Annotated in this window: 54 protein-coding genes, 1 tRNA gene and 1 pseudogene (1 of these 56 only partly in view); 29 read left to right on the top strand and 27 right to left on the bottom strand. The window is 63.9% G+C overall.

The genetic code is table 11. The features are described from left to right. Window positions 1-97: 97 nt before the first annotated feature. The 4 genes from DEM25_RS10555 to DEM25_RS10540 all read left to right on the top strand — a co-directional run bounded on the left by DEM25_RS10555 (window position 98) and on the right by DEM25_RS10540 (window position 4,081). Complete coding sequence (locus DEM25_RS10555; protein WP_109767304.1) at window positions 98-523, top strand: DUF983 domain-containing protein; 426 nt, start codon at window positions 98-100, stop codon at window positions 521-523. A 142-nt stretch (window positions 524-665) separates the two neighbouring features. Further along, window positions 666-2,828, top strand: a complete 2,163-nt coding sequence (locus tag DEM25_RS10550) for a transglycosylase domain-containing protein (RefSeq protein WP_109767382.1) — start codon at window positions 666-668, stop codon at window positions 2,826-2,828. A 114-nt stretch (window positions 2,829-2,942) separates the two neighbouring features. After that, window positions 2,943-3,527 carry a DUF1214 domain-containing protein gene (locus DEM25_RS10545; RefSeq protein WP_109767305.1) on the top strand — a complete coding sequence of 195 codons (585 nt, stop codon included), beginning with the start codon at window positions 2,943-2,945 and terminating at the stop codon, window positions 3,525-3,527. Continuing rightward, entirely contained in the window at window positions 3,524-4,081 is a 558-nt protein-coding gene (locus DEM25_RS10540) for a DUF1254 domain-containing protein (RefSeq protein WP_109767306.1), read from the top strand. Before DEM25_RS10545 ends, DEM25_RS10540 begins: the two co-directional genes overlap by 4 nt. Window positions 4,082-4,100: 19 nt before the next feature. On the opposite strand, the gene DEM25_RS10535 is transcribed toward DEM25_RS10540, so the two are convergent. Beyond that, window positions 4,101-4,316, bottom strand: coding sequence for a hypothetical protein (locus DEM25_RS10535; RefSeq protein WP_109767307.1), 216 nt, complete (start codon window positions 4,314-4,316; stop codon window positions 4,101-4,103). A gap of 116 nt (window positions 4,317-4,432) precedes the next feature. Here DEM25_RS10535 and DEM25_RS10530 point away from each other — a divergent pair, with 116 nt between their 5' ends. Then, window positions 4,433-5,278: a hypothetical protein gene (locus DEM25_RS10530; RefSeq protein ID WP_109767308.1), complete on the top strand. Its 846-nt coding sequence runs from the start codon at window positions 4,433-4,435 to the stop codon at window positions 5,276-5,278. A gap of 9 nt (window positions 5,279-5,287) precedes the next feature. On the opposite strand, the gene DEM25_RS10525 is transcribed toward DEM25_RS10530, so the two are convergent. Genes DEM25_RS10525 through DEM25_RS10515 form a run of 3 tightly spaced genes read right to left on the bottom strand, consistent with a single transcriptional unit; the run spans window position 5,288 to window position 7,341 of the window. After that, window positions 5,288-5,650, bottom strand: a complete 363-nt coding sequence (locus DEM25_RS10525) for a DUF1491 family protein (protein ID WP_109767309.1) — start codon at window positions 5,648-5,650, stop codon at window positions 5,288-5,290. Between the two features lie 10 nt (window positions 5,651-5,660). Beyond that, window positions 5,661-6,581: a peptidoglycan-binding domain-containing protein gene (locus DEM25_RS10520; protein WP_158585244.1), complete on the bottom strand. Its 921-nt coding sequence runs from the start codon at window positions 6,579-6,581 to the stop codon at window positions 5,661-5,663. Beyond that, on the bottom strand, window positions 6,559-7,341 hold the full coding sequence (locus DEM25_RS10515; RefSeq protein WP_158585243.1) for a sensor histidine kinase: 783 nt from the start codon (window positions 7,339-7,341) through the stop codon (window positions 6,559-6,561). Before DEM25_RS10515 ends, DEM25_RS10520 begins: the two co-directional genes overlap by 23 nt. 900 nt (window positions 7,342-8,241) lie before the next feature. On the opposite strand from DEM25_RS10515, the gene DEM25_RS10510 reads away from it, so the two are divergent. Both DEM25_RS10510 and DEM25_RS10505 read left to right on the top strand, forming a co-directional pair. Then, a complete protein-coding gene (locus DEM25_RS10510; RefSeq protein WP_158585242.1) occupies window positions 8,242-8,574 on the top strand; it encodes a DUF5330 domain-containing protein in 333 nt (110 codons plus the stop codon). A gap of 91 nt (window positions 8,575-8,665) precedes the next feature. Further along, window positions 8,666-9,082 (top strand): SufE family protein, encoded by a 417-nt coding sequence (locus DEM25_RS10505; RefSeq protein ID WP_109767313.1) that lies wholly within the window; start codon window positions 8,666-8,668, stop codon window positions 9,080-9,082. 16 nt (window positions 9,083-9,098) lie between these two features. On the opposite strand, the gene DEM25_RS10500 is transcribed toward DEM25_RS10505, so the two are convergent. Beyond that, the gene (locus tag DEM25_RS10500) at window positions 9,099-9,902 is read right to left on the bottom strand and encodes a DUF6456 domain-containing protein (RefSeq protein WP_109767314.1); all 804 of its coding nucleotides are present in this window, start codon (window positions 9,900-9,902) and stop codon (window positions 9,099-9,101) included. After that, window positions 9,892-10,467 carry a helix-turn-helix domain-containing protein gene (locus DEM25_RS10495; RefSeq protein ID WP_245412865.1) on the bottom strand — a complete coding sequence of 192 codons (576 nt, stop codon included), beginning with the start codon at window positions 10,465-10,467 and terminating at the stop codon, window positions 9,892-9,894. The genes DEM25_RS10500 and DEM25_RS10495 overlap by 11 nt, the downstream gene beginning before the upstream one ends. 85 nt (window positions 10,468-10,552) lie before the next feature. Between DEM25_RS10495 and DEM25_RS10490 the strand changes: the two genes are divergently transcribed. Next, window positions 10,553-10,840, top strand: coding sequence for a hypothetical protein (locus DEM25_RS10490; RefSeq protein ID WP_109767316.1), 288 nt, complete (start codon window positions 10,553-10,555; stop codon window positions 10,838-10,840). A 70-nt stretch (window positions 10,841-10,910) separates the two neighbouring features. Here DEM25_RS10490 and DEM25_RS10485 read toward each other — a convergent pair whose 3' ends face one another. From DEM25_RS10485 to DEM25_RS10445, 9 genes are all read right to left on the bottom strand, one after another. Then, window positions 10,911-11,348 carry a Ros/MucR family transcriptional regulator gene (locus DEM25_RS10485; RefSeq protein ID WP_109767317.1) on the bottom strand — a complete coding sequence of 146 codons (438 nt, stop codon included), beginning with the start codon at window positions 11,346-11,348 and terminating at the stop codon, window positions 10,911-10,913. 206 nt (window positions 11,349-11,554) lie between these two features. After that, window positions 11,555-11,887, bottom strand: coding sequence for a monovalent cation/H(+) antiporter subunit G (gene mnhG, locus DEM25_RS10480; protein WP_109767318.1), 333 nt, complete (start codon window positions 11,885-11,887; stop codon window positions 11,555-11,557). Beyond that, on the bottom strand, window positions 11,884-12,264 hold the full coding sequence (locus DEM25_RS10475) for a cation:proton antiporter (protein WP_109767319.1): 381 nt from the start codon (window positions 12,262-12,264) through the stop codon (window positions 11,884-11,886). The genes mnhG and DEM25_RS10475 overlap by 4 nt, the downstream gene beginning before the upstream one ends. Then, window positions 12,264-12,737 carry a Na+/H+ antiporter subunit E gene (locus DEM25_RS10470; RefSeq protein WP_109767320.1) on the bottom strand — a complete coding sequence of 158 codons (474 nt, stop codon included), beginning with the start codon at window positions 12,735-12,737 and terminating at the stop codon, window positions 12,264-12,266. Before DEM25_RS10470 ends, DEM25_RS10475 begins: the two co-directional genes overlap by 1 nt. After that, on the bottom strand, window positions 12,734-14,323 hold the full coding sequence (locus tag DEM25_RS10465; RefSeq protein WP_109767321.1) for a Na+/H+ antiporter subunit D: 1,590 nt from the start codon (window positions 14,321-14,323) through the stop codon (window positions 12,734-12,736). Before DEM25_RS10465 ends, DEM25_RS10470 begins: the two co-directional genes overlap by 4 nt. Before the next feature lie 20 nt (window positions 14,324-14,343). After that, window positions 14,344-14,721 carry a Na+/H+ antiporter subunit C gene (locus DEM25_RS10460; RefSeq protein ID WP_109767322.1) on the bottom strand — a complete coding sequence of 126 codons (378 nt, stop codon included), beginning with the start codon at window positions 14,719-14,721 and terminating at the stop codon, window positions 14,344-14,346. Then, window positions 14,721-15,140 carry a Na+/H+ antiporter subunit B gene (locus DEM25_RS10455; RefSeq protein ID WP_109767323.1) on the bottom strand — a complete coding sequence of 140 codons (420 nt, stop codon included), beginning with the start codon at window positions 15,138-15,140 and terminating at the stop codon, window positions 14,721-14,723. The genes DEM25_RS10460 and DEM25_RS10455 overlap by 1 nt, the downstream gene beginning before the upstream one ends. 4 nt (window positions 15,141-15,144) lie before the next feature. Beyond that, complete coding sequence (locus tag DEM25_RS10450) at window positions 15,145-17,511, bottom strand: putative monovalent cation/H+ antiporter subunit A (protein ID WP_109767324.1); 2,367 nt, start codon at window positions 17,509-17,511, stop codon at window positions 15,145-15,147. 245 nt (window positions 17,512-17,756) lie between these two features. Then, window positions 17,757-18,395 carry a glutathione S-transferase family protein gene (locus tag DEM25_RS10445; RefSeq protein ID WP_109767325.1) on the bottom strand — a complete coding sequence of 213 codons (639 nt, stop codon included), beginning with the start codon at window positions 18,393-18,395 and terminating at the stop codon, window positions 17,757-17,759. Window positions 18,396-18,531: 136 nt separating this feature from the next. Here DEM25_RS10445 and DEM25_RS10440 point away from each other — a divergent pair, with 136 nt between their 5' ends. Then, window positions 18,532-20,613 (top strand): S9 family peptidase, encoded by a 2,082-nt coding sequence (locus DEM25_RS10440; protein WP_245412864.1) that lies wholly within the window; start codon window positions 18,532-18,534, stop codon window positions 20,611-20,613. 9 nt (window positions 20,614-20,622) lie between these two features. Here DEM25_RS10440 and DEM25_RS10435 read toward each other — a convergent pair whose 3' ends face one another. From DEM25_RS10435 to DEM25_RS10420, 4 genes are all read right to left on the bottom strand, one after another. After that, a complete protein-coding gene (locus DEM25_RS10435; protein ID WP_245412863.1) occupies window positions 20,623-21,552 on the bottom strand; it encodes a cytochrome c in 930 nt (309 codons plus the stop codon). 76 nt (window positions 21,553-21,628) lie between these two features. Then, window positions 21,629-22,075 (bottom strand): c-type cytochrome, encoded by a 447-nt coding sequence (locus tag DEM25_RS10430; protein WP_147393308.1) that lies wholly within the window; start codon window positions 22,073-22,075, stop codon window positions 21,629-21,631. 171 nt (window positions 22,076-22,246) lie between these two features. Next, entirely contained in the window at window positions 22,247-22,849 is a 603-nt protein-coding gene (locus DEM25_RS10425; RefSeq protein ID WP_109767327.1) for a superoxide dismutase, read from the bottom strand. 147 nt (window positions 22,850-22,996) lie between these two features. After that, window positions 22,997-23,863, bottom strand: coding sequence for a branched-chain amino acid aminotransferase (locus DEM25_RS10420; protein WP_109767328.1), 867 nt, complete (start codon window positions 23,861-23,863; stop codon window positions 22,997-22,999). Window positions 23,864-23,983: 120 nt separating this feature from the next. Between DEM25_RS10420 and DEM25_RS10415 the strand changes: the two genes are divergently transcribed. Together DEM25_RS10415 and DEM25_RS10410 are read left to right on the top strand one after the other, a co-directional pair. Continuing rightward, on the top strand, window positions 23,984-24,634 hold the full coding sequence (locus DEM25_RS10415) for a haloacid dehalogenase type II (protein ID WP_109767385.1): 651 nt from the start codon (window positions 23,984-23,986) through the stop codon (window positions 24,632-24,634). A gap of 154 nt (window positions 24,635-24,788) precedes the next feature. After that, a complete protein-coding gene (locus DEM25_RS10410; RefSeq protein ID WP_109767386.1) occupies window positions 24,789-25,544 on the top strand; it encodes a L,D-transpeptidase in 756 nt (251 codons plus the stop codon). 80 nt (window positions 25,545-25,624) lie between these two features. Here the strand turns inward: DEM25_RS10410 and DEM25_RS10405 are convergent, their stop codons facing one another. Then, entirely contained in the window at window positions 25,625-27,259 is a 1,635-nt protein-coding gene (locus DEM25_RS10405) for a helicase HerA-like C-terminal domain-containing protein (protein WP_109767329.1), read from the bottom strand. A gap of 165 nt (window positions 27,260-27,424) precedes the next feature. Here DEM25_RS10405 and DEM25_RS10400 point away from each other — a divergent pair, with 165 nt between their 5' ends. Together DEM25_RS10400 and DEM25_RS10395 are read left to right on the top strand one after the other, a co-directional pair. Beyond that, window positions 27,425-27,796 (top strand): hypothetical protein, encoded by a 372-nt coding sequence (locus DEM25_RS10400; RefSeq protein ID WP_109767330.1) that lies wholly within the window; start codon window positions 27,425-27,427, stop codon window positions 27,794-27,796. 92 nt (window positions 27,797-27,888) lie between these two features. Next, entirely contained in the window at window positions 27,889-29,262 is a 1,374-nt protein-coding gene (locus DEM25_RS10395; RefSeq protein WP_109767331.1) for a TIGR03808 family TAT-translocated repetitive protein, read from the top strand. Here DEM25_RS10395 and DEM25_RS10390 read toward each other — a convergent pair whose 3' ends face one another. After that, window positions 29,263-30,267: an asparaginase gene (locus DEM25_RS10390; RefSeq protein WP_109767332.1), complete on the bottom strand. Its 1,005-nt coding sequence runs from the start codon at window positions 30,265-30,267 to the stop codon at window positions 29,263-29,265. A gap of 88 nt (window positions 30,268-30,355) precedes the next feature. Between DEM25_RS10390 and DEM25_RS10385 the strand changes: the two genes are divergently transcribed. Next, window positions 30,356-31,090 carry a DUF3750 domain-containing protein gene (locus tag DEM25_RS10385; RefSeq protein WP_109767333.1) on the top strand — a complete coding sequence of 245 codons (735 nt, stop codon included), beginning with the start codon at window positions 30,356-30,358 and terminating at the stop codon, window positions 31,088-31,090. Here the strand turns inward: DEM25_RS10385 and DEM25_RS10380 are convergent, their stop codons facing one another. From DEM25_RS10380 to DEM25_RS10370, 3 genes are all read right to left on the bottom strand, one after another. Continuing rightward, window positions 31,091-32,602, bottom strand: a complete 1,512-nt coding sequence (locus DEM25_RS10380; RefSeq protein WP_109767387.1) for a phosphomannomutase/phosphoglucomutase — start codon at window positions 32,600-32,602, stop codon at window positions 31,091-31,093. Window positions 32,603-32,721: 119 nt separating this feature from the next. Continuing rightward, a tRNA-Pro gene (locus DEM25_RS10375) sits at window positions 32,722-32,798 on the bottom strand. A 535-nt stretch (window positions 32,799-33,333) separates the two neighbouring features. Beyond that, window positions 33,334-34,824 carry an aldehyde dehydrogenase family protein gene (locus DEM25_RS10370; protein WP_109767388.1) on the bottom strand — a complete coding sequence of 497 codons (1,491 nt, stop codon included), beginning with the start codon at window positions 34,822-34,824 and terminating at the stop codon, window positions 33,334-33,336. A 146-nt stretch (window positions 34,825-34,970) separates the two neighbouring features. On the opposite strand from DEM25_RS10370, the gene DEM25_RS10365 reads away from it, so the two are divergent. The 14 genes and pseudogenes from DEM25_RS10365 (at window position 34,971) to DEM25_RS10300 (ending at window position 51,701) form a co-directional block, all read left to right on the top strand. After that, the gene (locus tag DEM25_RS10365; protein WP_158585241.1) at window positions 34,971-36,047 is read left to right on the top strand and encodes a PEP/pyruvate-binding domain-containing protein; all 1,077 of its coding nucleotides are present in this window, start codon (window positions 34,971-34,973) and stop codon (window positions 36,045-36,047) included. After that, complete coding sequence (locus DEM25_RS10360) at window positions 36,044-37,669, top strand: GMC family oxidoreductase (RefSeq protein WP_109767336.1); 1,626 nt, start codon at window positions 36,044-36,046, stop codon at window positions 37,667-37,669. Before DEM25_RS10365 ends, DEM25_RS10360 begins: the two co-directional genes overlap by 4 nt. Before the next feature lie 31 nt (window positions 37,670-37,700). Beyond that, a complete protein-coding gene (locus DEM25_RS10355; protein ID WP_245412862.1) occupies window positions 37,701-38,924 on the top strand; it encodes an ABC transporter substrate-binding protein in 1,224 nt (407 codons plus the stop codon). Window positions 38,925-38,948: 24 nt separating this feature from the next. After that, on the top strand, window positions 38,949-39,818 hold the full coding sequence (locus DEM25_RS10350) for a branched-chain amino acid ABC transporter permease (RefSeq protein WP_109767337.1): 870 nt from the start codon (window positions 38,949-38,951) through the stop codon (window positions 39,816-39,818). Between the two features lie 5 nt (window positions 39,819-39,823). After that, on the top strand, window positions 39,824-40,861 hold the full coding sequence (locus DEM25_RS10345) for a branched-chain amino acid ABC transporter permease (protein WP_196780348.1): 1,038 nt from the start codon (window positions 39,824-39,826) through the stop codon (window positions 40,859-40,861). After that, the gene (locus tag DEM25_RS10340) at window positions 40,858-41,592 is read left to right on the top strand and encodes an ABC transporter ATP-binding protein (RefSeq protein WP_109767339.1); all 735 of its coding nucleotides are present in this window, start codon (window positions 40,858-40,860) and stop codon (window positions 41,590-41,592) included. The genes DEM25_RS10345 and DEM25_RS10340 overlap by 4 nt, the downstream gene beginning before the upstream one ends. Further along, a complete protein-coding gene (locus DEM25_RS10335) occupies window positions 41,589-42,314 on the top strand; it encodes an ABC transporter ATP-binding protein (protein WP_109767340.1) in 726 nt (241 codons plus the stop codon). The genes DEM25_RS10340 and DEM25_RS10335 overlap by 4 nt, the downstream gene beginning before the upstream one ends. A 23-nt stretch (window positions 42,315-42,337) precedes the next feature. Continuing rightward, a complete protein-coding gene (locus DEM25_RS10330; RefSeq protein WP_109767341.1) occupies window positions 42,338-44,059 on the top strand; it encodes a PEP-utilizing enzyme in 1,722 nt (573 codons plus the stop codon). Next, the gene (locus tag DEM25_RS10325; RefSeq protein ID WP_245412861.1) at window positions 44,056-44,793 is read left to right on the top strand and encodes an HAD-IA family hydrolase; all 738 of its coding nucleotides are present in this window, start codon (window positions 44,056-44,058) and stop codon (window positions 44,791-44,793) included. Before DEM25_RS10330 ends, DEM25_RS10325 begins: the two co-directional genes overlap by 4 nt. A gap of 18 nt (window positions 44,794-44,811) precedes the next feature. After that, window positions 44,812-45,297: a MarR family winged helix-turn-helix transcriptional regulator gene (locus tag DEM25_RS10320; RefSeq protein ID WP_109767342.1), complete on the top strand. Its 486-nt coding sequence runs from the start codon at window positions 44,812-44,814 to the stop codon at window positions 45,295-45,297. Window positions 45,298-45,364: 67 nt separating this feature from the next. Next, entirely contained in the window at window positions 45,365-46,318 is a 954-nt protein-coding gene (locus tag DEM25_RS10315) for a helix-turn-helix domain-containing protein (RefSeq protein WP_109767343.1), read from the top strand. Window positions 46,319-46,441: 123 nt separating this feature from the next. After that, window positions 46,442-47,780, top strand: a pseudogene (locus DEM25_RS10310) (aldehyde dehydrogenase family protein). A gap of 59 nt (window positions 47,781-47,839) precedes the next feature. Continuing rightward, complete coding sequence (locus tag DEM25_RS10305; protein WP_109767345.1) at window positions 47,840-49,558, top strand: AMP-binding protein; 1,719 nt, start codon at window positions 47,840-47,842, stop codon at window positions 49,556-49,558. 52 nt (window positions 49,559-49,610) lie between these two features. Then, window positions 49,611-51,701 carry a PQQ-dependent dehydrogenase, methanol/ethanol family gene (locus tag DEM25_RS10300; protein WP_109767346.1) on the top strand — a complete coding sequence of 697 codons (2,091 nt, stop codon included), beginning with the start codon at window positions 49,611-49,613 and terminating at the stop codon, window positions 51,699-51,701. A gap of 67 nt (window positions 51,702-51,768) precedes the next feature. Here DEM25_RS10300 and DEM25_RS10295 read toward each other — a convergent pair whose 3' ends face one another. From DEM25_RS10295 to DEM25_RS10285, 3 genes are read right to left on the bottom strand one after another with little or no spacing between them, the layout of a single operon-like run. Beyond that, the gene (locus tag DEM25_RS10295) at window positions 51,769-52,845 is read right to left on the bottom strand and encodes a tartrate dehydrogenase (RefSeq protein WP_109767347.1); all 1,077 of its coding nucleotides are present in this window, start codon (window positions 52,843-52,845) and stop codon (window positions 51,769-51,771) included. Beyond that, window positions 52,832-53,755: an alpha/beta fold hydrolase gene (locus DEM25_RS10290; protein ID WP_245412860.1), complete on the bottom strand. Its 924-nt coding sequence runs from the start codon at window positions 53,753-53,755 to the stop codon at window positions 52,832-52,834. The genes DEM25_RS10295 and DEM25_RS10290 overlap by 14 nt, the downstream gene beginning before the upstream one ends. A gap of 32 nt (window positions 53,756-53,787) precedes the next feature. Further along, window positions 53,788-54,663 carry a LysR family transcriptional regulator gene (locus DEM25_RS10285; protein WP_109767348.1) on the bottom strand — a complete coding sequence of 292 codons (876 nt, stop codon included), beginning with the start codon at window positions 54,661-54,663 and terminating at the stop codon, window positions 53,788-53,790. Window positions 54,664-54,784: 121 nt separating this feature from the next. Here DEM25_RS10285 and DEM25_RS10280 point away from each other — a divergent pair, with 121 nt between their 5' ends. Beyond that, window positions 54,785-55,661: the 5' portion of a tripartite tricarboxylate transporter substrate binding protein gene (locus DEM25_RS10280; protein WP_109767349.1), read on the top strand. 77 nt of this gene lie beyond the right edge of the window; 877 of the gene's 954 nt are visible here — the first part of the coding sequence; it begins with the start codon at window positions 54,785-54,787; the stop codon falls past the right edge of the window.

Raw genomic sequence — 55,661 nt, 5'->3', positions numbered from 1 at the left:
GACCCAATTTTGTGATTATGCCACTACCCTACGCCGGCACCGTCACGGTGTCAAGAAAATATTCCTATCATCGAGCATTTTTTTGAACGGACCTTCCATGTCGACCTCTTCCGACGCGCGCACTGCCACCGATTACCCGCCGATCAAACCGCAGCACACCGGGCTCGTGGGCAAATGCCCGCGCTGCGGCCGGGGCCGATTGTTTTCGGGCTTCCTCGCGTTGGCCGATCATTGTGAGGTGTGCGGTCTCGACTACGACTTCGCCGATCCGGCGGACGGGCCCGCCTTCTTCGTCATCACGTTCGCCTGCATCCCGGTGGTCGCGTTCGCGATCTGGATGGAGGTCGCCGTCGGCGCGCCCTATTGGCTCAACGCGCTTTTGACGTTTCCCCTGCTGCTGGCGTTCTGCGTTCTACCGCTGCGCCCGCTCAAAGGCCTGATGGTTGCAACGCAATACTATCACGGTGCCCGCGAAGGCGCGCTGGACCCGGCCGGGAACGCCGGAACCGGCGCCGGTCGTTAACGCCAAACACGGGCGGGCCATTGCCGGACATGGCGAAATGCGGCAAGACAGGATCAGGAGCCTGTGGGGTGCGGGCTCTGCGAGTTGGCATGAATGGGGCCGGGCGCCGGCAAGGCCGGCAGCGCAGCGCGCATTTTGCGACATGGATGATCTGAACCTGCCAGACGACGGCCGAAACAAGAGGCCGCACAAGAAGTCGTCATTCCTTCTGGAAATTGACGCGTGGATCGATTCGGCCATCTACAATTCCGGTTTCAGGGCGGCCCAGACCTGGGAAGACATCACGATCTTCTTCCGCAGGTTCCGCCCGCGCGGGTTTCGCCGTGTGTTCTTCGAGGCGGCCGGAGATGCGATGACGCTGGGCATGCTCGGCCTGATCGCGCTTCTGGCTTTGGCCATCCCGTCCTCGCGCGAAGTGGCGCAGGACTGGCGCAACCAGGACCAGTTCGCCGTCACCTTCCTTGACCGGTACGGCCGCGAGATCGGCCAGCGCGGTATTCTGCACACCGATGCGGTGCCGGTGGAGGATCTGCCCGATCATCTGGTGAAGGCGGTTCTGGCCACGGAGGACCGGCGCTTCTTCGATCATTTCGGCATCGATGCGATGGGGCTTGTGCGCGCGATGACGGAAAACGTACGCGCCAACTCTGTCGTGCAGGGCGGTTCGACGATCACCCAGCAGCTCGCCAAAAACCTGTTCCTGAGCAATGAGCGGACGCTGGAACGCAAGATAAAGGAGGCGTTCCTTGCGCTGTGGCTGGAGGCCAATCTGAGCAAGGAGGAGATCCTCAAGCTCTATCTCGACCGCGCCTATATGGGCGGCGGCACGTTTGGCGTGGGCGCTGCGGCGAAGTTCTACTTCGACAAGGATGTGCGTGACGTCAATCTGGCCGAGGCGGCGATGCTCGCGGGCCTGTTCAAGGCGCCGGCGCGCTTTGCACCGCACATCAACCTGCCGGCTGCACGCGGCCGGGCGAACGAGGTGCTGACCAACATCGTCCAGGCCGATTTCATGACCGAAGGCCAGGTCACCGGCGCACGGCGCGAGCCGGCCGACGTCGTGCTGCGCAACAATGCCGAAAGCCCGGATTACTTCCTCGATTGGGCATTCGAGGAGGTCAAGAACTTCATCATCGCCGAGAACCTGCCGTCCCGGTCCGTGGTGGTGCGGACGACGATCGATTCGGAGTTGCAGCGAGCTTCGGAAGAGTCCGTGCAATTCTTTCTGCGCAAGCATGGGCAGGATTACAATGTCGGCGAAGCCGCGGTGGTGCTGATCGAGGCCAATGGCGCGGTCCGCGCCCTTGTCGGCGGACGCGACTACGGGGTGAGCCAGTTCAACCGGGCGACTGCGGCGGAGCGTCAAGCCGGCTCGTCGTTCAAGACCTATGTCTACGCGGCGGCCATCGACGCGGGACTTACCGACGCCACCGTCATCGCCGACCAGCCGATAACCTGGCGCGGATGGTCGCCGCAGAACTACAACCGCTCCTTTGCCGGACGGGTCACACTGGCGACCGCCCTGGCCCGCTCGATCAACACGGTTCCGGTCCGTATCGCGCGCGACCATCTGGGCGGAACCAAACCGATCGTGGACATGGCGGCGAAGATGGGCGTCGAATCGAACATCATCAGCCATCACACAATGGTGCTGGGCACGGCGGGGATGACGGTCATGGACCAGGCGACGGGTTATCTGACGCTGGCCAGCGGCGGCATTGCCGGTACCCGCCACGCCTTCACCCAAATCAAGAGCGTGTCGGGCGAAATCATCTATGACCGCCGGCGCACAACCATCGAGGGAACGCGCGTCCTCGACGCCGACAAAGCCGAGATGCTGAACCGGATGCTGGTCAATGTGACCGAGTGGGGCACCGGACGACGTGCGGCGCTCGACGGGATCAAGGTCGCCGGCAAAACGGGAACGACGCAAGCCTACCGCGACGCCTGGTTTGTCGGCTACACCGGCAATTTCACCGCGGCGGTATGGTACGGCAATGACGATTATACGCCGACCAACCGGCTGACCGGCGGCCGTCTTCCCGCCATGACATGGCAGCGCATCATGTCCTATGCACACCGCGATGTGGACCTTGTGCCGCTTCCCGGCGTCGAGGACTCGATCCGTCCGGTGGCCGAGGAAGAACCGGCAATCGCAACCGAAGAGGGTGTTGAGTCTCTGCCATTGCGACGGCTGGCCTTGTCCGAAGAAGCCGTCCGGTTCCTGATCGCGCTGGAGGACAGGCTGGGCAGCGTGGCACCGCTGTCCTCTGATCCGCAGCAGCTTGCCGCGCGGTCGCGTTGACATGCAGCGACGGGCCGATGCACAGCGCGGGCGCGGCGCAACAACGCGCGCCAGGATGGGCTTTTTCGTTCCGACACAGCCCGCAGCTCCCGCCAGACTCCCGACGTCCGTCCAATGATGCGCACAATCCTGACCGTCGCCTATGTGCTGGGCCTTGCATTCGCCTTGGGCAGCTACAGCGCGTGGGCGATCACCGATCGGTTCGCCGGTTTTTCCGCCCTGTCCATAGGCCAGTGGACGGGTTATCCGCGCGCCGGCTCGCAAGACGCCGATCCCTACGCGCGCGCTCATGCCGCCCGCAATGGGGGAATTGCGCTCGGTGCGGCCGAAGGTCTGGCGTTCAGCGCAGCCCGCGATTCAGAAGGTGCAATGATCGTGGGTACCTGCAGCTATGTCATAGAAGGCCGTCTGCCCGCCAGCCGGCTTTGGACGCTTCGGACCGTCGACCAGAACGGTCGGACACTGGAGGCCCCCGAAGGATTGTCGGCCCGAACCCACAACCGGGCAATCCTGCACGATCCCGATGGCAGCATCCGCATTTTGGTGTCCGACGAGGCGGAACCCGGCAACTGGTTACATCTGGATCACGAAGGACCGGTTCGGTTCGTCCTGGCGCTCTACGATACGGCCATCGCGACAAGCACGGGCCTGATCGATTTCTCGATGCCGGACGTGCGGCGTGTGAGGTGCCAGTCTTGACGCGGTTCCTTTATGCAACCCTGGTCGGTCTGGTCGGGGCGGCTGTTGTGCACCTGGTCATCGTTTTCCTGCTGCCGCTTGTGTCCGCAAACACGCCCTGGAACCAGATTGCCGGACAAACCGAGGAAAACCGTCCATATCGGTTGCCGACCAGAACGGCCGATGCCGCGTTCGGAAGCGGGGTGCACGGAACCGACCCCTTTTTTGAAACGATCGTTTGCCGGTACGATCTGGCCGATGGCGCCGCGCACCTGCGGTCAACCGGGCGTGTTCCGCTTTGGACGGTCAATCTCTACGACAGTTTGGGGACCGGCTTTTTTTCCGCCAACGACCGGCTGGCGGCCGGTCAGCGCCTGGATCTGGCGGTTCTGAACGCCTCGCAGTTGCGCTTTGTCCGACAGAGCACGCCCACCGAACTGGCCGGCGCGATCATAGCGTCCGCAGACGATCCGCGCGGATTTGCGGTGGTGCGGGTGTTTGTGCCGGACGAGACGTGGACCGGCATCAGCGCGCGCTTTGCCGATGCGTTGGAATGCCGATCGCTGGAGTTCTGACGCCGCTGGCCCGGCAATCTCAGTGATCGGTTGCGGGCGCCTTTGCGCGACGGCGGGCAGATCGGTCTTTGCCTTTGGCGCCGGACGAGGCCTTGCCGCCGATCGGCTCGCGACGAACGCCCGTGAACAGCAGCAGTGTTGCCGGGCCGGTTTTCGCCAGAAGATCGGACCGGCGCTTCGATTGCAGCCGTTCATACGCCGCCCGGTAGGAGGCCATTGCAACGATGTCGGCCATGGGAACCCCTTTTCGTGTCCGATGGCGAGTAACCCAAGGTTGCGTGCTTATGGTTAACGCATTGCTAACGCTTGCGCGCTAGCTTTGCTTGCATGCAGAACCAACGCCTAGCCAGGATGCTCATCGAGAACGCCGAACAGTTCGCGCGGCTGAGCAATCCTTCCACCGAAGATTGCATGCGCATCCAGAAGCACATTCTGGAGAACATCGATCTGGTCTCCGCGGACGACCGACGCGCGATCGCCGCGATTTTCGCACCATTGGCCACAACTCCGCTGGAGATCGTGCACTTCTTCTGCGACAGCGACGAAGCGATCGCGGCACCTTTCGTTGCCAGGACGCCGGCGGTCGACGATCGCATGTTGTTGACGATGATCGGCAGCTACCGTGCCGGTCCGCGCGTACGCGCCATCGCGCGCCGGCCAGACCTGTCGGGTCCCGTGCGCGCCGCGCTGCGCGGGCTTGACGATCCGGCCGTCGATCGCGCGCTTGAATTGCGCCAAACCCCGCAAACGGCTCAACGCTCCGCCAATGGGCATGAGCGCAGCGGTCCGACCCAGCGTCTGGACGCCGGCGCGCTCAGCCAGATCGCGGTTCTGGCCGGCGAACAATCGCGGTCGCTGTTCGAAACCGCTCTGGCGGACTGTACCGGGCTTTCCATGACCAGCGCGCGCATCCTGTGCGACGATCCGACGTCGCGCAATCTGCTTTTTGCCTTGCGTTTCATGGGCTTCGATGGCGAGCAGGCCATGTCCGTCTTTCAGGGTCTCGCACCGGATTTGGCCAACGATACCGGCGTACAACGCAGGTTCCGCTCCGCCTACGACGCAGTCGGCCTTCATGATGCGGCCGACCGTGTCCGGCGGTGGCAACTCGAAGAACTGAAATCGCTTGTGGCGGGGCAACAGGCGGCCAATTCGCAGATCGAACCGGCTCCGGTTGCGGACAAGGGCGCCGCCTGACAGCGCAGGCTAGCCCTCAACCGCAAGCGCGATCAGGCCGTCCACCGGCCTGTTCCAGTTCTCGATCTCGACAAGCCAGAAATCGGGATCGAAGCGGGCTTCGCTTTCGGAGAACTGACGCAGGGCCTCGTCGCCTTCGAGCTTGCGGGACAGCACGAACCGGCGCCCTTCATCCGCCAAATCGGGCGTGTCCGGGCCGGGCGGCGCACTCTGGTAAACGTCATAGGAACCGCTTGCATGATCGGCCAGCACGATTACGACAGCGCCTGCCTGGGCGTTGCCGCGCCGTGCCACATAGCCGAACGCGCCACCGGCGCGGGCCGTGCGCAAAAGCGCACCGACGAAGATTTCCGATGTGACGCGCGGTGCCATCGACCGGCCTTTAATCGATCAGGCCGACCGCGACCATCTTGTCGAGCAGCGCGGTGTCGATTTCGCCCGTGACCGGCATCCGAAACAAAGCCTGGAACTCGCGAACCGCCATGCGGGTCTGCTCTCCGGCGACGCCATCGACGCGGATATCGTCGTTGCCGAATGCCTTCAGTCCCGCCTGGACCCGCAAAACGTCCGGATCGGCGACGGGCGCCAGCGCGGCGTCCTGCACCCTGTTGTGCTCCTGCGCCGCCGGCGCGCTCACCGGTGGGGTTCCGATCTGCGGAGCCGGCGCGGCCGGCCGCGGACGCGGGATCGCAGCGGTGACCATCATGTTGTTGCGCAGGCTGGTCAGCAATTCGTCGGCCGACAGGTCGATGCCGCGCAGGCCGACGCTCGTCTTGTAGGCCTCGATGGCGGCTTGCGTGCGTGGTCCGGCAATGCCATCGACGGCTGCGTCGTAAAAGCCAAGCTCTGCCAGCATCTGCTGGAGTTCGGCCGTCGGGTCCTGCTGTGTGGACGTGATTTGTGGTGCGGCCACGACCTGCTCGACAGTCGCGGAATCGGCCACCCGCTCGCTCGGCCGTGCCAGCGGAACGGCGCCGGGCACCGACGTGTCGGTGGGATCTTCATTGAAAACGATGCGGGTGACCGACGATGGCTCCGGCGATCCGCCGTCCGTGGTGCGTTCGTCACTGCGAAGCGCGTGGCGTCTGTCCGTCAGCGTATCGCGGGTCTCGAAAAAAGCCGAGGGATGCGCGCCGTCCTGCAGATAAAGCGCATTGATGCTGGCGTAGGAGACCACGCCGAAAACGCCGAGCCCGGCAAGAACAGGCCGACGATTCCGGACGGCAAGGCGCCACAGCCCGTGCGTCAGCTCGCCGAGCACACTGTCACGATCATCCATGTCAGCCAAATAGTCGCGGCGCATCGGCGATCTCCTTGTCATTGTCTTCGTTCGGATCCGGGCTTGACGGCCTTAGCGGGGTGATCCGGTCATCCGTGTTCCCGCTGGCCGCGGCTTCGGCGGTGACATGAGGCAGGATCACGGTCACGCACGTGCCGATCTCCGGAGCGCTCTCGATTTGCATCGTGCCGCCATGCAATGCTGCCAGGCCCTTGACGAGAGACAGTCCGAGCCCTGTTCCCTCGCATTGCCGTGTGTAGGAATTGTCGATCTGGGAAAACGGCCGGCCCAGCTGGTCGATGTCCTCGGGCGCGATGCCGATCCCGGTGTCCGAAACCCGCAGAACGAGCGCATCGGGCGACGTCTCGGCATCGATCGTCACGCAGCCATTTTCAGGCGTGAACTTGACCGCGTTGGTCAGCAGATTGGTGACGATCTGACGGACCGCGCGCCGGTCGGCATGGGCGGGAGCGCCCGTCTTCTCCATGTGGAGATTGACGTGGACGCCCCTGGCTTGGGCGCGCGGAGCGATCATTTTCGCCACGTCGCGAACGGTGCGCTCGAGATCGAAGGCTTCACGATTGATCGCGTATCGGCCCGCACCGATCTTCGAAACGTCGAGCATGGCGTTGACGACCGAAAGAAGGTGGGTGGCCGCATCATGGATCAGGTCGGCATAATCGCGCTGACGGTCGGGCGGCAGGGTACCCAGCGTATCGCCGCGAACCAGATCGGCAAATCCGATGATCGCGTTGAGCGGCGTGCGCAACTCGTGGCTGACCATGGCAAGGCGGNACCCCGCCCGAAGCATCCGGCGACAGGATCACAGCGGCCGGCTCCAGCGACTGACGATCGCCGGCGCCGCTGCGGTCGAAGCGAACGGTGAGGCCCACAGGGGCCGCATCGCGCACACAGGCGCGCGACACGGCGCGCAGGAAGGCGACACGATCACCGACATGGATGCGGTCAAGCATGCGGTCACCGGCGGCCAGTGGCCCGGCCATGCGGTCGGGAAAGTCAAAGCGCCTGCGAACGACCGTCTTTTCGTCGATGTGAACGGCCCGGGCCAAGGCCGGTTTCGACGCGACGCTATCGGGCGATGCCGGCTTGGCTTGCGGGCCGCCGCCTGGTTGCCTGACAGCGATCGCCGCCCGGGCAGCCCAAACGGCGCCCAAGGCAAAGAGCGACGACGACAGTATTGCCGCAACGGTCAGGGACAATGGCGCATCGCCATTGCCGAACGCCGCCGCCAGGACCAGCCCTCCAGCGGCGCCGGAAACGGCCGCAGCCAGCAGCGCAGCAATCAGCCGGCGGCCAAAGCGGCCACCCGATGCAGCCCAACCCCAGCCGTCGACGGGACTGTTTTCGAGAAAACGCAACACGATACTCAAACACCCAACCGCAAATCCCAACGGCAGACCGACACTCCCATGCCACCGTTTACGAATGGATAAACCGGAGCCCGCAAGAACGCCGGACAAAGTCGATTGAGGGTCGAGCCCCTGCCAATTGACGGATATGGTTAACGGATGGATATCGGCGTCAAACCTTTGACCCCACGCCACTTTTCGAGATGAATGGCATTTTATCGGAATTTGTCGAAATTCGAGCTGCGGTCCGGCACGAGCGTTTCACGGCTCTCGACGACAATGTCTGCGGGACAATCGCTTTCGGGGACGACGAGATGATCCGCTTTGCGTTCAAAATGACCGTGTGGGGCTTTCTGGGCCTGATGATCTTGCCGAGCCTTGTTCCGGCAGACGAAGCGGGCACGATTGCCGCAGCCGACGCCGGAACGAACGCCCAGACATCGATCCACGCGGCGCGCTTCGCCGGCGCGGTGGCCGAAGACATGGGTTCGCTGTGCACGCGCCAACCCGCGCTTTGCGAGAGCGGCCGGGCGCTCGCCGATGCGGCGCTGGCGCGTGCGCATCAGGGGCTTGTCATCGCGGCGGGCTTCATCGAGCGGGCGCAAGCGGGCGATGAAGCCGCGCAGTCGCCCCAGGAAGGCGCCTGACACCGGACAGCCTGGCGCGCCGAGCGGCCCCTTGAGGCTGGTCGGCAACGGCCATATGTAGGACGCAGCCAAGTCCGCATCCGGGTCCGCAATGACACGTGCCATCGATACGATCATCGACGATTTCGACCTCCTTGACGATTGGGAGGACAAGTACCGCTATGTCATCGAGCTCGGACGCGAACTGCCCGATATGGACGACAGCGAGAAAACCGCCGCAAACAAGGTCAATGGCTGCGTCAGCCAGGTTTGGGTCGTCGCCGAGCCCGGCGAGGGCGAAACGCTGCACTTTCGCGGCGACTCGGATGCCCACATCGTTCGCGGTCTCGTGGCGATCATGATCAGCGCGCTGTCCGGAAAGCCGTCGCACGACATCGTTGCGTTCGATGCCGAGGCCCTGTTCAAGCGCATCGGCCTGGACAGCCACCTGACGCCGCAGCGTGCGAACGGACTTCGGTCCATGGTCGAACGCATGAAGGCGGAGGCCGCCGGCATGGCCGCGGCCTGAGCGCGGGGCGCACCGGTCACATGGGCGGGCGGTAATCCGACCCGCCCCAGTGCCGCATGCGTCGCGGCGCATCCGGCGGTGGCGGATTGTAGTGCCTGTCCAGAGCCTCAAGCGCCGTTCTGAGCACGACCTTTGCCGAACGGCGCGGCCATTTGCGCTCCAGTTCCACCTGCTCAAGTCCCTTGAGAAAACAGCACACATCCGCCAGAAGCCCGGCCAGTTCGGGACCGACAGCGTCAAGCGCGCGATTGAACCGGGCGCGAGCATCAAGCGCACGGTCGGACAGATCCTGCCGCCCTTTTGCGCCGCCGCCATCGCGTACGGTGCGGGCCGGATCCCACGAAACGGAAACGGACGCTGCCAATTGACCGAACTCGAAGTCGGAGCGCAATCGTTCGCCCGCCAGCAGATGGCTCTGCTCAAGCCATGCTCCGCCCCGCGAACCGCCGGGCCGCGCCAATCGCGCAAGTGGTGATTCGGCGTTGTTGCGGATGAGGCCCGATTGGCCGTCGATTGCGGTGCTCGTGACCTGCCGGTGCTGGCCTGCGAAATCGCCGCCGGCCATCGTCCGCTTGCGCCAGGTAAGACCATCGTTACTGACCGACGCCAGCGTCCGCCCCGTGGAAGGACATGCGGAGAGATCGAGCCAACCCTTGCGAACCATCGCCTCAAACTGCGCGGCGGGACAGCGCACGGCGCGGATATCGGTCAGATGCAGCACACAGGTCCCGGCGCCGCCATCGGTAACCGGAACCGCCCCGTGCCGGTCAAGCGCGCCAAGCAGCCGCATGGCGCGCCTGGCAAGACTGTTACCGGCCATTGCCGACGTCCCGCGATGTCCCGAGATGGAAGGCGGCCCGAACGATCTGCTCGACGCGAGCGACGATCTGGTTGAACTCGAGATCGTCGCGCATGTCCTCAACCAGATGACAGGCGTACATGACCGTGCTCTTGTTGCGTCCAAAGCCGGTCGCCACGTCCACCATGCGCATTCCCAGCGTGGTGTGGGCGATGTACATGCCAATCTGGCGCACGCGGGCAATGGCGCGTCCGTGTCGTTTCGGCGACCGCAAATAACGTCCGCTGACCGAGAACAGAACCGCGATCAGATCGATCAGGCCATCGCAGACGGCAACGGCCTCCTCGCCAGCGGGCGAACCGGCCAGGGTGGAGCAGGCGTGTGTGACGTCATGGTCTTCCGGACACGGCCAGTCGACCTCGTCCGCCTCGGCGAATACCCGTCTGAACTGAATGGCCCCGGCATGCTCCAAGCCTTGCATCATCACCTCCATATTGAGGAATAAATTCTTATATTGATGCAGACAAGGTTTGATAGGAAATTTTACCTGGGCAATACAAATTGTTGATTGCGCTTTGTTTTCCAAATCGGCTCGGCACGTTCGGGGGCGACTTATCGAACGTCTCCGGCGCCCTCTTATCGTGACCCACTCTTTTGCCTCGGGTGGGATCATGACGGTGCAGAACAATGCCGGTTCGGGAAACACTTCGCCGGTGGCAGGCGAAGCGGACTGGATGATGTACCGGGTTATCGGTGTGCGGCACCGGGATCTGGATGATGCCAGTCCGGTTGAGCTGGGCGAGCATCTGCGCGCGCTCGACCGCCGCCTGATACGCGAGCGCAACAAGGGCCTTGGCCGGCATTGGTCATACGACCTGAACCGCCATATTGTCCTGAAAACGGTGCGCGACATGGTGGCGGCGTACATCGAAGCCCGCCGTCATGGGCACGGTACGTGATCAGCCTGCAACGCGCTGGCGGACAGTCATCCGAGCATTCGGACGACCACCCGACACATCGCCTGGCGCGCTACTTTTTCTTGACTTTGGCACCCGGCTTGCGGCCGAGGCCCATCTCGCGCGCCAGCCGCGAGCGCTGTTCTGCATAGGCCGGAGCGACCATCGGATAGTCGGGCGCAAGGCCCCACTTCTCGCGATATTCTTCCGGCGTCAGACCATAATGGCTCATCAAGTGGCGCTTGAGTGACTTGAATTTCTTGCCGTCCTCAAGACACACGATGTAGTCGCGTGTAACCGAGCGCTTGGGATTTACAGCCGGTACAGGCTTTTCTGCCGGGCCGCTTTCGCCGCCGTCGCCCGTCTTGCCAAGCGCCGAATGCACCTGGGAGATGAGCGAGGGAAGATCCGATGCGGAAACCGGATTGTTGCCCACATAGGCCGAGACCACTTCGGCGGTCAGTTCGACGAGCAGATTGCTGTCAGTGTGAGGTCTTTGATCGTTATCCAAGGGAGTCCTCGTTCTTTTTATTACTATAGTCTCACCCGTAAGATATGCCTTGTCATGGTTGAAGCGAATATGCAAACGTTTCTTTGCATCATCCAAACAAGATGATGTATTCGTGGGCCACAATTTACGTATTGACCGCTACAAATTAAACTCTTCGTTGCATAACAGCGCTGATTCGCGCTTTGGTTGCCAACGCCTTCGCCGCCTCAAGGACGATTCGACAAGTCGTCGCGCACGCTGTCTTTGCTCAGCGGGTAACCGACGGCGTATGCCGCGCGCGCCAGAAGGTGCGCGGCGATCGGCGCGGTCAACAGGAAGAAGACCACGCCTGCGAGTGCCCGGCTCGTCGTGCCCGCGTCGCCCGCATGAACGGCGAGCGCGATCAGCACCAGACCCGAGCCCAGCGTGCCGGTTTTCGAGGCCGCGTGGGACCGCGTGTAGATATCAGGCAGCCGCCAGAGACCGATCACCGCAACCAGCGCAAAGAACGATCCGACGAGAACAAGTAGACCGGCAATAATTGGAGCCAATTCAGTCATTTCTTCTTCGCCTCGCCAATTTCGGAAAATTGCGCGGCATCGGGCATGATCACCGCGTCCTGCGTCATGTCGTCGTCTTCGCTCGGCCCATCGTTCTCGCTGCGGCCACGGGTCAGAACGAACCGGGCAAACGCAACCGTCGCCAGAAAACCGACAAGGCCCAGCGTGATCGCGATATCGACGTAAAGCGTGAAACCCGTCTTGATGCCGATGGCCGCGATAAAGCCGATGGCCGTCGCCACCAGCATGTCGAGCGCAAGAATCCGGTCGGGCAGCGTCGGCCCGCGGATCACCTTGAACACGGTGCCCAGGAACGCCAGGCTGAGGATCACCAAGGCGATCTGCACCGACCAGTCGAGAAACTCGGCGGCACCCATCAGCGGAAGGCCTCCAATATCTTGCGCTCGAAGCCGTCGGCGATGTCGGCGCGTATGCTGTCGGGGTCCGAACAATCCAGCGCATGGATGTAGAGCGTCTTGCGATCGGCGGAGACATCCACCGACAGCGTGCCCGGCGTCAGCGTGATCAGATTGGCCAGAACCGTGATTTCCAGATCGCGGTCGACCTTGAGCGGATAGGCCAGAATGCCCGGTTTCAGCTTCATGTTCGGCGACAGCACAAGAATGGCCACACGCGTGGCCGACAGGATCAGTTCGTAGACGAACAGCAGCAGCAGCGAGATGATGCGGTAAAGCCGCGACAGATAGCCGACCGAGCCGACCTGTTCCTGGATGATGGTCAACGCCAATGCGCCGAGCGCAAATCCGAACAGGATGTTGATCAGCGCGAAGCTGCCGGAGACGGCCGCCCAGGACAGGGCGAGAAGGATGTTGGCGAGAAACAGGTTCACTGCACGGCTCCTTCCGCTGCGGCCGGCATCGGCGCGTAGACCGCGTCAATATAGCCAGCCGGGTTCATCAATTCGAACGCGATCCGGTCGGACACCTGGATGAACGGTTCGGGGTAAAGGCCTGCGATGACGGTCAGGCCGCACAGGCCGGCCAGGACCGGCAGGCCCAGCCGCGCCACCGGCACTTCGGCAAGCGACAGCGACCGCATGTCGGGATGGGCGGGGCGCCAGAAGGCGAAAGCGAACAGCCGCACAATGGCGATCGTGGTCAGGAAACCGGAGACGAGGATCGCAGCGGCCAGCCACCAGGCGCCGACGTCGATCGAAGCCTTGACCAGAAAGATCTTCGGCCAGAGGCCGGAAAAGGGCGGCAGGCCCGAGACGGAAAAGGCCAAGACCAGCGCGACGACCGCCAGCCAGGGTGCGGTTGCATAAAGACCGCCTGCGCGATGAAGATCGAACGTGCCGGCCGCCGCGCCGACAATGCCGACCAAGAGATAAAGCGCGGTCATGACGACCATCGAATGGGCGGTGTAGAATGCCGTCCCCGACAGGCCCGTTGCACTGCCGAGCGCCAGGCCGGCCAGCATGATGCCGATCCCGGAAATCACCAGATAACCCAGAACGCGGCGCATGTCGGTCTGGGCGAGCGCACCAATCGCGCCGAGCAGCATCGATGCGGCGGCAACGACGGCGATCGCCACGGCCAGATCGTCGCGGTCGGCCGGAAAGATCGTCAGAAGAATGCGCAGCAGCGCATAGACGCCAACCTTGGTCAGGAGACCGGCAAAGATCGCGCCGACCGCCAGCCGCGGCGTGTGATAGGAGGCCGGCAGCCAGAAGTTGAGCGGGAACGCGGCCGCCTTCATCGCAAAGGCAAAGAAGAACAGCGCGGCGATCGTCAGGCGCGGCCCGACCTCGTCCATCACGGCCGCCTTGCGCGCGATGTCGGCCATGTTGAGCGTTCCGAACAGGCCGTAGACATAGGCCACGGCGATCAGGAACAGCGTCGTCGCAACCAGGTTCAAAAACGCGTACTTGGTCGCGCCGTCGAGCTGGTCACGCCTCGAACCCAGGATCAGGAGGCCGAACGAGCCGAGCAGCAGCACTTCGAACCAGACATAGAGGTTGAAGATGTCGCCCGTCAGGAAGGCGCAGATCACGCCCGACAACATCATCAGAAGGAACGGGTAGAAGCCGTAGCGCCGTTCGGTGTTGTCGGCCTCGCGCAAGGCGTAGATGCCGGTCGCCAACCCGACAATGCCGCTGATCAGCGCAAGCGTCGCGCCCAGCATGTCGGCAACGAATGCGATGCCGAAGGGCGGCAGCCAGCGCCCCATGGCCATCACGACCGTGCCGTTGACGAGCACATGGACGAAAAGGCCGACGACACACAGCAGGATCAGGACAAGTCCGGTGATCGCAATCGCCGGCTGCCGCCTGGTATCCTTGCGGGTCATCAGGCAAAGCGCGGCGAAGATGAAGCCGATGACGAGCGGCATCACGATCAGCCAGTCGGCAAGTGCGGGCGCCTCCATGACGAAGGCGTCGGCTGGGTCGATCGCAGGTCTTTCGGCGGCGGCCATCGGGTCGGGTGTCCTTGAATTCAGTAGCCGAGCGGCGGCAGCGGCTCGCCCTCGGGTTCAGCGTCGCGCATGGCGTACGTGTCGTCGGTGCCAAGCTCCTGATAGGAGCGCATGACGAGCACGAGCAGGAAGGCGAACAGGGAAAAGGCGATCACGATCGCGGTCAGGACAAGCGCCTGCGGCAGCGCGTTGGCGGCGCCCTCGGCCGGCAGATAAAGGCCGCTGGGGATGATCGGCGGCACTTCCCGTGTGATGCGTCCCATTGCGAAGATCGTCAGGTTCGCACCGGTCGACAGGGTCACCGTGCCCAGCAGGATGCGGATGATGTGCCGCGACAGCATCAGATAGATCGAGACCGCAAAATAAAGGCCGGTCAGGACCGCAACGGCGGTTTCCATCAGTCGCGCTCCTTTTCTTCCAACGCGAGCGCGATGGAGGTGATGGCACCGAGCACGACCAGATAGACGCCGATGTCGAAGATCAGCGTCGTGGAAAGCTTCAGTTCAACGCCGAAAACGGTCGGGTAGATCCAAAGACCCGTCATGTAGGGCACGCCGGCAAACAGCGAGAACATCCCGGCGATCGCACCAAGGAACAGGCCAAACCCGGAAATCGCCATCGGATGATAGCGGATCGCGCGCCGCACCGGCGAAACGCCGCAGGCGATGCCGTAGATGGCCAGCGCCGATGCGGCGATCAGTCCGCCGATAAAGCCGCCACCGGGTTCGTTGTGCCCGCGCAACAGGACGAAGATCGAATAGAGCAGCATCAGCGCGGTCAGGTACGGAGCGGTTGCCCGGAAGATCAAGGTGCGCATCGGCTCACTCCTTGCCCACGGCGACGGGTTCGGGCGCGGGCACGCGCGGCGCCGGCGCGCTGCCCAGCGACCGCTTGGGCACGATCCGCAGAAGGGCGAGAATCGCCAATCCGGCCACCATGACGACGCCGATCTCGCCGAACGTATCCACCCCGCGGAAGTCGACGAGGATCACGTTGACGATATTGCGGCCCTGGGCGAGCGAATAGGAGTAGAGATTGAAGAACTCGGTCAGCGTCCGGTCGAACGGCGTCTGCAGGATCTGCAGCAGGATGAAGGTCAGCGCAACGCCGCAGGCGATGGCGATGGTGCCGTCGAGCACCGTCTGGCCGGCGGAGCGATGATCCTGCGGCGACAGGCGCAGCCGCGTCATGGCAAGCGCCAGGATGACCACGGTCAGCGTCTCGACCATGAACTGGGTGAAGGACAGGTCCGGCGCGCCCATCAGCATGAACAGGATCGCGACGGCGAAACCCTGAATACCGAGCGAGACGATCGCCGTCAGGCGGTTCTTGGCACGCACGACCGCAATCAGGCCGATGGCGATGATGGAAACGGTGACCCACTCATAGATCGACAGGACCGGGAAGGCCGGAACCGCGGGCCACTCGCCGGCGACGAACATGGTCCGAAACAGCCACAGGGCCAGCAGCACGAAGGTCGCCGTCATGTAGAATTCCATGCGGCCGTTCTGCAGCGTGCGCGTCAGAACGACAGACAGGCGAACCAGCCCGCGCATGAACTGGTCGAACCCTTGGTCGGGACCCCAGCCGATCGCCTCGAGCGAGGCCGCCATTGCAGCGCGCAGACGGGCCAGTCCGAAATAGAGTATGGCGCCGATTGCAATGGTGACGATCGACAGCGTCAGCGCGATGCCGGGCTTGGGGATGATGGAGATGGTGATCTCAAGCGGCGCACCGGCGACAGCCGATGCCATCGGGCTTGAAATGAACTGGTGGAACAGACCCGACCAGAGGGCGGCAGCAAGGCTCAGCGCGGCCAGCAAAACCGGCCCGGCATACATCAAAAGCGGCGCCTCGTGCGCGGATTTGGGCGTTTCGACCTTGGGGCCCAGGAACGGTTTGACGGCGACGGCAAAGCCGATCACCAACATCAGCGCATTGCCGACGATCGCAACGGTGGTGATGAAGACCGACCAGGGATCGGATGCGGCGATGCCGTAATAGATCTCCTCCTTGGCGAGAAAGCCGACGAAGGGCGGCAGGCCGGCCATCGAGAAGGCCGACAGTATGGCGGCGCCGAATGTGATCGGCATGGCCGCCAAAAGCCCGCCGAGCTTGGTCACGTCGCGGGTGCCGGCCTCGTGGTCGACATTGCCGGCCACCATGAACAGCGCACCCTTGAACAGCGAATGCGCGACCAGATAGAGGACCGCGCCTTCGATCGCCTTTTCGGTGCCGAAGCCGGTGAGCATGACCAGAAGGCCGAGCGAGGCCACGGTCGTATAGGCGAGCATCAGCTTCAGGTCGGTCTGGCGCACGGCCAGGAACGTGCCCACAAGCAGCGTTGCGCCGCCGAACAGCGGCAAAATGGTTTCCCAGGCAATCGTGTCGCCAAGCACCGGATTGAGCCGCATCAGAAGGTAGACGCCGGCTTTGACCATGGTCGCCGAGTGCAGATAGGCCGACACGGGCGTCGGCGCCTCCATCGCGTTTGGCAACCAGAAATGCAGCGGGAACTGCGCCGACTTGGTGAAGGCGCCGCCAAGCACGAGGATCAGGGCCGCCAGATAGAACGGGCTCTCGCGAACCAGATCGCCGGTGCCCAAGAGCAGCGAGAACTCGCTGACGCCTGTCATGTTCCACAGGAAGATGAGACCTGCCAGCAGGATCAGCCCGCCGCCGCCGGTGACAACCAGCGCCTGCATCGCAGCGCGGCGCGAGCGCTCGGCATTGTGGTTGAACCCGATCAGCAGGAACGAGGTGATCGAGGTCAGCTCCCAAAACACGAAGAACATGAAGAAGGAGTCCGACAGGACCAGCCCCTGCATCGCGGCCATGAACATCAGGATGAAGCAGAGGAACCGGCCCTGCTGCGGATGGCCCTTCATGTAGCCGCCCGCATAAAGAACGATCAGCGTGCCGATGCCCGAGATCAAAAGGGCAAAGGTCAGGGACAGGCCGTCGATCAGCCAGGAGAAATTGACGTTGAAGGACGGAATCCACTGAACGCCGCCCGTCACCCTGCCGCCCTCGGCCACTTGGGGCAGAAAGCCGGCAAAGTGGACGAAGATGAGCGCAGGAACCAGGGCCAGGACCCAGGCGGCATTGTGACCAAGAAGCCTGACCAGAACAGGTGCAAACGCGGCCGCGATGAAGGGCGCAAAAAAGGCGAGAAACGTCAGATCCATGAGGTCTTGGCGTAGGTTGTCTTTTCTGCGCGGGACAAAAAAGCGGCGTGATTGTTGTTATTTGCGCCGGATTTAGGCGGGAAGTGATGGCTAGGCAAGATCATGCCCGTCCGATTTTACCGATTTTCGCACACAACCGGGCCGTTTGCGCCCCCGCGCTGCGGCAAAACTGTTTGGCCGCGGCACGGCACATGGTATCGCTGAAGCGCGGACAACGATCGGTCGATCTGGGTGCGACGCGCCGGTCAAGTGCTGGTCTCCGCCTGCATTGCCGCGATTACATCAGCGTCGATTTTCCTGGCGGCCTTGTAGGCGGAACGCTCCCGCAGCCGTGCGGCATAGGTTTCGAAAGCCGGCGTGGATGGCATCGTGCCGAATTGCAGACCCCAGTCTACCTGTGCGCCGACATAGAGATCGGCTGCCGTGAAGCGACCGCCGCACACATAGTCGCGGCCTTCCAGGAAAGCGGACAGCGTGTGGACAACGGCATCGTAGGTGCCGAAACCGAGCGTTGCCGATTTTTTGGCGTCCAGGCCCTCGTCCCATTTCATGGCGTGCGACGTAATGGCCTGTTCGACGGGACCGGCCGCAAAAAACATCCAGCGATAGCAGTCGGCCTTCTCGGTTCGCGTCTGTGGCGCAAGACCCGCCTCCGGGAAAGCCTCGGCCAGATAGAGACAGATAGCGGCCGCCTCGGTGACAATGGTGTCGTCATGAACAATGGCCGGGACCTTGCCCATCGGATTGACCGCCAGATAGTCGGCGCTCTTCATCTCGGCGCCGAAGCCCAGAATGCGCTCCTGGTAATCGGCACCGACCTCGTGAAGCGCCCAGCGGGCGATCTGGGCGCGGCTCATCGGGTTTGTGTAAAACGTCAAAGCCATCGGCTCACCTCCCGAACGAATTTCTTTCCGGCGCGATTGCAATCACCGCGCGGCAGCGTACCTAGAAGCGCGACAAAAGCACAGCGGACCCACCATGCCCAATCCCTTTCGGACCGATATGCCCTTTCAGACCGATATGACACCACCGGCAGCAGAAAAACGCCCCATCGCCGACACGCGGCACGGGATTACCCGCAATGACGATTATGCCTGGCTGCGTGCGGACAATTGGCAGGCTGTGTTCAAGGACCCCTCCGTGCTGGCCAGTGATATTCGCGATCATCTGGAGGCCGAGAACGCCTATCAGAAAGTGTTGATGGCCGACACGGAAGAGCTGCAGAAGACGCTGTTCGCCGAGATGAAGGGACGCATCAAGGAAGACGATGAAAGCGTGCCGGCGCCGGACGGGCCGTGGGCATACGGATCGTCATACAAGACCGGCGGGCAGCAGCCGCGCTTCTACCGCGTCCCGCGCAAGACCCCCGACGGCGAGCGCGCGATCCTGCTCGACGGCGACAAGGAGGCGGACGGCAAGGACTATTTCCGGCTCGGCGGCGCCGACCATTCGGCCGATCACGGCAAGCTCTTGTGGGCCTTTGACGACAAAGGTTCGGAATATTTCACCTGCCGCGTCCGCGATCTGGCAACGCTCGACGATCTTGACGACACCGTCGAAGACACGTCCGGCGGCGGCGTTTTCGATGCCGGGGCGGAAGGCTTCTTCTATACGCGGATGGACGAGAACCACCGCCCGTCCAAACTCTTCTATCACCGGCTTGGGACGACACAGGCCGAAGACCGGCTGATCTATGAAGAAACCGATCCGGGCTTCTTCATGGGCGTCGGCCAGAGCCGCCTCAACGATTTCGTCTTCATCAACATTCACGACCACGAAACCAGCGAGTTCCGACTGTTGAAAGCCGGCGATCCGGCCGCGGCGCCGGTCATGGTCGAGCCGCGCGTCCAGGGCATCGAATATGAGCTGGAGGAAGGCGGCGAAGTCTTCTTCATCCTGACCAATGCCGACGGCGCCAAGGACTTCAAGATCGTGACGGCACCGGTCGATGCGCCGCAAAAGGCGAACTGGTCCGAAATCGTGCCGCATCAGCCCGGGCGGCTGATCCTCAGCCATCAGGCCTACGCGCGTCATCTGGTCTGGCTGGAGCGCGAGGACGGCCTGCCGCGCATCGCGATCATGGACCGCCAGTCCGGCGAGGTGCATCACATCGCCTTTGACGAGGAGGCCTATGCGTTGGGGCTACAGGGCTCGTATGAATATGACACGGACGTCATCCGCTTCACCTATTCGTCGATGACGACGCCCAGCCAGGTTTTCGACTACAATATGACGACCGGTGAACGCACGCTTCTGAAGACACAGGAAGTGCCGAGCGGCCACGATCCGGACGCCTATGTGACACGGCGGCTTCAGGTGACATCGCATGACGGGGCACTGGTACCGGTGTCGCTGGTGATGAAGGCCGGGACGCCGCTCGACGGTTCCGCGCCTTGTCTGCTCTATGGCTACGGCTCCTACGGCATCACCATCCCCGCTTCCTTCAACACCAACTGCCTGTCGCTGGTGGACCGGGGGTTTGTCTATGCCATCGCCCACATTCGCGGCGGCAAGGACAAGGGCTTTGCCTGGTATGAAGACGGCAAGCGAGAGGCGAAGACCAATACGTTCAAGGATTTCGTTGCCGTCGCAAGGCATCTCGCCGATGAAGGCTATACCGCGCCCGACAGGATCGTCGCGCAGGGCGGTTCGGCGGGCGGCCTGCTGATGGGCGCCGTCATGAACATGGCGCCCGAGGCGTTCGGCGCCATCATCGCGGAAGTGCCGTTCGTCGATGTGCTGACGACGATGCTCGACGACACGCTGCCGCTGACGCCGCCCGAATGGCCCGAATGGGGCAATCCGATCGCATCGGAATCCGATTACCAGACCATCGCCGCCTATAGTCCCTATGACAATGTGGGCGCCCTGCCCTACCCGCCCGTGCTCGCCGTCGCCGGGCTCACCGACCCGCGCGTGACCTATTGGGAACCGGCCAAATGGGTGGCGAAGCTGCGCGACCATTCGACATCGGACGCGCCTGTCATGCTGAAGACCAATATGGGCGCTGGCCATGGCGGCGCGTCGGGACGCTTCTCGCGGCTCGAGGAGATCGCCGAGGTCTATGCGTTCGCGCTCAAGACCGTGGGCAAGGCGGGCTGATACGGCCCCTCACCCGTCAGGTATCTCGGGAATCGCCTTGAGGTAAGCCGCGATGGCCGCGCGGTCTTCGGCGGCCGCGTTGGCGAGGTTCTTGACGACTGAAGCCATCGAACCGCCCATCGAATCGAACGCCGGCGTGAAGCCCGATTCGAGGCCGTAGGCGATGTCGTCCGCGGTCCAGCCCGCCAAACCGTCGGCATGCCCGGTAATGTTGGGCACGCGCCCCTCGCCTTCGGGATTGGGCGCACCGGCGAGCCAGCGCGAACCGTCCATGGCCAACCCGATGTTTCGCGGCGTGTGGCACTCGCCGCAATGGCCCGGACCTTCGACCAGATAGCGGCCGCGCGTCAGAACGGGGTCATCGCCCAGCGCATCGTCGGCAACCACCGGCCCTTCGTCCAGATAGACGCGTTTCCAAAGGCCGATGCCGCGGCGCATATTGAAAGGAAAGGAAAGTTGCGTTTGGGGTATTTCGGCTGCGCTGTCGGGAACCGGCAGGGTCTTCAGATAGGCCCAGAGGTCGGCGAGGTCCGTCAGCGGCATCTTCGCATAGGACGCATAGGGGAAGGATGGATAATAGTGGCGCCCGTCCGGAGCCACGCCGCGCTTCATCGCATTGGCGAAATCGTAAAAGGACCAGCCGCCAATGCCGGTATCGGGATCGGGCGAAATGCCCGGAACGCCGAACACGCCATAAGGGCTTTCGAGAGCCAGACCACCGGACAGGATTGAACGGGCGTCGCCTTCGGCATCGGGCGCTGCATGACAGGATGCACAGCCGCCCGCCCAGAAGAGGTTCTCGCCGTTTGCGAGATCGGGTTCGTGCGCTTCGAAGACAGCCAGATCGGTTGCAGCAAGCCGGACGGGCGCGGACAGCAGCCAGAACGCAGCCACGCCCGCCGTGGCAATCAGGACCATCCAGACCGTCAGACGACGCACCGTGCCTCACAAAAAGCTGTTCGCCGGCGGGCTCCAGGCACCGCCGGCAAGATCGGAGCCAAGAGCCTTCGGACGATCAGTTCTCGGGAACCTGATAGTCTTCGTGGCAGTCGCCGCAATTCTGCGCAACGGCGCCGAACACCGGACGGAACGCGTCGAGGCTGCCGATGTCGGCCGAAACCGCCATGGCGAGGTCGTCCTTGAAGGCGGCCACGGCGGCATCGAAGCCCTCACGATCGGACCAGATCTCCGGTTTGGCGCGCGTGTCACCGCCCGTTTCCGAGCCTTCGGGAAACAGATCGCCATAATTTTGCGCCGCATCGTTCATCTGGACGAAAGCAGCGAGCGCCGCCTCCGCATCGTAATCCGCCTGACCGCGCGCCATCGGAACCAGCACGCGCATCGAACGGCCCATCGTCTTCATGGTCTCCTGGCGTTCGGCGATCGGATCGTCCTGCGCGATCGACACCGTCGCGCCAGTGGCCAACATGGTCGCGGCGATCGTCAAGGTTCTCAGCAACATCTGTTTTCCTCCGGATGCTTTTTGCGGCGAGCCGAAGCCCGCATCGCAAAGAAGAAGATGCAACCGGAGAGCGAAAATCAAGACGCGTTATTGTGAACAGTTCGTAACGAAAAACCCGGCACAGCGGCCGGGCTTCACATCATTCAGGCATTCAGGCCGGCTTTTGTCCGGTCAGCTCGTCGCAGCTTCATACATTTCAAGGACATGGTCCCAGTTGATGAGGTTGTCGACGAAGGCTTCGAGATATTTCGGCCGGGCGTTGCGGTAGTCGATATAGTAGGAATGCTCCCAGACATCTACGCCGAGGATCGGCTGCGCGCCATGGACCAGCGGGTTCTCGCCGTTCGGCGTCTTCATGATTTCCAGTTTTCCGTCCTTGACGGCGATCCAGGCCCAGCCCGACCCGAACTGGCCAACGCCGGCGGCGACGAAATCGGCCTTGAACTTGTCATAGCCGCCCAGATCGCTGTCGATCGCGCTCTGCAGCTTGCCCGGCAGCGACGTGCCGCCACCGCCCTTCTTCATCCATTTCCAGAAGTGGATGTGATTGTAATGCTGGCCGGCATTGTTGAACAGGCCCGGGTTCTTGCCATGCGACTGCTTGACGATTTCCTCGAGCGAAAGCCCGTCCATGCCAGCTTCTGCAGCCAGTTCGTTGCCTTTGGTGACGTAGGCTTGGTGGTGCTTGTCGTGATGGAATTCGAGCGTTTCGCGCGACATGTAGGGCGCGAGCGCGTCGTAATCATAGGGAAGGTCGGGAAGTTCAAAAGCCATGGTCGGGGTCCTCTCCGTCGGATGATCGGACTTGCGCGGGACGGGTCCGGATGGCGCGCAAATCCTGACCGCTGATGTAGACTTCAAGACCGAATTCGGCAAGCGGACGACTGCCGAATTCGACCTAGGGAAGGGTGCGCCCGGCGATCAGCCGTGTGCCCATTCCCAGTAGAGTTCGCGTGCTTTCTTGCCCACGGGTCCGGGCTGCAACTCGCGATCCTCGATCTGCACAACGGGCACGACCTTGGAGTGGTTCCCGGTCGAAAAGATCTCGTCGGCGTCCATGAAGTCCTCGACAGTCAACGCCCTTTCGGCGGTTTTGAAGCCATATTGCCACAGGAGATCGATGATGCGGTTGCGTGTGATTCCGGACAAGAAGGTACGGTTGGGCGCCGGCGTCATCACCTGCCCGTCCTTGACCAGGAAGACGTTGGAGGTCGCCGTTTCGCACACATTGCCGAGCATGTCCCGCACCAGGCAATTGTCGAAACCGCGCGCGCGCGCTTCCATGATCGCGCGGCCATTGTTGGGGTAGAGACAGCCGGCCTTGGCGTTGGTCGGCATGGTCTCGATCGTCGGCCGCCGGAACGGCGAGACGGTGACCGAAAAGCCCTGGGGAGCGATCATCGGCGCCTCGAACAGGCAAAGGGCAAAGCGCGTCGATGCGGGATCGGCGGGCACCGACATGTAGCCGCCATGCTCGGCCCAATAGGTCGGGCGAATATAGACGGCGGTGTTGCCGTCGAACTTCCTGATGCCCTCCATGGTCAACGCCGCCATGGCGTCCGGCTCCATGGTCGGCTGAAGACCGAGCGCCAGCGCCGATGCGTTGACGCGCTGGCAATGCAGATCGAGGTCCGGCGCAACGCCCTCGAACCAGCGCGCGCCGTCGAACACGGACGACCCAAGCCATACCGCATGCGTGCGCGCACCCATGATCGGCACATTGCCCTCATGCCAGTCGCCATCGACATGGGTCCAGGTCTGGCTTTGCGCCGGTGGTATCGTCGCCATGGGTCGCTCCCTTCGTCTCGCTTACGCATTGACCGGTTTTGGCTATTGCGTCAACGCGGACGACTTGACGGGGCCGGCGATTGCACGATGATGCGTCCGCCTGCAACGCGACGGATCAAGATGACCCCCACCGGCTACGTGTTCGACGCCTATGGAACCCTGTTCGACGTCCATGCGGCGATGCGCGCCCATGCCAGGGCACTGGGCGATCGATGGGAGGCGGTGTCGGCGACCTGGCGGACCAAGCAGCTCGAATATTCCTGGGTGCGCGGGCTGATGGGCAGCTATTCGGACTTCTGGCGGCTGACCGAAGAAGCACTCGATTACGCGCTGGCGCTGCACGGTGTCGGCAACGATGCGCTGCGATCGGCCCTTCTCGATGCCTATTGGACACTCGATGCCTATGCCGACGTCAGCCCGACACTCGAGCGGCTGCGGCGCGACGGGGCGCGCACGGCGATCCTTTCCAACGGCTCGCCGGAGATGGTGACGGCGGCCATCCGCTCGGCAAAGCTCGACACATTGATAGACGACACATTCTCCGTCGATGCGGTCAAGGTGTTCAAGACCGCGCCTGAAACCTACCGGATGGTGACCGACGCCTGGGACGCCAAGCCGAAAAAGATCGTGTTCGTCTCATCCAACCGATGGGACATCGCAGGCGCCTGCAAGTTCGGTTTTCATCCGGTCTGGATCAATCGCAGCGGCGCGCCGGACGAATATGTGAAATATGCGCCCAAACGGGTCATCGGTTCGCTCGACGAATTGTAAGCGGCAATATGTTGCAGCTTTGCAACGCTGTGAGCCAAAGGCGGCAAAAGCGCTCACAGAGCCGTGAAGCAGAGGCGTTTCGGAGTGCCGGCAACTTCCCAACCGGCGAACGCTGCCGTAGCAGAGAGCGGGGTTTTTCATCATGGGGTCCGTCATGATTCGTACATCTCGCAGGCAATTTCTCGGTCTTTCGGCCCTGGCACCCTTGGCGGCGACCGCCGCATGCACCCAGACGCCGCCGCCGGAAAGCGCCGCGCCGCCAATTACGCTTGCACCACCGCGTAGCCAGTCGCCCCTGCGCGCCGGCACGATGCCGTTCGGACCCGAACCGCGCTTTCCGCCGTTCGAGGAAATGTACGCCACCAAAAGGGATGGCGGCTTCACCATTCCGGCCATCCCCTATGAGCGCGTGCCGGAACGTTATCTGCGGCAAGTTGTGCGGGACACGACACGCGAAGCGCCGGGAACCGTTGTCGTCGATACCCGGCAACATTTCCTTTTCCTGGCGCTCGGAAATGGCAATGCGATCCGTTACGGCGTCGGCTTGGGTCGCGCGGGATTTGAATGGTCGGGACGGGCGGAGGTCGGCGCGCGCCGGCGTTGGCCAAGATGGTTTCCCCCTGATGAGATGATCGATCGCGAACCTGAACTGGAGCGCTATCGCGCCAGCGACAAAGACGGCGACAATGTATGGGAAGGCGGTATGGATCCGGGCATCACCAATCCGCTCGGTGCCCGCGCGCTCTACATCTATCAGGACGGCAAGGACACGCTCTACCGGCTGCATGGCAACCCGCAATGGACATCGATCGGCCAATCAGTTTCATCGGGCTGCGTGCGGCTGATGAACCAGGACGTGATCGACCTTTACAGCCGTGTTCCGGAAGGTACGCCGATCGTCGTGCGCTGACCGCTCACGGCAAGGCCGACAAGAAGAAGGGGGCGCTGGCGGCGCTCCTTTTTTGTTGGCGAAAGATCAGCTCCAGCCAGTCAAAAGCCGCGCTTGATGCCGCCGAGGATGCCACGAGCGATCGCACGGCCAAGCTGCGTCGAGACGCTGCGCACGACAGATTTGACCGCCGCTTCGGTGACGGTCTGGCGCTTGTAGCTGCGGCGCCGGCCGGAACTTCGGCGGCTGCGCGATTTTGAACTGCGGCTCGACCGGCGGCGACCGGAATAGCCGTCATCATCGTCATGGTCCGGCAGGCGCCACTGCGACCGCGCGCTGCGTTCGCGCTCGCGTTCACGCCTCTCCTCCTCCTCTTCGCGGCGCTCTTCCTCTTCCTCGCGCCGGCGCGCTTCCTCTTCCGCGCGGGCTTCCTCCTGTGCGCGGCGCGCCAGCATCTCGAAGGCCGAATCCCGGTCCAGCGTTTCGTCGTACTGGCCCATGATCGGGCTCTGCCTGACGACATCCGCGCGCTCGCCATCCTCAAGCGGGCCCAGACGCGAGGACGGCGGACGGATCAGCGTGCGCTGAACGATACCCGGCACGCCCTTCTTCTCGAGCGTCGAGACCAGCGCCTCGCCGACGCCGAGTTGGGTAATCACCTTGAAACTGTCGAAGTCGGGATTGGGCCGGAAGGTGTCGGCCGCCGTCTTGACCGCGCGCTGCTCCCGCGGCGTGTAGGCGCGCAATGCATGCTGGATGCGGTTGCCCAGTTGCGACAGCACCGTTTCCGGCACGTCGAGCGGGTTCTGCGTGACGAAGAAGACGCCGACGCCCTTGGACCGTATCAGCCGGACCACCTGTTCCACTCTTTCGACCAGAATTTTCGGCGCCTCGTCGAACAGAAGATGTGCCTCATCGAAGAAGAAGACCAGGCGCGGCCGGTCGGAATCTCCGACTTCGGGCAGTTCCTCGAACAGTTCCGACAGGAGCCAGAGCAGGAACGTCGCATATAGGCGCGGATTCATCATCAGCTGGTCTGCGGCCAGCACATTGATGGCGCCGCGCCCGTCCGGGGTCGTGCGCATGATGTCGGCGATACGCAGCGCCGGCTCGCCGAAGAAAAGATCGGCGCGCTGCTGTTCGAGCACGAGGAGCTTGCGCTGGATCGCGCCGATCGACTGGCGGTTCACGCTGCCATATTTGTGCGACAGTTCCTTGGAACGCTCGGACATGTTGGACAAAAGCGCCCGGAAGTCCTTCAGGTCGAGCAGCAGCAGACCCTCCTCGTCGGCGATGCGGAAGGCGATGTTGATGACGCCCTCCTGGCTGTCCGAGCAGTCCATCAGCCGCGACAGGAGCAACGGTCCCATCTCCGAGATCGTCGTGCGGATGGGATGGCCCTTCTCGCCTAACAGGTCCCAGAAGATCGCCGGGAATTCCTGGAACTCGTACGGATCGAGCCCGATCGTCTCGGCGCGCTTGAGGAGAAAGTCCTTGGCTTCGCCCATCGCGGCGATGCCCGAGAGGTCGCCCTTCACGTCGGCGCAGAAGACCGGAACGCCGGCATTGGAAAAGCCCTCGGCCAGGATCTGCAACGTCACGGTCTTGCCCGTTCCGGTTGCGCCGGTGATCAGCCCGTGCCGGTTGGCGTATTTCAGCTTGAGGAACTGTTTGGCCTCGATGCTGTCGTCTGGCTTGCGGCTGGTGCCGACGAAAATCTCTTCCGGTGCGGTCATTTAAGGCGTCCCGTCTGCTGCATCCCCTGCCCTGCTATAGTTGGCGGCCCGCCGGCGGACAATGGCGTCAGGCGAATTTCGCGCGATGGCGTGTCTGCGCCCTTGAATTGCGCCGGCGGTTCTGCCTATGACGTAAACGTCAAAATTTTTCGCCCGGAGGCACTCATGGAAGACCTGATTTCCCGCATTACGGACAGCGTCGGCATCGACGCCGGCAAGGCGCAGAGCGCCGTCGGCATGATCCTCGGCTTTCTGCAGAAGGAAGGCCCGCAGGACAAGATCGCCGAGATGCTGGCCGCAATGCCCGGCGCGCAGGATCTGATCGACAATGCCGGTGGCGGCGGCGGCGGAATGCTCGGCGGCATGATGGGCGGCGGCGTGATGGGTCTTGGCTCGTCGCTGATGGGGCTCGGGCTCGGCATGGGCGAAATCTCCGGCATTTCCAAGGAGACCATCTCGTTCGCCAGGGAAAAGGCCGGCGACGGCCCTGTCGATGAAGTCATCAGCGCGATTCCCGGGCTCAGCCAGTTCGTCTGACGCTTTGGAGCACGGCAGAAAGCGCCCCGGACAGGGATGCCGGGGCGTTTTGGCATCGTGCGTGCACCTGATCCTCGCAATGGAGGACAGACATGCACAGACGCCGGTTTCTGACCCATTTTGGAACAGGCTTGGCCGCGCTGGCCGTCAGCCGTTCCGCATCGGCACAATCGCGCCAACCGGCGGTGACGCTGGCCGAGTTGCGCGGTTCGGTCAGCGCGCTCGACTATGATGTCCGCCCCGGCGCGCTCGACAACCAGTCGGCCGCGTTCCAGCGCATGCTGGACGAAACCGCACGGCGCGGCATTCCGGTGTTCCTGCCGGCCGGCACCTATGTGATCTCCAACATCAAGCTTCCCGAAGGTGCGCTGATTTCCGGTGTGCCGGGACGCACCGAGTTGGTCTATGGCGGCGACGGACATTTCCTGTCCGGCCATGATCTGCGGCAGGTGCGCCTTTCAAACCTCGTCGTCGACGGCGTCAATCGCTGGACCGGTGCCGGCGTCGACGGGCTTATCGATCTGCGCGGCGTGCCCGATGTGACGCTGGACGATCTGACGGTGCGCGGCGCCGGGCGGGACGGCATCCATCTTGAACGCTGCGGCGGCCGGATTGCCGATTGCTCCATTTCGGGCGCGGCGCGCTTCGGCATCTATGCGGTCGAAAGCACGGGATTGACGGTGCGCGGCAACCGGGTCGATGCCTGTGCCGATGGCGGTGTCATCATCCATCGCTGGGCCGAAGGCGATGACGGCACGATGATCGTCGGCAACCGCATCACCAATATCGGCGCGGTCAGCGGCGGCACCGGCCAGTGGGGCAATGCGATCAACCTGTTCCGTGCCGACAATGTGCTGGTCAGCGGCAACCGGATCGAAGGCGCCGCCTTTTCGGCGGTGCGCGGCAATGCGGCGCGGAACCTGCAGATCGTCGACAACAATTGCCGCGCGATCGGTGAGACGGCGATCTACTCCGAGTTCGGGTTCGAGAATGCCATCGTGGCGCGCAACTTCATCGATGGTGCGGCCAACGGCATCTCGGTGACCAACTTCAACGACGGCGGACGCGCGGCGACCGTATCGGGCAACATCATCCGGAACATCGTCGCCACCGGGCCTTATGAGCCTGACGCGCCCGGTTTCGGCACCGGCATCGCTGTGGAAGCCGATACGACGGTCACAGGCAACATGATCGAGGGCGTCGCCCGGTTCGGCATCAATGCCGGCTGGGGACCCTATCTGCGCGATTGCGTTCTGTCGTCGAATGTCATTCGCGACGCACGGATCGGCATCGGCATCTCGGAAGCACCGGGCGCTGGCACGGTGCTCGTCAGCGCCAATGTGATTGGCGCGCGGCAAGGCGCCATCCGCGCCCATCGCTGGGCAGACCTGACGACCGGTGAGTTGCTGGGCGCGCGCCGTGGCGTGCCGGAAAACATCATCCTCGCCGACAACCGGCTGGCCTGATCAATCTGGCTCAACAGCGCGCAACTCTCCCACCTGAAGCCCGTTCCAGTCGCGCACCGGCCGAACAGCGAACGATGCAATCGACGCCGTCAGATCGTGGTCCGGCCCGAGCGCCCGCACAAGCGCCGCCGCCATGGCCACCTCAGCGGCCCGTGTCGCGCCATCGTCGCATTTGAGTGCCAGCGCGATGCCTTCTTCCGGCACCGTGCCCACATAGACGCCCTCCGCTCCGGTCTTCACGTAGACCCGGCCCTCACAGGCATCCATCAGGTCGGTGCAGAAACGCCCCGTGCCGGCCACCATCAGCGGTTCGGCCACGCACGCCGCCATCAGCCGCCGCGCCGCCTTGGCGCGTGCGGACTCCAGCCCGTTGCCCGTCGCCAGCCGCGCAAAGCCGCGCGCAAATGCGACAAGCGGCAGCGCATAAGTGGGCGCCGAGCAGCCGTCGAGGCCGCACCGGTCAAAGTCGAGCGTTGCGCCGGTCAACTGTTCGATCGTCGCGCGCACCTGGCGCTGCACGCCGTTGGCGTCCGCAAGATAGTCGCCCGTATCAAACCCCTGGTGAACGCAGGTGCACAGAAAGCCGGCATGTTTGCCCGAGCAATTGTTGTGCGCGCGCGTCGGCTCTTCGCCGGACCGCGCCAATGCCACCATCTCGCCGGATCCGAACAGCGGCCAGTGGGCGCCGCATTGCAAATCGTCCTGCGTCAGGCCCGCTTTGGACAGCATCGCGCGGGCCATATCGACATGGGCCGGTTCGGACGAATGGGACGCGCAGGCCAGCGCCAGTTCCCGGTCGCCGAAGCCGAACGCGTCGGCCGCACCGCTTTCAACAAGCGGCAACGCCTGCATCAGCTTGAGGGCTGAACGCGGGTAGACCGGCGTGTCGACATCGCCGATAGCGAACAACACGCCTTCATCGGCATCGACGGCGACGATGCGTCCGCGATGAACGCTCTCGACGCGGCTGCCGCGCGTGACTTCGGCGATTACCGGATTTGCCATAGTGCCTCCCGAACGCGCTCCCGGCGCCACCGCATTTTCACCCCATTGCCGCGCACTATGCCCTCAAACACGGACGCACAAGAGACCGATGCGAATATTCCTCGCCTGCCTGGCACTGCTCTTCTTTCTGCCGATCGGCACGGCCACCGCCTGGTGGATGACCGTGGACCGCCCCCAGAGCTGGCACGAAGCCGACTGGTCGGGCACGGACACCCTGCCCGATCCGGGACGCAACAGCGATGCAGCGGTCTATGTGATGGCGGCACGCACCGGCGGGCTCAAGGGCGCGGTTTCGGTGCACAGCTGGCTGGTCTACAAGCGCGCGGGCGCTGCGGCCTATACGCGCTATGACAAGGTGGGCTGGGGCATGCCCGTCCGCCGCAATGCCTATACCGCCGATGCACGCTGGTATTCCAACCGGCCCTTCATCATCCGTGCGATCCGAGGCCATGAAGCGGCCAGTCTGATCCCCGCGATCGAAAGCGCCATCGCGCGCTACCCGCACGCCGGACGCGGCGATTACCGCACATGGCCGGGGCCGAATTCGAACACGTTCGTCGCCCACGTCTTGCGCGCGGTGCCGGAGATCGGCGCGGTCCTGCCGCCGCACGCGGTGGGGCGCGACTATCTGGGCGCCGGCCCCCGCGCCGCAGTCGATCGCGACGCGCGTGACCTGCATCTGTCCTTGCACGGCCTCGCCGGCCTGTCGGCCGGTCTGCGATCTGGGTTTGAGGTTCACCTGCTGGGTCAGGCGATCGGCATCGATGTCATGCGCCCGGCGCTGAAACTGCCGGGCATCGGCCGGGTCGGCCTGGCGCTCTGATCAGAGCGTCTGATTGTATTCGCCGACTTCGGGGTTCTCGCGCAGCACCGCATCGACCGCGTTGAACATGTCGATCTTGCGCTGCTCGGAGACCGGGCTTTCGACGACGACGACCAGTTCGGGCTTGTTGGACGAGGCCCTCACCAGCCCCCATGTGCCGTCGTCGGCAACGACCCGCACGCCATTGACGGTGACAAGGTCGGCGATCGGGTGCCCGGCGACCTCTCCGCCATCGGCCTGCATCTTTTCAAACCGCTTCACGACACGGTCGATCACCTCGTACTTCACCTCATCGTCGCAGTGGGGCGACATGGTGGGCGAGCCATAGGTGAGCGGCAGCGCGCGATAGAGATCGGCCATCGACTTTTCGGGGTTGCGGTCGAGCATCTCGCAAACGGCGATTGCGGTGACGATGCCGTCATCATAGCCCCGGCCGATCGGCGGGCCGAAGAAGAAGTGGCCGGATTTTTCAAACCCAGCAATGGCGCCAAGCTCCGTCACCCGGCGCTTGATGTAGGAGTGGCCGGTCTTCCAGTAGTCGGTCTTTGCGCCCTGCTCCTTCAGGACCGGATCGGTGGCGTAGAGCCCGGTCGATTTCACGTCCGCGACAAAGACGGAGTTGTCGTGGTGGGCGGAGATGTCGCGGGCGAGCATCACGCCCACCTTGTCGGCGAAGATCTCGTTGCCCTTATTGTCGACGACGCCGCAGCGGTCGCCGTCACCGTCAAAGCCGAGCCCGACATCTGCGCCATGCTCGAGCACGGCGTCACGGATCGCGTGCAGCATTTCCATGTCTTCGGGATTGGGATTGTAGCGCGGGAAGGTGTGGTCGAGTTCGGCGTCGAGCGGGATCACCTCGCAGCCGATCCGTTCGAGCGCTTCGGGCGCAAACGCCCCGGCCGTGCCATTGCCGCATGCGGCCACGACCTTGAGCTTGCGCGAGATCGTGTGGCCGTCGACGAGATCGTCGAGATAGGTCTCGCGAAACCCGTCGACAAACTCGTAGGCGCCGCCGGTCAGGTCGAAATCGCCGCCGAGCACGATATCGCGCAACTGGCCCATCTCGTCGGGGCCGAAAGTCAGCGGGCGGTCGCAGCCCATCTTCACGCCGGTCCAGCCGTTTTCATTGTGCGAGGCGGTGACCATTGCCACGGACGGCACGTCCAGCTCGAACTGGGCGAAATAGGCCATCGGCGACAGGGCCAGGCCGATATCCTTGATCTCGGCGCCGGCGGCCATGAGCCCTTGCGTCAATGCCAGCTTGATCGTCATGGAATAGCTGCGGAAATCGTGGCCGACGACAATCTTCGGGCCGGCACCGCGGCGGCGGATCAGCGTGCCGAGCCCCATGCCGAGCGCCTGAATGCCCATCAGGTTGATCTCCGGCGCCTTGTCCGACGACGGGTGACCGAACCACCAGCGCGCATCGTATTCGCGGAAGCCGGTCGGCTTGACGAGCGGCGTGGTCTCGAAGGCGAACGTGTTGGGGGTCAGGTCCGCGACGGGTTTCATGGCAGCTCCGGAGGATGGATTGGCGCGATGCAGAACCCCTCCGGGATAGACGCAAAAAGGGGCCGGCGGCAACCGGCAATCGCCGGCGGCACCCAAAGCATCGATGTCGACCTTAGAATTGGTCGGAGTGGCAGGATTTGAACCTGCGACCCCCTCGTCCCGAACGAGGTGCGCTACCAGGCTGCGCTACACTCCGGCCCTTGAAACACAAGGGTTTCGGGCGCCTTCTAGCGGAGTCATTTCGAAACAGCAAGTGAACAAACGGCCCCAAGTGCCACGAAAATGCGCAAAGCTCCAAGCGGCGGTCTGGCAAGTGAAGACGGAGCATGCTTTTCGAGGCGAGTCCATGCGCCGGTCACGAAGATATCAGACTTCAGCACCAATGAGACGGTCTCGGCCTAACGGACAAGGGAGGATTTCTCGCTCGGCTTGGCCCGTCAAGCAGTGACGATGAGACAGAAACCAGAAACGCACAAAGAGCCGACGGAGAACATCAAAATAGACACCTGCCCGACCGCGAGCAGACAATGTTTTGCGGAAGAGAAGATCCGGATCGTGCCGGTTCACCTGCGCGGCGAGGAAAGACAGGCAGCGCTTTGCCGGCGCGCCGCCGTTGCGCGAAAGCGTGACCGCCACTTGATGGGTCAAACATGCACAAGATTCGTATCGAAATGAACGGTTGAACGGGCAACCGTTTACGCTGAGCCCTTGGTCCGGCTCGAGGCAATGGATCAATCGATGGCGATCCAGGCGGTTTTAAGGTTCTGGAATTTGTCGAGCGCGTGCAGCGAGCGGTCATAGCCGTTGCCGGATTGCTTCTGCCCGCCCATAGGCACCGTGATGTCCGTGCCGCCATAGGTGTTGACGTGAACGACGCCCGCCTTGATCGCCATGACCATGCGGTGCGCGCGCGCAAGATCGGCGGTCCACACGCCCGACGCCAGACCGTACGGACCCGCATTCGCCAGGGCCACCGCCTCCGCCTCGCCATCGAACGTCGTGACTGCTAGGACCGGCCCGAACACCTCACGCTGAAACAGCCGGTGGGCCAGAGCAACGTCAGCAATGATCGTCGGCTGCATGTAGTAGCCGCCGCTGGATTCGAGCAGCCGTTGTCCGCCGCCAATGACGCGGGCGCCGTCTTCCTGTGCCTGCGCCACGGCTTTTAGATTGGCGTGAAGCTGGGACTGGCTGTTGACTGCGCCGATCTGTGTCTCGGGATCGAGCGGATCGCCGACGCGCATACGGTCGGCTCGTGAACGCAGCCTCTCGATGAATTCCTCGTGGATCGAACGCTCGACCAGCAACCGCGAACCGGCGACACAGACCTGGCCGCTGTTGCGGAAGACCGCATTGACGGCAGCCTCGGCTGCCGTCTCGAGGTCCGGCGCATCGGCAAAGACGATGTTGGGCGATTTGCCGCCGAGTTCCAGATAGACCCGCTTGAGATTGGACTCGGCCGACGCTTGAAGCAGTTTCCGGCCGGTGGCGCCCGAACCGGTGAAGACGAGCACGTCCACATCGCTTGACGCGGCGAGCGCCGCGCCGGCTTCGCCGCCCAACCCGGTCACGACATTGAGCACGCCATCGGGCAGTCCCGCCTCGTGCGCGAGCTCAGCCAGACGCAGTAGGGCGAGCGAGGCCGTTTCGGCGGGCTTGAGCACGACCGAATTGCCCGCCGCGATGGCCGGCGCCAGTTTCCACGCCCCGATCATGAGCGGAAAGTTCCACGGCACGATCGTGCCAACAACGCCGACGGGTTCGCGATGCACCAGGCCCAACCGGTTGTCGGGCGTCGGCGCGATCTCGCCGCTCATCTTGTCGATTGCCTCGCCATAATAGCGGATGGTGGCCGCCGCCGAGGCGGCCTCGGCCTTGATCGCCATGGCGATCTCGGTACCGTTGTCGCGCACGCCCAGCACCGTCAATTCCAGCAGTTCCGCCTCGATCAGGTCGGCCCACCGCGCCATGATCGCCTTGCGCCGCGCCGCCGGCAGGCCGCGCCACCGCCGGTCGGCAAAGGCGCGCCTGGCCGCGCTAACGGCCGCCTCGACATCGGTCGCGTCGCCGCGTGCCATCGTGGTCAGGACCGACCCGTCGATCGGCGTTTCCACGTCGAGGCGCTGACCGGACGTCGGGGAAAAGGACCTTCCATCGACCAGATGATCCCGATCGGCAACCGGGGCGGCGCGCAACGCCTCAATCTGTGCCATGTCCAGCATCATTCCTCCCCACCTTTCCGACAGTCGCTCCCTGCTTACCTTGCATAACAGGCAGGAAGCCGCACGCAACTCAATTTCGCATCAAATGAAATATTTTTGTTGCAAATGGAATGAAATTGAGTAGGTTCGACTTTGGGAGGATATCGATGCACGTCAAGGCCAGGTCAAACCGGCAAGCGAAACCGTTTGTCGCCGACATCCGGCAGCCGTCCGAGGAGTCCGACGTCGGCGGCAAGGGGCGGCGGCTGTACGAGTTGACGGCCATGGGCGCTTCGGTGCCGAACGGCTTCACGGTCACGGCCGCAGCCTTCTCCGACTTCCTGCAGGCGACGCAACTCCATGACGCCATCGGTGACAGACTGGCGCGCGTTGACGTAAGCGACGAAGCGGCCATCCGCGCCGGTTCGGCCGACATTGTCGCGATGATCGCCGATGCCAGTCTGCCCGGCCATCTGGCGCAGCTCATCTGCGATGCCTATGACGCTCTATGTTTTCAGTCGGGCACGCTTCGCCTCAAGGTCGCCGTGCGATCGTCCGCCATTGGCGAAGATGCCAAGGATGCCAGCTTTGCCGGCCAGTTCGAGACCTATTTGGGCGTCGCAGGCCACGAGGCCCTGCTAAACCACGTAAAGAAGGTCTGGGCCAGCCTGTTCAACGAACGCGCGATCCTTTACCGGCTGAAGAAGGGCCTTCGCCATGACGCGCCGATGGCGGTTGTGGTGCTGGAACTGGCGGATGCGCGCTCTGCGGGCGTCGCCTTTTCGGTCGATCCGCTGACCGGCAAACGCGACCGCATCACGATCGAGGGCAATTGGGGCTTTGGCGAATCGGTCGTCCAGGGCGTGGTCACGCCGGACCGTGCGGCTGTCGACAAGGCGGACTTGCGCATCCTCGACTATGTGACCGCCGACAAGACGATTGTCTCGGTCTTTGATCCGCAGACCCGGCTGGTTGTCGAAGAGCCGGCACCCGCCCGATTCCGAAAAGCCCGCGTGCTCGGCGACCATGAGGTCGACACCATCGCCCGCGCGGTGCGTGACGTCGAAAAGCAAATGGGCGAGCCGGTGGATGTCGAATGGGTCATCCCCCGCCACTGGCGTCCCGGCGAACCGCCGGTCCTCGTCCAGGTCAGGCCGGTGACCACGCTTGAGGCCGAGGCGCCCGCCCCGGCCTGGAACAATCTGGATTATGCGACGAAATACGGTTTCGGGGTGGCACGGTGACGGCTTCCGGCGACCGGTTCGACTATGTGATCGTAGGCGCCGGCTCTGCGGGCGCGGTTCTGGCGTCCCGCTTGTCGGAAGACCCCCGCTCGACTGTCTGTCTCATCGAAGCCGGGCCGAAGGACACCCATCCGTTCATCGCCATGCCGCTCGGCCTGATATGGCTGGCCAAGAATACCCGCCACAACTGGCTCTACGCATCGGCGCCGCAGCACGGATTAGGCGGTCGTTCGGTGTCGATCCCACGCGGCCGGGTTCTGGGCGGTTCGTCGGCCATCAACGGCATGATCTACATTCGCGGCCAGCGCGAGGATTATGACCGTTGGGCCGAGGCCGGCTGTACCGGTTGGGACTATGAGTCGGTTCTGCCCTATTTCATCAAGTCGGAGAACAATCGGGCGCCGGATCTCAACGGCGTCCATCACGGCAAGTCCGGCCCCCTGTCGGTCACCGATCTCGCTGATCCAAACCCGATGGACACGGTGTTCATCGAGGCTGCGGGCCAGTTGCAGTTCCGCCCAAATCGCGACTTCAACGGCGCCGGCCAGGAAGGCGTCGGCATCTATCAGGTGACGCAAGACGGCGGACGGCGCCATTCGACAGCGCACGCGTTTCTCGAGCCGGCGCGCGGCCGCGCCAATCTGCGCGTCGTCACCAGCAGCCAGGTGGCCGCGCTCGAATGGTCCAACGATCGGGTCGCGGGCGTGCGCGTGCGCGACGGCGATGGCAATGAGCGTGCGATTGGGGCAGATCGTGAAGTGATCCTTTCGGCCGGGGCCATCGGCTCGCCGGAAATCCTCATGCGTTCGGGCATCGGCCCCGGCGCCGACCTGACGGCCGCAGGCATCGCGGTCAAGCATGACCTGCCCGGCGTCGGCGCCAATCTGCACGACCATGTCGATTGCTTGGTCATCTGCAAGAGCCGGAGCCGAACGCCCTATGGCCTGTCTGCCGGCGCGGCGCCCAAGCTCTTCTATGAAGGGTTGCGCTATCTCGCCGCGCGGCGCGGCATGCTGGCCTCCAACATGGTCGAAGCCGGCGGCTTCGTCCGGTCGCAGCCGGACGTCGAGCGCCCCGACATCCAGTTCCATTTCATTCCAGGCCGCAAGAGCCATCGCGGCAGGATGCTGGAGTACGGCCATGGCGTGTCGCTGCACACCGGCGTTCTGCGTCCCAAGAGCCGTGGCGCCGTGACGCTGAACGAAGCGGACCCTTCGGCGCGGCCGGTCATCGACTTGGGGCTGCTGCGCGAGGAAGACGACATGCAACTGCTGATGCGCGGCGTCAAGATCGCCCGCGACATCCTCAGGCAGCAGCCGTTCGCGCCGCACGGGCTCAGCGAAATCCTGCCCGGAGATGGCGTGACCAACGATGCAGAGCTGACCGCCTTCATCCGGGAGCATGCGCGTTCGGTCTATCACCCGGTCGGCACCTGCGCGATGGGCACCGGCCCGCGTGCGGTGGTCGACCCGCGATTGAAGGTGCGCGGCGTCGAGGGCCTCCGCATCGTCGACGCCTCGATCATGCCCGAGATCGTTTCGGGCAACACCAACGCACCCACCATCATGATCGCCGAAAAGGCAGCCGACATGATCCGGCAGGACGCCGCGACACGACACTGAAAACAAACGGACCGTTGGGAGGACCGAAACCATGAAACATGCTTTGCCCTTGACGCTGGCCGCGCTCGCCTGCGGCTTCTCTCTGGCGATGACCCCGCCCGCCGCGGCCAACGAGGCTTGCGGCAGCGGCGAACCCGCCACAGGCGAACCGATCAAGATCGGCGCGATCGTCGGCCAGACCGGACCCGCCGACTTTTCCTCAGCGTCCAAATCGGCCGCCGCCTTCTTCGACTGCGTCAACGCCAATGGCGGCATCAACGGGCGACCGGTTGAATATCTCGTCGAGGACGATGCCTGGAACCCCGAAACCGCCGCCAACGCCGCCGCCAAGCTGGTCAATGACGAGGGCGTCGTCGCCATGGCCGGTTCGACCTCCTTCATCGAATGCGGCACCAACGCCAGATTCTATGCCGACAATGGCATCGGCGTGATCGCGGGTGTCGGCGTGCCGCGCGAATGCTTCTTCTCTTCCAACATCGCGCCGATGAACATGGGCCCACGCCTATCGACCCTCGGTGCGGCGATCGATGCCTATGAAAACCAGGGTGCCCGTTCGTTCGTCTGCATGGCACCGAACATTCCCAATGTCGGCGGTTGGTTCTGCGAAGGGCTGGCGGCCTGGGGCGCCGACAAGGGCGTTGAGACGCACAATGTGCTGCACGATCCGGCGACACTCGATCCGACCTCGCTGGTCCTGCAGGCCATGGCGATGGGCGCCGACGCGATCATCGTCGCCGAACCGGCGCCGGCCGCCATCCCGATCTTCAACGCTGCCGAGGATCAGGACCTGCGCGAGGAAGCGATCTGGCTCGGGCCGACCTCGATCTATGACACCGCGTTCCCGGCAGCTGTCGGCGACTACTGGGCCGGCGCGATCAAGGCGCATATCGAGTTCAACACGCTCGACAGCGACGGCGTCGATAATACGGCGTGGCTGTCGATCATGGACGAATATGGCAACGCCTCCGATCCGCGCGACAGCTTCAGCCAGGGCGGCTATCTGGCCGCCAAGATCATAACGGGGGTGCTGCGCGGCATCGACGGCGACATCACCCGTCAAAGCGTGCTGGAAGCCCTTCAGACCATGGAGGCGGTGGACTCTGATCTTCTGTGTGGTGCGTGGTCGTTCGGACCCGGCGACCGGCACAATGCCAACCAGGCCGGCCGCATGGTGACCATGACCGCCGATGGCTGGGAAACCTCGCGCGATTGTTTCGTCTCCGACGATCCCGAACTCGCCGACATCCGCAGCTGACGGCCCAGAGCAACGACCGGACCCATGCCTGACCTGACACCCTTTCTTGTCACCGGACTTGCGCTCGGCAGCGTCTATGCGCTGGCGGGCATGGGGCTGGTCGTCCTGTTCCGCGCCACGGGCGAACTCAATTTCGCCCTTGGCGCCATCGGCGCCGCTTCGGCCATGACGGCCTGGCAGGCCCACGCATGGGGCACGCCGATTGCGTTGGCCGCGCTGTGCGGTGTCGCCGCCGCCACCGCGATTTCAGCCGGCTATGGGGCGTTCGTGTCGGCGCGCGTCGCCCGGCGTTCGAACGTGATCAAGGCGGTGGCAACGCTCGGGCTTGCGCTCGCTCTGCTCGGGCTGATGTACTTCATTTGGGGCGATACGCCACGCCGGCTCCGCCTGCCGTTGAGCGCGCTCAACACCGAACTGTTCGGCGTCCGCGTTACCGGCGTCCGTGTCGTTGCGCTGGCGCTGTGTGTAATGACCGCGATCGGCATATCGCTGCTGCTCGCCAGGACACGTCTGGGTCTGCAGATGCGGGCTCTTGCCGATGGCCGGGACCTGAGCGCGCTGATCGGCATCGACGTTGAGCGGGTGACCCTGATCGCCTGGACCGCCACCGGCGTTCTGGCCGGCACGATCGGTATCCTTCTGGGCAGCCTCGTGCGGCTGGAACCGGGCGTGTTGACCTTCATGGTCGTGCCCTCCATCGCAGCCGCGATCCTCGGTCAATTGCGCTCGCTGTGGCTGACGCTGGCCGGTGGCCTCGCAATCGGCGTACTCGAGGCGATCGCCACACCGTTTCAGGATGTTGCGCCCTACCGGTCGCTCGTTCCCTTCATTGTCGCCATCGCGGTTCTGGTTCTGCTGCCGGCGCGCACCTTTCAGACAACGAGGGGAAGCTGATGGCGATGTCCGAGACGAGCCGCACGCCCCTGCCCCATGCTGCTCCGCGCGGATTTCTCGCCGCAGCCGCCAGTCAACATGGCGGGCTGATCACCGCGTTCTTTCTCATGGCGCTGATCGTGCCGTTCCTCGGCTCGTACTGGATCAAGAACTTCACCTCGATGATTGCGGTGGCGATCGCCGCGCAGGGCGTGGCGCTGCTGCATGCGCGGCTTGGTTTCGTCTCGCTGGCAGGCATCGCGATGATGGGTGTCGGCGGCTGGTTCGGCTTGCGCCTGGCCCATGCCACGGGCCTGCCGTTTGAGATCGTGCTGGTGCTCGCGGCGCTTTGTACCGGCGCTGCGGGCGTGTTGCTCGGCCTGCCCGCGCTCAAGCATCGCGGTCTGATCTACGCGCTCATCACCTTGATGTTCGCAGCCGGCTTCCATGTCGTCGTCTCCTCGATCGGGTTTCCGGACGGCGGTAGCGGCTTTTGGGGCCGCATCGACGGCTCCGCCGAACGCCAACTGATGGCGCGCCCGGCCATCGCCGCAAGCGATCTGGCCTACTTCCTCTATGCGCTCGCCATTGCAGCGGCCGCGTTCACCGCCACGCACATCGTCACCAAGTCCGCGGTGGGCCGCGCCTGGGCGATGATCCGGGCGGGCGACGCGGTCGCCCATGCCGCGGGCGTCAGGATCGGCATCGCCCGGGCCAAGGCGTTTGGCCTGGCCGGTGCACTGGCCGGTGTCGGTGGCTGTTTGCTGGCCGGTTCCATCGGACAGCTGGACGGCCGGTCCTTCGATCCAGTCCAGTCGCTTCTACTCTACGGCCTTGTCATCATCGCGGGTCCCTGGTCGCTCGCCGCAGCGCTGATCGCAGGTTTTCTGTATCGGATGTTCCCGGCGATCCTCGACAGCTGGGGCGTCGATGGCGACATCGCGATCACGATTTTCGGCCTGGCCCTGATCCACGCCATCGTCAGCGCACCGCGCGGCATTGCGGGCCAACTGCACGATCTGACATCGGCCATTCAGAACCGCCTTTCAGGAGTCGACCGATGATCGACATCGATGCGCTCACCGTGACATTTGGAGGCGTCACGCCGATCGACCGGCTGTCGCTGACCCTTGACGGTCAGATCGTCGGGCTGATCGGCCCCAACGGGGCCGGCAAGACGACGCTGCTCAATGTGCTCTCCGGCCTTGTTCGACCTTCCGCCGGCACGGTGCGCCTGTTCGGCAAAGATATTGGCGCGCTTGCTGCGGGACAGCGTCTTGGGTGGGGCGTGACCCGCGCCTTCCAAACCCCGCAAGTGGCCGACGATCTGACCGCGTCCGAGAACATCCAGGTGGCGCTCGACAGTCTGCAGGTCCCGCGCGCCGAAGCGGCAACGCGCCTCGCCGAAACGCTGGAGCGGGTGGGCTTGGCCGGACACGCCCGCCGCCTTGGCGCGCATCTTGACGGGTTCGACCTACGGATGACGGAGATCGGGCGGTGCCTGGTCACCGGCCCCAAACTGATCATGCTGGACGAGCCGGCAGCCGGTCTGGCGGCTGCCGAACGCACGCGCCTGATCGACCTTTTGCGGGGGCTATCGCGCGCCGGCACCCGCATATTGATCATCGACCATGATATCGATCTGATCGCCGGCCTGTGCGATCAAGTCGCCGTGCTCGATTTCGGCCATCTGGTCGCAAGCGGCGACACCGACACCGTGCTCGCAGACCCGAAGGTCCGCGCTGCCTATCTCGGCGAGTTCGAAGATGATGACGCGGAGGCGCGGGCGGCATGAACGAGACCGCGCTCTTCGTCGAGAAGCTGACCGTGCGCCGCGGCGCTCAGGAGGTGCTGCACGGCATCGACCTGACTGTTGAGCCTGGCAGCATCATGGCCCTGCTTGGTCCCAACGGCGCCGGCAAATCGACACTTGTTTCAACGATCGCCGGCGAACTCACGCCATCCAAAGGAACCATCCGGCTTGGCACTGAGCCACTGGTGGGCAAACGGCCGCAGGCGATCCGCAAGCTCGGCGTTGCCGCGGTTCCCGAGGGCCACCGCGTGCTCAGGGGTCTTTCGGTCGCCGATAACTTGCACGCTGCAGCGACCTTTCTGCCCGCCGACGAGGGGCGCCGCGCCTTCGAGGAGGCGTTGGCCATCTTTCCGGAGTTGAAGGAGAAACTCGCGCTGCATGCCGGCAATCTGTCGGGCGGCCAGCAGCAAATGCTGTCGCTTGCGCAAGCGCTGATGGGTCGGCCGCAGTTCATCTTGGCCGACGAGATGTCGTTCGGCCTGGCGCCTGTCATCGTTAAGCGCCTGATCCCGCTGATGACCCGGATCGCGCAATCAGGGATCGGCATCTTGCTGATCGAGCAATACACCCACATGGCGCTCGAGATCGCCGACGAGGTGGCCGTGCTGTCGCGCGGTGCGATCATCGCGCGCGATCACGCCAGCGCCTTCCGCGACCGGCCCGATGCTATCCGCGATCTGTATCTGTCCGTCGAAGCGGCCTGAGAAGCTGCGCAAGGGAGAAGACCATGTCCACCGTCATACCGATCGATGAGTTCGTCAACGACCCCGGCTATCCGGGTTTCGAACCGCGCTTCTTCGACAGCCCCTGGATCGCCGAACCCGTGTCGAAGTTTCGCGCCGAGGATGTAGAGCGATTCTGGTTTCTCGATTTCCACTGGCCGAACGGCACCACTCCACTCGGCATGTGCTTCTTTGAGGATGGCTATGCCTATGGCACCCAGCTCTCCGCGACCACGCTGCCCCTTCCCCCTTCGAACGGCTTGGCCGTCCGCTTCGGCGGCACCCATGTGTTCGGTGGTGAATCGCCGTTGAAAAGCGCATGGGAACCGGGGTTCCGGGGCTTGCGTATCGGCAACGAGCTGGGCGGCATCCTCGGCGACTTCAATACGATCTGGGCCCGGCGCGAGGCCGAACTCACCGCCGGCTTCGAGCACTTCAAGACCTTTGATACGAGCGCGGCGAGCCTGCCGGAACTGGCCCGGTTTGCGGCCGACGCCCGGGCGTTCCAGAAGTTTGCATGGTGCGTGCATTTCGGCCTGATGTACCCGCTTCTCGCCAACTATGCGGGCTTTTACGGCCTGTGTTCGGAACTGAAGATCGCTCCCGGCGAGATCGCGAAGTTCCTGCAGGGCGAAAAGACGAAGATCGTCGAAACCGACATTGCCTTGTGGGAACTCGCCCATGCCGCACGCGAACTGGGCGTTCAGGCGCATGTCGCCGGCTCGCCCGCGCAGATGCGGGCCGCGATGGAATCCGCTGGCCCCAATGGCGGCGCCTGGCTCGCCAAATATCGCGCGTTCCTCGACCGGTGGGGCTGGCGGACGGCCGGCATCGCCGATCCGCGCGAAAAGCCGTGGATCGAGGACGAACAACCCGTTGTCGGCCTTCTGGAAACCTTCCTGCAGAAGGACGATGCCCACGACTTCGATGGCGGGCTCTCGGCGGCGGCGGCCGAACGCGACGAAGCGGTGGAGAATGCATGCGCCAAACTGTCGACCGCCGAGCGCGAGGCATTCGGCCAAGCGCTCGCAAGCTGCCGACAGGCCAATTTCTCCTGGTGGAACGAAGACCACAATGTGGTGATCGACATGCAGGCGACCATCCCGCTGCGTCTGGCGGCGCTGGCCATCGCCGAAAAAGCCGGTGCGGACGATCGCGAGGATGGCTGCTTCCTGTTCCACACCGAACTGGTCGAACTGGCGCGCGGCGACACGAGCTGGGCCGCGCTCAAGCCAGTCGTCAAGGATCGCCGCGCCTATTACGAGCATTGGTACGATCGCCGCAAGGCGATGCCCAAAGTCGTCGGCACGGTGCCTGACGCGGTCAGTGATCCGATCCTGATCGAGATTGTGGGCCTGCACAAACACTTCCTGGACGCCCAGAAGCATGGCGGCGCGGCCGAGGAGTTACGCGGCATACCGGCGTCCAAGGGTGAGGTGACCGGTTCGGCGCGGGTCATGCACAACGCCGATGAGCTGCATCTGCTCAAGCCCGGCGAGATCCTGGTCTGCGAGGGCACCGCACCCAGCTGGACACCAGCCTTTACCAAGATCGGCGGCTGTGTGTGCGACAATGGCGGCACGCTGACCCATGCCTCCATCGTCAGCCGCGAATATGGCCTCCCCTGTGTTGTCGGCACTGGCATCGCAACCAGTGCCATCAGCACGGGCGATCAGGTGACCGTCAACGGCACCGAGGGCGTGGTGCGCATCCGAAAGGCCGCATGATGACACCGATGGAGCCAGGGCCGCCCAAGACCGGTTTGCCGCACATCTTGCTGCTCGACTTTGGCGCGGTCATCTCACGCACGCTCTTTGAGACCCACGCGCACACCGAGAATGTGCTTGGCCTGCCACCGGGTACCCTCACCTGGCGCGGACCTCTGGCGCCCGAGACCGACCCGCTTTGGCGGGCCATGCAGCGCGACGAGATCACCGAGCGCAATTACTGGGAAAGGCGCGCCCGCGAGGTTGGGGCCTTGGCTGGTGAAGCCGGCTGGAAGCCGATGACGCTGATGCAGAAGGCGCGACAGGGCATGTCGGCCACGCAGGTCGTCCGGCCCGAAGCCGCTGCTTTGGTTCGACAGGTCGCCGCCGCCGGATTGAAGGCCGGCATACTCAGCAACGAGCTGGCGCTGTTCTTCGGTCCCACATGGCGGAGTGAACTGCCGATCATGGATCAGATGACGCACATCATCGATGCATCTGACGGTGGCCCGCTCAAACCCGATCCGGCCGCGTTCGAGCGGGCGATGCACGCGTTTGGTGAACCTGCCCGTGCCTTTGTCTTCGTCGATGACCAGGCCCGCAATGTGGAGGGTGCGCGCGCATTCGGCATGACTGCCATTCACTTCGACGTCTGCGATCCTTCCGGGTCGTTTGCCGCAGCCGCAAGGGCCATGGGGCTTGCCGAAGCGCCCGGGCCGCGACAGATTGCCGGCAAAGCCCGATCCCACGCCTGATCAAGAACTGAGCAAAACATGCCGATGGACGCGCCCAACGAGACGCTTGCCGAACCGGAGCCTGACAACGAAGACATCCGGCTTGACGCGTTCATGCCGTTTCAACTTGCGGTCGTCGCCAACCGCGTCAGCCAAGCGATCGCGCGCCTTATCGAAACGGGCTTCAATTTGCACATTCCCGAATGGCGCATCCTGGCAACGCTCAACTATCATGCGCCCGTCTCATCGCAGTTCCTGGTGCAGCACACGGCGATGGATCCCGCACGCGTCAGCCGGGCACAGACGCGCCTATCTGACCTGGGGCTGATCTCGGTGACGCAGGACCCCGCCGACAAGCGCAAGGTTATCATCACCCTGACGGAGAAAGGGACACAGATCACCCAAGCCATCGCGCCGGAAGCCCGTCTTGTCGAAGAGCGCATGATGGCGCACATCTCGCCACAGGAACGCGTCGTGTTCGAGCAAGTCCTGTCAAAGCTGTTTCAGGCGACGACTTCTGAGTGATAAGGATGGTGCCAACCAGGCTCCGCCATCCTGAACGTAAAAGCTGCGGACGGCGCAGGAGGAGCAAATGGCCGATCACGGCTCTCATGTCGAACGGGTGACGACGCAGGCGCTTTCGGCGTCGGCCGTGGCGCGCTCAAGCGTCGCCGCATCCTGGTTCCGGTCGATGGTGACGCATGGGCTCGATCCAGCCAACGACAAGAGGGTTCGCCGGCTCGACGGCGCTTCGCTCAAGCAAGTCCGGGCCGAGAACAGCACATTTCTTTCCATCGCCGAGTCCGAACTCGACCGGCTGTTTCGGCTGGTCGGCGCCGGAGGCTGTGGGCTCTATCTGACCGATCGGGCCGGCGTGGTGATCGACCATCGCTGCCAGGCGGGCGACGAGGTCGACTTTCGAACCGTGGGGCTGGTGCCAGGGGCGATCTGTTCGGAAGAGATCGAGGGAACCAACGGAATGGGGACCTGCCTTGCCGAGCTGCGCCCCGTAATCATTGACCGGGAGGAACACTTCTTCGCCCGCAGCACCGGCATAAGCTGCATCGGCGCGCCCATTTTCGGGGCGCTTGGAGAGGTTGTCGGCGCGCTCGATATCAGCACAGCGCGGGCCGATCATACCCGCGCAACCAATCTCCTGCTGGCCGATGTGCTCGTGCAGACCGCACGACGGATCGAGACAATGTACTTCCACGCCCGTTTTCCCGAAGCGCGCATCGTGGTCGCGGACATGGCTCAGGGCAATGGCGCGACGCTGCTTGCCGTCGACAATGACGATCTGGTCGTGGGAGCGACCCGGGCGGCGCGGCTTGCGTTCGGCCTTGACCTGGAAGGCCCGGTCGCGACGCATCCTGCGGCCGATCTTCTGGGCAGGCCGGGTGGCCGCGATATCGCGCAGGTCCAGCGCTCGGCCATTCTCCGGGCGCTGGCACGATCGTCAGGCAATGTTTCGGCCGCCGCGCGACAACTCGGAATCGGGCGCGCCACGCTCTACAGGCGGATGAAAGAGCTGAACATCGACAGATAGCGCGCGCAATTGTCTCAATGCGAGACAGGTCCATGGCGTGATCTTCCTGGCGCGGTAGGCGCGGGCGCATCGGCCTGTCAGATTTCCCGAAAAAGTGGCCACGCCACGATACGGGAGGAACTGATGGACTATTCCATGCTCATTGGCGGGCGTCTTGTCTCCGGCGACAACATGCTCGATGTCATAAACCCCGCAACGGAGGAGCCGTTCGCGCGCGTACCCCGCGCGAGCCGCGCCCAGCTCGACGAAGCCGTGGCGGCCGCCACGCAGGCCCAGAAGGCCTGGGAGGCCACGCCGATGGCAGATCGCCGGGCCAGGGTCGAGGCGTTGTCGGCGGCAATCGCCGACAATGAATCGGCGCTTGCGCGCCTGATAACGCTGGAACAGGGCAAACCGCTGCCCGAGGCGGTCGGCGAAGTGCAATGGAGCGTCGGTTNCCCGGCACAAGCCCCTCGGCGTCGTCGGCGGCATCATCGCCTGGAACTTCCCGCTGCTTTTGTGCTGCTGGAAGATCGGCCCGGCACTCATGGCAGGAAACGCGATCGTGCTGAAGCCCGCCCCGACAACACCGGTTGCCGCGCTGAAACTGGCGGAGATCTGCGCCGACATCTTCCCGCCGGGCCTGGTCAACATCATAACCGGCGACGACGATCTGGGTCCGCAAATGTCCAGTCATCCGGGCATTTCAAAGATCGGCTTCACCGGTTCGTCGGAGACGGGCAAGCGGATCATGGCGGCGGCAGCCAACTCGATGAAGCGCGTCACCCTGGAAATGGGCGGCAACGACCCGTCCATCATCATGCCCGATGTCGATGTTCGAGCCACCGCAGAGAAGGTGTTCGGCGGTGCGTTTCTGAATGCCGGTCAGGTCTGCCTGGCCGTCAAGCGCGCCTATGTGCACGAGGACATTTATGACGAATTCTGCGGCGCTCTGTCCGAGATCGCCGGGCAGGCCGTGGTGGGCGACGGTCTGCAGCAGGGCACGACCATCGGACCGATCCAGAACAAGAAGCAGTTCGAGAAGGTGAAGGACTATCTCGAAGACGCAAGGAGGAGCGGCACCGTCATCGCCGGCGGGCGCACCCGCGACGGCAAGGGTTACTTCGTCGAGCCGACGATCGTGCGCGATGTGACCGACGGCCAGAGGATCGTGGATGAGGAGCAGTTCGGCCCGATCCTGCCTGTGATATCCTTCAGCGACGTCGACGATGTCGTGACCCGCGCAAATGCGTCCGACTATGGCCTGGGCGGTGCCGTCCACTCCGCCGATGTCGAGGCCGCCACCGATATCGCCGGACGGATCGAAACCGGAACGGTCTGGGTCAACCAGCAGCTCAATATCGGGCCCCATATTCCCATGGCCGGGTTCAAGGGCTCCGGCCTTGGTGTTGAACAGTCTGTCGAAGGGCTGGCGGAATACACCCAAATGCAGGTGATCAACGTCGCCCGCGCACAAGCCTGAACGGCACCGCGACGGGCCGGGCGCGCAGCCGCCCGGTTCAGCCGGCATCTGGTGCGGGCATGGGAGGAAAGGACATCAAGGTGGCAGACCGCACGCCAATTGAGGGCATGGCCCACGTGCGCGGCCCGTCCGCGCCGCCGCTTCTCGAGTTGACGATACCGGAACTTCTGGCCGGCACGGCTGCCGAACATGGCCACCGGGAGGCCGCCATTTTCCATGCCGAAGGCGTGCGCTGGACCTATGCCGAATTCGCGCGCCGGGTCGACAGGCTTGCCGGCGGACTGCTGCGGCTGGGTGTGCGAAAGGGCGACCGTGTCGGCATCTGGTCACCGAACAACAGCGCCTGGCTGCTGACCCAGTTCGCCACTGCGCGGATCGGCGCCATCCTGGTCTGCGTCAATCCGGCCTATCGCCCCTACGAGCTGGAATATGCGCTCAACAAGGTCGGGTGCAGCACGCTCATCACCGCACCTCGCTTCAAGACGTCCGACTACGTCGCGATGCTCAACGAACTCGCCCCCGAACTGGCTACCTCCGAGCCGGGCGAACTGTCGGCCGCCGGCCTGCCGGAACTCAAAAGGGTCGTCGCCATTGGCGGGACAACGCCGGCCGGCATGTTCGGCTTTGATGCCGTCTGCGGCATGGGTGACGACACCGCGCAAGCCGACCTTGACCAGATCGGCGCCGGCATCCGCAATACCGACCCGATCAACATCCAGTTCACGTCGGGAACCACGGGACGGCCCAAAGGCGCCTGCCTCAGCCATCGCAACATCGTCAACAACGCCGCCAACGTCACGTCCACGCTCGGCCTTGGCGCCGACGACCGGTTATGCATTCCGGTGCCGTTCTACCATTGCTTCGGCATGGTCATGGGCACGCTGGGATGCGTCACCAAGGGCGCGGCAATGGTTGTTCCGGGCGAAGGCTTCGACCCCGAGGAAACCCTGGCGACCATCTCGGCCGAGCGCTGCACGGCGCTTTACGGCGTGCCGACCATGTTCGTCGCCGAACTCGGCGTGCCCGATCTCGACCGGTATGATCTGAGCCATCTGCGCACGGGCATCATGGCCGGCGCCTCGTGCCCGATCGAGGTGATGAAGCAGGTTCAGTCGAAGATGAACATGGAACAGGTGACGATCGCCTACGGCATGACGGAGACCTCGCCCGTCTCGTTCCAGTCCGACACCGACGATCCCATCGACAAGCGCGTCAGCACGGTCGGGCGAATCCACCCCCATGTGGAATGCAAGGTCATCGATGCCGACGGCCGCACGGTGCAGCCCGGCGTGCAGGGCGAGCTTCTCACGCGCGGATACTCGGTCATGCAGGGCTACTGGGATGATGACGATCGCACGGCCGAGGTCCTCATCGACGGGTGGATGCACACCGGCGATCTGGCGACGATCGATGCCGAGGGCTACTGCCGCATAACCGGTAGGGTCAAGGACATGATCCTGCGCGGCGGCGAAAACGTCTACCCGAGCGAGGTCGAGGCGTTTTTGTACACCCATCCGGACATTGCCCAGGCACAGGTCTTCGGCATTCCCGATCCGCACCTGGGAGAGCTGGTCTGCGCATGGGTCGTCCCGCGTGCGGGCGCGATGCTCTCCGAGGAGGATGTGGGCGCCTATTGCCGCCAGTCCATCGCCCATTTCAAGGTGCCGGCCCATGTCCGGATCAAGGACACGCTGCCCATGACCGTAACCGGAAAACCCCAGAAGTTCATCATGCGCCAGCAAATGGTGGAGGAACTGGAACCGGCCGACCCGGGATAGAGCTCCGGAACCCGGGCGAACCGGGGCCGGGGGCAATAAGGAGGAGGAAGACATGCTGCGATATTCACTTGTAGGGGCGGTCCTGATGGCGGCCACCCCGGCTTTGGCGCAAACCATCACGGAGGATGAGGTGCGCGCCGCCGTGGGCGCGATCGATACCGAGGCGATCATCGCCAATGACGCCCACGACCGGAACTGGCTGAATTACGGACTGAACTACGCCGAGACCCGGTACTCCCAGCTCGACGCCATCGACACGGAAAATGTCGGCGAACTGGGCCTGCAATGGTCCTACAGCCTCAATTCGGACCGCGGCGTGCAATCCACGCCCATCGTCGTCGATGGCGTGATGTATGTGACGGCCTCATGGTCGATCGTCCATGCGCTCGATGCGGTGACCGGAGAGCCGCTCTGGGTCTATGATCCCGAGGTGCCGGGCGACTTCGGCAAGCGCGGCTGCTGCGATGTGGTGAACCGTGGTGTCGCCGTCTATGACGGCAAGGTCTATGTCGGCGCCTTCGACGGCTATCTGCACGCCATCGATGCGGCGACCGGCGAGCGGGTCTGGCGGGTCGACACGATCGAAAACCGGGACATGTCCTACACCATCACCGGCGCGCCCAGGGTGATCAACGGCAAGGTGATCATCGGCAATGGCGGCGCCGAATTCGGCGTGCGCGGCTATATCACCGCCTATGATACGGAAACCGGCGAGGAAAACTGGCGGTGGTACACCGTGCCGGGCGATCCGTCCGAGCCGTTCGAGAACGAGGCCATGGAGATGGCCGCCGAAACCTGGGACCCGTCGGCCAGTTATTGGGAAGCCGGCGGCGGCGGTACGGTCTGGGATGCCATGGCCTACGACCCCGACCTGAACCTGCTTTACATCGGCACCGGCAATGGCAGCCCCTGGAACCAGCATCTCAGGAGCCCGGCGGGCGGCGACAACCTGTTCCTGGCGTCGATCGTCGCTCTGAACCCCGACACGGGCGAATATGTCTGGCATTACCAGAACACGCCCGGCGACACCTGGGACTACACCTCGACCCAGCACATCATCCTGGCCGATCTTGAGATCGGCGGCGAGATGCGCCAGGTCCTCATGCAGGCTCCCAAGAACGGCTTCTTCTACGTGATCGATCGGGTCACCGGCGAGTTCATTTCGGCCGAGCCGTTCGTCGAAACGACCTGGGCGACGGCCTATGGCGAAGATGGCCGGCCGATCGAAAACCCCGCCGCGCGGTCCAAGGACGAACCCTTCGAAACCGTGCCGTCGGCCTATGGCGCACATAACTGGCACCCGATGAGCTACAATCCGGACACCGGTCTGGTCTACATTCCGGCCCAGGGCGTACCGCTGGTGCAGGCCACCGATCCCAACTGGGAACTCAATAGCCACCGGCCGATGTCGACCATGTCGGGTGTCGGCTGGAACCTTGGCTATCTGTTCAACGTCGTGGCACCCGAAGCGACCCCGTTCGGTCATCTTCTGGCTTGGGACCCGGTCGAGCAGCGCGAGGTCTGGCGCGCCGAATATGTCAGCCCATGGAACGGCGGCACGCTGACCACGGCCGGAAACCTGGTGTTCCAGGGCACCGCCGATGGCCGCTTCATCGCCTACAATGCCACCGATGGCGCCCTTCTGTGGCAGGTCCCGGTGACCTCGGGCGTCGTGGCCGCCCCCAACACCTGGGAGCATGAAGGCGAGCAGTATGTCACGATTGCCGTCGGATGGGGCGGCGTCTACGGCCTGATGCAGCGGGCGACCGACCGCGTGGGCGCCGGCAGGGTCTTCACCTTCCGCGTCGGCGCCGATGCGCAGATGCCGGAGGCGGAGATGTCCATGCGCACCGAACTGGTCTCCGGCGTGCCCTATGACCCCGAGCACATTTCGGCGGGGCTTGCGACATATGTCTCCAACTGCCTGTTCTGTCACGGCGTGCCGGGCGTCAACAATGGCGGAGCGATTCCCAATCTGGGATATTCCGACGCCGGCACGCTGATGGATGCTGAAGCCTGGGTCCTGGAGGGCATAGGTGTCGACCGGGGAATGCCAAGCTTCGCGGACAAGCTGACGGCCGAAGACGTTGCCAACCTTGTGGCGTTCATCCAGGGAACGGCTGACTCGCTGCAGCCTCAGTAGGCCGGCGGCATCGCGACAGTGGCCGGGCGATCTCCCCTGCCCGGCCGCCCAGCGGCAGAGCGGCCTTTCAGAGCGAATGGATGGCGTCCAGAATGGCGGCCTCGCTCGCTTTCGTGTCCGCCGTTCCGCCCAGATCGCGGGTGCGGGACTGCGGCCTTTCCAGCGATATCTCGATCGCCTCCTCGAGTGTTCTTGCCGCCTGTACCTCGCCGAGATGGTCAAGCATCATCGCGGCCGTCCATACGGCGGCGACGGGATTGGCAATGCCCTGTCCTGCGATATCGGGCGCCGAACCGTGGACAGGCTCGAACATCGATGGATAGGCGCCCTCGGGATTGATGTTGGCGGCGGGCGCGATGCCGATCGACCCGGCCACCGCCGGTCCCAGATCGGACAGGATGTCTCCGAACAGGTTGGAGCCGACGACGACATCGAACCAGTCGGGGTGCTGAACGAAGTGCGCGGTGAGAATGTCGATGTGATATTGCGCTGTTTCGACGTCGGGGAAGCGTTTCTTCGCCGCTTCGAAGCGCTCGTCCCAGAACGGCATGGTGTGTACGATGCCGTTTGACTTCGTGGCCGACGCGACGTGCTTGCGCTTGCGTCCGCGTGCGAGGGTGAACGCGTAGTCCATGATGCGGTCGACGCCGCGGCGGGTGAAGACCGCTTCCTGCACCGCAACCTCGTCCGCCGTGCCGCGATAGAGCCGGCCGCCGATCTCCGAATATTCGCCCTCGACATTCTCGCGCACCACGATGAAATCGATCTCCTCGGGCCTCCGGTTGGCGAGCGGTGACGAAACACCGCGCAACAGGCGCACGGGACGCACATTGGCATACTGGTCCAGTTCGCGGCGCAACGGGATGAGAAGCCCCCACAGCGACACGTGGTCCGGCACCCCCGGCCAGCCTACCGCGCCCAGATAGATCGCGTCATGCGCCTTGACCTGCTCGATGCCGTCTTCGGGCATCATGCGGCCGGTCTTCTCATATCGCTCGCACGACCAGTCGAAACGGGTCCACTCAAGCGCAAAACCGTGCTTTGCGGCAACCGCCTCGGCGGCGCGCTGGCCGACCGGAATCACCTCCTTGCCGATCCCGTCTCCGGGGATCGTGGCAATGGAGTACCGCTTATGTTGCGCCATGGACGCTTTCCTCGCTCATGAAACTGATCAGGTGGTCGGCCACCATGTCGGGGCATTCCTCGGCCAGATAGTGACCGCCGGGGATCGCCTGGCCGCGTACGTCTTTCGCCCTTCTCCGCCACAGCGCCAGGCAATCGAAGTGCTGCTCTATCACGCCGTTGGTGCCCCACAGCGCGAGCAGCGGGCACTCAAGCTTGCGCCCGTCATCGGCATTGTCATGGTCGATGTCGATGGTTGCCGCGGCGCGATAATCCTCGCAGCTCGCGCGCACTGTCTCCGGATCGCCGAAACAGCTCAGATAATCGTCCAGCGCCGCCTGGGTGAACGGCGCCATGCCCGCGCTGCCGCTTCCGCACTTCTTTCGCCAATAGGCATCGGTGTCGGCAAGGATCATGCGTTCCGGAAACGGTGCGGGCTGGATCAGGAAGTACCAGTGCCAGTAGGCGCGGGCAAAGCCATCACTGGTGTTGGCATACATTTCCCGTGTCGGCGCGATGTCGAGCACCGCCAGGCGTTCCACCCGGTCCCCGTGATCCGCCGCCAACCGGTGGGCGACACGGCCGCCACGATCGTGCCCGGCGACGCAAAACCGACCGTGTCCGAGCCGGTCCATGAGCGACACCATGTCGTTTGCCATGGACCGTTTCGAATAGGTCGAATGATCCGCCACGCTGGGCGGCTTGGACGACTTGCCGTAGCCGCGAAGGTCCGCGGCAACCACGGTGAACCGGCGCGCAAGGACGGGCGCAACCTTGTGCCACATCACATGGGTCTGGGGATAACCGTGCAGCAGGAGCACGGCCGGACCCGAGCCGCCGGCAACACCGCGCAGCACCACATCGCCGACCTGGGTTTGAAACTGCGTGAAACCGTCGAACATGGTGAGATAAGGCGGCCCCGGTTCGTTCAAGTCCAATCCGTATGATTATTAATTTTCGCCGATCAATCCGGCTCGAGCACGCAACGCACGAACTCGTGCACGACGTCCATGGGGTCGTTCTGCCGCCAGGCGATATGAACATCAACGCTCGGGCCGCCATCGGCCAAAGGCAGGTAGACGACATCGTCCCGCTTGAACTGGCTCACCCACTCCGGCACCAGTGAAATGCCAAGCCCCGCCGCTACCATCGAGATGATCATGTGGCGTTCATTGGCCTCCTGGCGAATGTTGGGCTCGACGCCGTGCCCGCGCAGATAGTCGTGGATGACGTCGAAAAGGATGGGCCGGTGCGAGCGCGAGGGGATGACCAGCGGCTCCCCGCCAAGTTCGCTCGCGGCAACCGCTTTTTCTCCTGCGAGCGCATGGTCGGACGGCAGCACCGCAACCACCGGCTCGGTGAACACGAATGCCGATGCGAGATGGTCCTGCTTTGGCCGGATGCGCACGAAGCCGATGTCCAGCGAGCGATTGGCCAGATCATGCAGGGCGGGCGCCGACAGCAGCTCGAAGATCTTCAGCTCGACCGCGGAGTTTCGATTGCGAAAGCGCCGGACGATGCGCGGCAGCAATCCTGCTGTTGCCGAATCGACCCCGCCGATTTTCAGAAGATCATGCTCTCCGGCCATCGCCCGCGCCGCCGCGACCGCCGCCTCGGCCTGCGCGATGGCGGCCTTGGCCTCGGGCAGGAACGCCTCGCCGGCCCGCGTAAGCGAAACCCGCCGGGTCGTGCGCTCGAAGAGCTTCAGGCCCAGTTCGGCTTCCAGATGCTTGATCTGGGCGGACAGGGCGGGCTGAGCCATGTGCAGGCGCTCGGCGGCCCTGCCGAAATGCAGTTCCTCGGCGACGGCGACGAATATCCGCGCTTGCTTGAACTCCATGGGCCCTCCTCTCCCCGACGGCCATCAATAATATTTATAATTGATTTCTTCTCAATCGCCTTTCCGCCTTCGCGTAGCGTTTTGCCACGGCTTTCGCCGAAATCAGTGATGGGAGGAAATCATGATTGCACGAAGAAGCCTTATTGCGCTGACCGCGCTTGGCCTGGCCGCGGCGGTCGCGCCGGCCCAGGCCGACTATCCCGAACGCCCGGTCACCTACATCATTCCCTACAATCCGGGCGGCGAATCCGATGTGACCGCACGGTTTCAGGAGCAGCACTTCAAGGGCATCACCGGTCAGGATGTCGTGATCCAGTACAAGCCGGGCGCGGGCGGGGCGACGGCATGGGCGCAGCTGAACGGCTTCGAGCCCGACGGTTACACCATCATGAACGTCAACTTCCCGCACGCCATCCTGCAGCCGGCGATGAAGGATGTCGGCTACCAGACCGAGGATGTCGCGCCGGCCTACATCTTCCACTACACGCCCGACGCGATCGTCGTGCGGGCCGACAGCCCCTACCAGACGCTGCAGGATCTCATCGACGACGCGACCGCCAATCCCGGCACCGTCACCTTCGGCGGTTCGGGGACAAACTCCGCCAACCATCTGGCGGCCGTGCGCTTCGACCAGATGACCGGCGCCAAGACCACCTATATTCCCTTCAAGGGGTCGGCCCCGGCAATGGCGGCTGTTCTGGGCGGTCAGATCAAGGCGGCGATGACCTACACCACCCAGGGCATCAAGGCCGGCGACCAGGTGCGTGTCCTCGCCGTGGCGACACCCGAGCGGATCGAGGCCTATCCTGACGTGCCCACGTTCAACGAGCTGGGCTTCGATTTCGTTGGCGGGGCCTATCGCGGCGTCACCCTGCCCAAGGACGCGCCGCAGGAGGTGCGCCAGCGCCTTTCGGACATCATCGGCGAGATCAACGCCGTTCCGGAATTCCGGCAGCAGCTGATCGACAACGGATATGTGCCGGTCGATATCCCGACAG

Origin of the sequence: Oceaniradius stylonematis (assembly GCF_003149475.2) — a bacterium.
GTDB lineage: Bacteria > Pseudomonadota > Alphaproteobacteria > Rhizobiales > Rhizobiaceae > Roseitalea > Roseitalea stylonematis.
This window is presented reverse-complemented; position numbering and strand designations above follow the sequence as displayed.

Excerpts from the sequence above, each read along its gene's own strand:
- DEM25_RS10555 (WP_109767304.1), top strand. The coding sequence starts at position 98 with ATGTCGACCTCTTCCGACGCGCGCACTGCCACCGATTACCCGCCGATC.
- DEM25_RS10550 (WP_109767382.1), top strand. The coding sequence starts at position 666 with ATGGATGATCTGAACCTGCCAGACGACGGCCGAAACAAGAGGCCGCAC.
- DEM25_RS10545 (WP_109767305.1), top strand. The coding sequence starts at position 2,943 with ATGATGCGCACAATCCTGACCGTCGCCTATGTGCTGGGCCTTGCATTC.
- DEM25_RS10535 (WP_109767307.1), bottom strand. The coding sequence starts at position 4,316 with ATGGCCGACATCGTTGCAATGGCCTCCTACCGGGCGGCGTATGAACGG.
- DEM25_RS10530 (WP_109767308.1), top strand. The coding sequence starts at position 4,433 with ATGCTCATCGAGAACGCCGAACAGTTCGCGCGGCTGAGCAATCCTTCC.
- DEM25_RS10525 (WP_109767309.1), bottom strand. The coding sequence starts at position 5,650 with ATGGCACCGCGCGTCACATCGGAAATCTTCGTCGGTGCGCTTTTGCGC.
- DEM25_RS10520 (WP_158585244.1), bottom strand. The coding sequence starts at position 6,581 with ATGCGCCGCGACTATTTGGCTGACATGGATGATCGTGACAGTGTGCTC.
- DEM25_RS10515 (WP_158585243.1), bottom strand. The coding sequence starts at position 7,341 with ATGGTCAGCCACGAGTTGCGCACGCCGCTCAACGCGATCATCGGATTT.
- DEM25_RS10510 (WP_158585242.1), top strand. The coding sequence starts at position 8,242 with ATGATCCGCTTTGCGTTCAAAATGACCGTGTGGGGCTTTCTGGGCCTG.
- DEM25_RS10505 (WP_109767313.1), top strand. The coding sequence starts at position 8,666 with ATGACACGTGCCATCGATACGATCATCGACGATTTCGACCTCCTTGAC.
- DEM25_RS10500 (WP_109767314.1), bottom strand. The coding sequence starts at position 9,902 with ATGGCCGGTAACAGTCTTGCCAGGCGCGCCATGCGGCTGCTTGGCGCG.
- DEM25_RS10490 (WP_109767316.1), top strand. The coding sequence starts at position 10,553 with ATGACGGTGCAGAACAATGCCGGTTCGGGAAACACTTCGCCGGTGGCA.
- mnhG (WP_109767318.1), bottom strand. The coding sequence starts at position 11,887 with ATGACTGAATTGGCTCCAATTATTGCCGGTCTACTTGTTCTCGTCGGA.
- DEM25_RS10475 (WP_109767319.1), bottom strand. The coding sequence starts at position 12,264 with ATGGGTGCCGCCGAGTTTCTCGACTGGTCGGTGCAGATCGCCTTGGTG.
- DEM25_RS10465 (WP_109767321.1), bottom strand. The coding sequence starts at position 14,323 with ATGGCCGCCGCCGAAAGACCTGCGATCGACCCAGCCGACGCCTTCGTC.
- DEM25_RS10460 (WP_109767322.1), bottom strand. The coding sequence starts at position 14,721 with ATGGAAACCGCCGTTGCGGTCCTGACCGGCCTTTATTTTGCGGTCTCG.
- DEM25_RS10455 (WP_109767323.1), bottom strand. The coding sequence starts at position 15,140 with ATGCGCACCTTGATCTTCCGGGCAACCGCTCCGTACCTGACCGCGCTG.
- DEM25_RS10450 (WP_109767324.1), bottom strand. The coding sequence starts at position 17,511 with ATGGATCTGACGTTTCTCGCCTTTTTTGCGCCCTTCATCGCGGCCGCG.
- DEM25_RS10445 (WP_109767325.1), bottom strand. The coding sequence starts at position 18,395 with ATGGCTTTGACGTTTTACACAAACCCGATGAGCCGCGCCCAGATCGCC.
- DEM25_RS10440 (WP_245412864.1), top strand. The coding sequence starts at position 18,532 with ATGACACCACCGGCAGCAGAAAAACGCCCCATCGCCGACACGCGGCAC.
- DEM25_RS10430 (WP_147393308.1), bottom strand. The coding sequence starts at position 22,075 with ATGTTGCTGAGAACCTTGACGATCGCCGCGACCATGTTGGCCACTGGC.
- DEM25_RS10425 (WP_109767327.1), bottom strand. The coding sequence starts at position 22,849 with ATGGCTTTTGAACTTCCCGACCTTCCCTATGATTACGACGCGCTCGCG.
- DEM25_RS10420 (WP_109767328.1), bottom strand. The coding sequence starts at position 23,863 with ATGGCGACGATACCACCGGCGCAAAGCCAGACCTGGACCCATGTCGAT.
- DEM25_RS10415 (WP_109767385.1), top strand. The coding sequence starts at position 23,984 with ATGACCCCCACCGGCTACGTGTTCGACGCCTATGGAACCCTGTTCGAC.
- DEM25_RS10410 (WP_109767386.1), top strand. The coding sequence starts at position 24,789 with ATGATTCGTACATCTCGCAGGCAATTTCTCGGTCTTTCGGCCCTGGCA.
- DEM25_RS10405 (WP_109767329.1), bottom strand. The coding sequence starts at position 27,259 with ATGACCGCACCGGAAGAGATTTTCGTCGGCACCAGCCGCAAGCCAGAC.
- DEM25_RS10400 (WP_109767330.1), top strand. The coding sequence starts at position 27,425 with ATGGAAGACCTGATTTCCCGCATTACGGACAGCGTCGGCATCGACGCC.
- DEM25_RS10395 (WP_109767331.1), top strand. The coding sequence starts at position 27,889 with ATGCACAGACGCCGGTTTCTGACCCATTTTGGAACAGGCTTGGCCGCG.
- DEM25_RS10390 (WP_109767332.1), bottom strand. The coding sequence starts at position 30,267 with ATGGCAAATCCGGTAATCGCCGAAGTCACGCGCGGCAGCCGCGTCGAG.
- DEM25_RS10385 (WP_109767333.1), top strand. The coding sequence starts at position 30,356 with ATGCGAATATTCCTCGCCTGCCTGGCACTGCTCTTCTTTCTGCCGATC.
- DEM25_RS10380 (WP_109767387.1), bottom strand. The coding sequence starts at position 32,602 with ATGAAACCCGTCGCGGACCTGACCCCCAACACGTTCGCCTTCGAGACC.
- DEM25_RS10370 (WP_109767388.1), bottom strand. The coding sequence starts at position 34,824 with ATGCTGGACATGGCACAGATTGAGGCGTTGCGCGCCGCCCCGGTTGCC.
- DEM25_RS10365 (WP_158585241.1), top strand. The coding sequence starts at position 34,971 with ATGCACGTCAAGGCCAGGTCAAACCGGCAAGCGAAACCGTTTGTCGCC.
- DEM25_RS10355 (WP_245412862.1), top strand. The coding sequence starts at position 37,701 with ATGAAACATGCTTTGCCCTTGACGCTGGCCGCGCTCGCCTGCGGCTTC.
- DEM25_RS10350 (WP_109767337.1), top strand. The coding sequence starts at position 38,949 with ATGCCTGACCTGACACCCTTTCTTGTCACCGGACTTGCGCTCGGCAGC.
- DEM25_RS10345 (WP_196780348.1), top strand. The coding sequence starts at position 39,824 with ATGTCCGAGACGAGCCGCACGCCCCTGCCCCATGCTGCTCCGCGCGGA.
- DEM25_RS10340 (WP_109767339.1), top strand. The coding sequence starts at position 40,858 with ATGATCGACATCGATGCGCTCACCGTGACATTTGGAGGCGTCACGCCG.
- DEM25_RS10335 (WP_109767340.1), top strand. The coding sequence starts at position 41,589 with ATGAACGAGACCGCGCTCTTCGTCGAGAAGCTGACCGTGCGCCGCGGC.
- DEM25_RS10330 (WP_109767341.1), top strand. The coding sequence starts at position 42,338 with ATGTCCACCGTCATACCGATCGATGAGTTCGTCAACGACCCCGGCTAT.
- DEM25_RS10325 (WP_245412861.1), top strand. The coding sequence starts at position 44,056 with ATGATGACACCGATGGAGCCAGGGCCGCCCAAGACCGGTTTGCCGCAC.
- DEM25_RS10320 (WP_109767342.1), top strand. The coding sequence starts at position 44,812 with ATGCCGATGGACGCGCCCAACGAGACGCTTGCCGAACCGGAGCCTGAC.
- DEM25_RS10315 (WP_109767343.1), top strand. The coding sequence starts at position 45,365 with ATGGCCGATCACGGCTCTCATGTCGAACGGGTGACGACGCAGGCGCTT.
- DEM25_RS10305 (WP_109767345.1), top strand. The coding sequence starts at position 47,840 with ATGGGAGGAAAGGACATCAAGGTGGCAGACCGCACGCCAATTGAGGGC.
- DEM25_RS10300 (WP_109767346.1), top strand. The coding sequence starts at position 49,611 with ATGCTGCGATATTCACTTGTAGGGGCGGTCCTGATGGCGGCCACCCCG.
- DEM25_RS10295 (WP_109767347.1), bottom strand. The coding sequence starts at position 52,845 with ATGGCGCAACATAAGCGGTACTCCATTGCCACGATCCCCGGAGACGGG.
- DEM25_RS10285 (WP_109767348.1), bottom strand. The coding sequence starts at position 54,663 with ATGGAGTTCAAGCAAGCGCGGATATTCGTCGCCGTCGCCGAGGAACTG.